Genomic DNA, 57,671 nt, shown 5'->3' on the forward strand with positions numbered 1-57,671 from the left:
CAAGGTGAAGTGAGCAGCCTTTACAGCAGTCACTCTTTTCATTCTGAAACACTTTTCGCGCTCGTTAGTTAATACCCCTCAACTCCAGTTACACTAGCTCTTTTCTCCTTGCGCAAAAGAATCGTCCTCACTACGTTCGCCGTCGGTAACCTTTTGCACCTTGCTTCAATATTTAAAAAATTAATTTATAATTCATTTTCAATTAGCTTTTCATATCTATCTATTTTCAGGAATTTTAATGAGTGATCTTATCCATTGGTTCGACTTACTCGGTGTCATGGTTTTTGCTATTTCTGGGACCCTTATTGCCCATAAAAAGCATTTAGATGGTTTTGGTGTTGTCGTGCTAGCTGCGGTAACAGGTATTGGTGGCGGAACGCTGAGGGATATTATTTTAGATGAGCCTGTTTTTTGGCTGCATGATCCAAGCTATTTTATTGCTATTTTTAGTGCTGTGTTGATCAGTATTGTTGTTTTGAATCAGCAAAAGCAAATACCTAGTAAATTCTTACAGGTGGCAGATGCGTTCGGTTTGGCACTTTTTGCTGTGATGGGCACACAAAAAGCCATTTCTATCGGTATGCCAGCTACAACATCGGTGATTATGGGAGTGCTAACAGGGTGTTTTGGTGGGGTGATCCGTGATGTACTCGCAGGTGAAATCCCCTTGCTTTTAAAAGGTCAGCTCTATGCGATTACCTGTATTTTAGGTGGGATCGTCTATACTCAATTAATGTCTTTTTCTATAGCGATAGAAGTAAGCATGTTGTTTGGCATGTTAACTACCTTAGTTGTTCGATTAATGGCGATGCGTTACAACTGGGTGATACACGTTTTTAAATATTAACTGATAGGGACAAGGATATGTCTTTAGCAAAAATTCTTACCCGTGCGCAAGTGGGTGTCAAAGCACCTAAAGTGACGGTTGAAGTGCATCTAAGCAATGGGCTTCCTGCTTTTATCATTGTCGGCCTTCCTGAAACTTCAGTAAAAGAGTCTAAGGAACGAGTTCGTTCTGCACTAGTTAATTCAGGCTTTCTGTTCCCAGACCAACGTATAACAGTAAATTTAGCGCCTGCAGATTTGCCAAAAGAAGGCGGACGATATGACCTCGCAATTGCCGTTGGGATCTTGGTTGCTTCTGGTCAAATACAAAATACAGAGATAAGTAATTTTGAATTTTTTGGGGAGCTTGCATTAAGTGGTGAGCTTTCTGCTATTACTGCGATTTTGCCTTCGGTTATGGCGGCGACTGAAGAAAATCATGTTGCTTATATCCCGAGAGGTAACGATCAGCTTGCTAGTTTAGTATCTCAGTCAAATAGAAAAGCCGTCACCAGCTTGCAAGAAATTTGGCTGGATCTGCATGGGCAGCAATCACTCTCTTTAAATATTATTTACGACCATGTTTCTGAACAGGCTCTTGAGCAATTAGATATGAGTGATGTGAAAGGTCAGAAAATAGCAAAGAGGGTATTAGAAATTGCTGCGGCAGGTGGTCATAACCTGCTTTTCTTGGGGCCGCCTGGTACCGGTAAATCTATGTTGGCTCAACGTATTCCAACAATTATGCCTCAAATGACAACGCAGCAAGCACTTGAAACTGCTGCTGTCTACTCTCTAGTAGGGCAGTCGGTCACACATCAAAACTGGTTAAACCGTCCATTCAGATCTCCGCATCATACTTGCTCAGCAGTTGCATTAGTTGGTGGGTCGTCCAACCCTAAGCCTGGAGAAATATCATTGGCGCATAATGGTATTTTGTTTTTAGATGAGCTGCCTGAATTTGATAGAAAGGTGTTAGATTCGCTGAGAACGCCGATGGAGACGGGCCAAGTCACTATTTCTCGTGCTGCTAGGCAGGTCGACTTTCCTGCAAATTTTCAGTTGGTTGCGGCACTTAATCCCAGCCCAACTGGGCATCATAGCGATAAACGGGCAACACCTGACCAAGTGTTAAAATATCTATCAAAAGTATCAGGGCCATTTTTAGATAGAATAGACCTGCAAGTTGAATTACCAAGGTTAACGACTGAAGAGCTTCAGTCTACTCAGCCTGAAGAATCGAGCGCTGACATTCGTATGCGGGTAGAAAAAGCCGTTCAGTTTGCTTATCAACGACAAGAAAAAAACAACGCAGCGTTATCAACCAAAGAGCTGCAATTACATTGTGCATTATCAAAAGCAGATGCTATGTTTCTGGGGAAAGCGGCCGAGAAATTGGCTTTGTCACCACGTTCATATCATAAGGTTTTAAAGGTGGCGCGTACTATTGCAGATTTAAACTTGCAGGAGGATATAGATTTAGCCTCTCTAAAGGAGGCACTAAGTTATCGTGCTTTTGAGCGATTACTCGCTCAGCTAACCGCGTATTAAGTAGATAGCATGTAGCCTTTACCGCGAACCGTAACGATGCGTTTTTGTTCTTTTTCATCGCCTAGCTTCTTACGCAAGCGACCAATGAGTACGTCAACAGTTCGGTCACTCGGGCTCCAGTCTGGTTGGCCGATATCTTCTGAAATTTTTTCTCTAGAAGTCGCCTTGCCTGCATTGGCGATTAAACAAATAAGTACTTTGTGCTCAGCTTCAGTTAATCGTGATTCTTCCGCTGCGCCATTAATCAAAGTGCGATTATCAGGATGAAGTTTGAAATCTGAGTATTCAATAAACTCTTCAGACTCATCGTCATCATTTGCAATCGTTAAACGCTTACACAAAGCACGCATTCTCAATTCAAGCTCGAGTAGGTCAACTGGCTTACAAACATAGTCATCAGCACCTTGTGCCAAGCCTGCGATCCTATCAGCTTGAGAATCTCTGCTAGATAGCATGATGACACCAATATCTGTCAAGGTATTGAGCTCTTTCGCTAATGCTAAACCGTCAGTGGCAGGTAAAACAATATCGACGATAGCCAGCACAAATCGTTCTTGAGCTTGCGTTGCTTGCTGGACTTTGGCTAATGCAGTTGCACCGGTACTATCAATTTCGATGCTAAATTCTGTTTCAGCAAAATGGCTTATAATGCGTTTTGCTAAAAGTTCATCATCTTCTACTAATAATACTTTGATACTCATAGGTCAGCTATCTATTCAATAATTATGTATATATTAGCACTGTGAAAACATTGCTGAGAAGTGAATAATGACAATTTGTAACAATTGCATAAACATTTATGCAATTGGTTCTGTTAAGGGTGATTAAAATGGTCCACCTTAGAGTGCATACCCTAAGGTGAACATAATATATGCATACTTATTTATAAATATACTGCCACCATTGTGGTTGATCTTTTAAGTGCATATCAAAATAAGCGAGCATTGTATCCCACCAGTGGAAGCGACGGTCACGGGCAAATACTTGGTGATCAGTGCCTTTATACTCAATCAACTCTACGTCTTTACCAAGCAACTTAAGTGCCGTGTACATGTTGTGACTTTCACCTGGAGGCACATTGGTGTCAGCGTCACCATGGATAAGTAATAAAGGCGAGTTTACTTTGTCAGCATGAAAAACTGGGCTGTGATCAGAGTAAAGTTTAGGGTTATTCCACGGGAAACTGTTTTTCGAAGCTTCGCCTGAATATAGGTAGCCCCACCAACCTTGACCCCAATAAGAAGTAATGTTTGAGATACCTGCGTGAGAGATCGACGCACTAAATAAATCCGTTTTAGTCGCAAGTAGCATAGTCATAAAGCCGCCGTAAGATGCGCCTAAGTTACCTACTTTATCTTTATTCACATAAGGGTGTGCAGCTAAGAACTTTTTAGTGCCTTCGATAATATCGTTTGCAGTGTACTCACCCCATGCATTCACATGCTTAGCAGAGAATTCCTGACCAAAGCCAGTCGCACCAGTTGGTTGTAGCACATACACGACATAACCCTGTGCTGCCCATAGGTTAAATGGGTAACGACCGGTAAAACCGCGTGATACAGGAGAAGTACCGCCATAATAGTAAACTAGTGCAGGGTACTGCTTGCTTTCATCTAGGTTGTGAGGCGTGTATACACGACCTTTAATCTCAACGCCTTCTTTATTAGTGAAGTTAAATTCAGATAGGGTTGCAATTTCGCTATTGTCATAAGCAAGTGCTTTTGAATCCCACAGTGTTTTAGCGCGGTTTTTAGAAATATCTAAGCGTTTTAATTGCTGAGGGTGAGATGCTTGTGTGCCAGTCACGAGTAAGTCAGGGTTGCGCTCGTCAGAAATGCTGAATCTGCCAACGACATCAAAGCCTGTTTTGAGCTTAGTAAAACGTGCTTTGCTTTCATCGTATAAATACAGCTGTTGCGTATCACGCTCAGTCACTTTAATCACGACATCATCATTGCGCAATACTTGCATTGAACCAATAGCAGGGTCGAATGATTTGCTTAATGCTTTGGCATTTTTACCTTGACGGTCTAGCTTATAAAGCTGGCCATCGTAGTTGTTTGCAAGCATATTCTCAGGAATAGCACGGCCTAACCCATTTGCAAAGTCAGGGCCTGCAACCACATAGATGCCGTCATCAGCATACTTTGCTGAGCTAAATGTGCGGTATTGACCAAGTACAGTCTGCTGGTTGTCTTTTAAATTAACTTCTACAAGCTCTGTCAGCATGTGAGGCGGTTTAGCATAATCGCTAGGGTTACGCGTCACTAAGATTGTGCCTGCTTCATTATCAAAATCGGCCAATGAGTGACTCAACTTGCCTTCAGTGATTGGGTTAATAAAACCGGAGTTAATGTCTAACATGAAGATTTGGCTGTTATTACGTGCATAAGACCAGCGGTCTTCTAACCCTCTGAAGTGTTTAACTAATGTGTGCTTACTTTTATCTGACTTAGACCAAGCAAATACAAGCGTGTTGTTGTCGAAGTACTGGAAGCCATATGCGCCATCTAGTTGTTCAGCGACCACTTTCTCTTCTAAGTCTTTAAGGTTTAAAACTGTAACGGCTTTATTGCGAACAAATACAACCTGTTTGCTATCTGCACGCCATTTAATTTGATTTGCTGATAGTCCGTCAAAGCGGTAAAGCACTTTACCCTCTTCATCGGTTAAGGTTGTTTTATTAATGGCTTTATTACCATGGTTACTCTGGTAATGACGCTCAGTAACAACATAGTATTCGCCGTTTGGAGAAATCGATACAGAACTGATCGTTGGTGCATCAAAAAGTTGCTTAGCTGAAAGCGCGCGAGTTTCTTTTGTCGTCAGTGTAATAACGTCATGCTCTGCTTTGGGTAGATATTCTAGCGAGACTTTTTTCCAGTCATCAGCTTGTTCTACCACAATAACAACTTGGTGATCGCCCGTAACCGCATTGATGTCGTATTCTTTACTGCCAGATAAGGCTTCACCATTTAAAAATACATGTGCTTTTTCGATACCATTAAGCTTTAACTTACCTTGCACAAAGCGCTCTGCAGAGAAGTTGAACTTAATCGCTTGAAGACCTGCAATCGTTAGGTCATTCATGTCACCAAGTGGTTGCCAAGTCACTTTTTTACCTAATACCGACAGTGTTTTTGAATCACTTTGTAATTTAGGTAATAAGTTATTAATGATGGTAGCTTGGTAAGGCGTATTATTTGGCTTGATTGTTGCTGTATCAGCAAGGGGTCCAATAAACTTTACTTTATTTGCGTCTAACTCTGCTGCGACAAGTTGCGTAGAGAGTGCCGAAAATAGTAAAGTGGCGACCGTTGTTAATTTCATTGATGCACCTATTGTAGGGAAAATAATTGCCCCAATATAGCACATCAAATTAAATCTTCAGCAGAGTTGCGATTAAGTCGCGAGAGTCTGCGAAATTAAGGAGTTTAGGTTGTTTCTGTTATTCAGTTACATGTTTTTGGCCATTGCCATCTCATTTCTATGTTCGGTGATGGAGGCGGTGTTACTCAGTATTACACCAAGTCATGTAGCGATATTAAAAAAAGATAAACCGCTACTCGCACAGCGAGTGCAGGGTTTAAAAGACAATATTGATAAGCCATTATCAGCTATCTTGACCTTAAACACGGTTGCGCACACAGCGGGGGCCGCGGGTGTTGGTGCACAAGCGGCTGCTGTATTTGGTGATGCTGCTGTGGGGATTGCGTCTGCTGTGATGACGTTATTAGTATTAGTGCTTTCAGAAATTATTCCTAAAACGCTAGGCGCAACTTATTGGCGTGCACTAACACCAATTGTGTCATTGGCTTTAACTTGGATGGTTAGAATCCTAAAACCGTTCGTGTGGTTATCAGATCAGCTCACTAAATTAATTGGCTCAAAACAAGACGAAGCGCACTTTATTCGTCAAGAAATTGAGGCTATGGCTGAAATGGGTAGCGAGGCAGGAGCACTTCAGCAAGAAGAAAGTGAAACTATTCGCAGTTTGTTGCAGTTTAGGCATGCCAAGCTTGAAAACGTCATGACGCCAAGAACTGTGCTTTTTAAAGTGCACAAAGATATGACGGTAAACGAGTATTTATCTGAGCATGGCTCGGTATCTTTCTCTCGTATTTTGGTCTATTCAGAGAATACCGATGACATTATTGGCTTCGTGCATAAGAACGACATTATGTTGGCCTTCCATCGCTTAGGGGAAGACTACAAAATCGGTAAGCTAGTAAAGCCAATTTATACCGTACCAGAAACATTAGGTGCACCAGAGTTGTTCCAAGCATTGCTTGAAAAGCGTATTCATATTTCACTGATCATTGATGAATACGGCGATGTGCAAGGTATTGTTACCCTAGAAGATATGATTGAATCTTTAATGGGCATGGATATTGTTGATGAGCGTGAGCAATCGACCAATATGCAACAAGCCGCAAAACAAAAATGGCGTGATCGTGTCGACGGCCACTCTCATTTAATAGAAGCTGATACAGAAGAAGATCAGCCTAAGAATTAAAGTTTGTCATTCTAAGCCAAGAGTGGATCCAGCGAATAAGCTCATTCTTGGCTTTGGGGCGACTGATCAAAAAGCCTTGCATCAATAAGTCATGTTTGTATCGCTCTAGATACTGTAATTCCTCTATTCTTTCTACCCCTTCAGCCACGACTTTAAAGCCTTCTTTGATTGCTAAATCGACCAAGCTCTTGGTGATAACTTGTGAAAAGTAATCTGTATCTATGTGGGTGATCAAAGAGCGGTCTATTTTAATCTCTGTAAATGGCAGAGACTTTAGCTGGTTAATATTCGTAAAGCCGGTGCCAAAGTCATCGAGAGAAATTTCAAACCCTTTCATTCTTAAGCGATTTAGCGTTTCAAGTTGATTGGCGCTTGCAAGGGGCTTTTGTTCGGTGATTTCTAAAATGATATCGCTTGGCTGAAGGTGATTTAACTCAAGTAATAAAGACAGCTTTGCCGGGCAATTCATATCTTCTAATTGGATCGGCGATAAGTTGAATGCCAATTTACATTGATGAGGCAGCTCTTCTTTCAACGCTTCATATTCAGCCGTGGCTTTTTCAAACAACTGAAATGTCACTAAGTTTATTAAATCTAAATCTTCTGCAACATCAATAAATCTTGCCGGCAAAACAGTAAAACCGTGCTGCTCAGATACAATGCGAGCCAGCACTTCAAGGCTTTCAATCTGTTGAGTTGCACGATTTACCTTAGGTTGATAGAAAGGGGTGATCTCACTATTACTCAGTGCATGTAATAGCTCAGCTTCACTGATGAGTTGTCCATCTGCTGTCTGAGGCCGAGAGAGGGTGCTGAGCTTTTTAAGCAGCCTTTCTACTTCAACGAGTTGTATCGGCTTGGCAATATTACCCAAGAGCAATGCTTGATTCTGTCTAGCAAGGTTTGACGCGAGGTCAATAATGCGACGATCCATTTCAGAGATAATAATCACGCCGCCTTGATAGCCTTTCTGGCCGACTTGCCTGATCAGTTCCATGCCATCTATTTCAGGCATGTTTAAATCTGTAAAAATGGCATCAAAGGCTTTAGGTTGTTGTTCTATTAGTGACAATGCGGCTTGTGCTGACTCGCAACAAGTAACGTGCTCAACGCCGAGCTCGGCCAAAATTGCCTGCATGACCATGAGAATGGCCTGTGAATCATCAACAACCAAAATACGCTGTGCTTTAAAGCTCATAAATCACTCCCTGAAATTGGTTAGGATATTTAAGTTTAGAACAGCGAAATAAAAATGACCAAATCGAGATCAAAAAATGATGGTTTGTCACTGTTAGAGTTTGTTGGGATAATAGAAAAAAACTTTAGTTTTAACGTCATGACTCGGATCGAACTTAACGTGGCTGGACAGCCAATTTCTCTGATTTTTAATCAACAACAAATCATTCAAGTTTTTCATCAACAACAAGCCTTAGTACTTGAATCGGAATCTGAGCATCTACAAAATTGTCAGATAAACGGACGGGCAGTGAACTTTAATACCTCACAGCTTGCACAAGGGCTGCTAGGTGTCTCTGTAAATGCGCAACCGCTACAGTGGCTCGAAGTGCCTCACCAACAAGCTGAAAGTAAGCGAGGCTGGTTGGGGTTAGCGATGCTTAGCTTTAAAATTTTCAAGAGTGCCAAGGTCGTAAAGGCTGCGCTTGCGGGAGCGTCAGTAGCAGGCTATGCATGGTTATTCTCATTGGAGTTTGCCCTGATGATCATTGCCTGTTTGGTGGTACATGAATATGGTCATGTTCGTGCGATGAAGTACTTTGGTATCAAGACGAAGGGGATCTATTTAATTCCTTTCGTAGGTGGCTTAGCTGTCAGTGATGAAAAAATTACAACCCGTTGGCAAGATGTGGTGATCTCTTTAATGGGGCCTGCATTTGGCTTAATTACCTCAGTGTTGGGGGTGGTGCTGTATTACGTAACAGATATGGAGATTTTTGCCGGTGTCGCCGTGCTTAGTGCACTACTTAACTTATTTAATTTATTACCAATTCTACCTCTGGATGGCGGTCACGTACTAAAAAGTATCAGTTTCTCTATGCGTTCTTGGATGGGTCTCCTAGCCTGTTTTGGTGGTGTGTTACTGGGGCTTTATATCAGTTGGACATTTGGTTTGATGCTACTGGTGTTTTTTATCTTTATAGGCAGTTTGGAGATAGTGTTTGAGTGGCGTGAGCGTCATATTTCTCATCTGTTACCCCTTGATAGATATGGTCAGATTGTCTCAGCGCTGATGTATGTGGTTGTAGCTGTAGGGCACATTGCAGTGATGATGCACTTTGCAGATTCAGACAATGTGATTTTAAGCTTACCAATGAAGATCTTATCTAATTAAGTATGTATGTCGCCGTTGATGATTTTTACGGCGACATATTTTCAATCACTGTGCAATATTTAAGTGAAGGTGAGTATTGCCGCAATGATAATGCCACTCACTGCTAACTGGATCAGACAAAAACCCATGATATCTTTGGCCTTTAAGCCTGCTATTGCTAGCACAGGCAATGCCCAAAATGGTTGAATGAGGTTAGTCCAAGCGTCACCCCAAGCAACAGCCATCGCTACTCGGTTTATCTCAGCGCCTAGCTCTATCGCTGCAGGTAAAACAATCGGGGCTTGCACAGCCCATTGACCACCACCTGAAGGGACAAAAATATTCACTAAGCCGGCACTAATAAAACTCCAAAACGGCAGTGTGTCAGCGCTACTCATTGAGACAAAGATATCGGAAATTTGTTGAGCGAGGCCAGAGTCTTTCATGATTGCCATGATCCCAGCATAAAACGGAAATTGAATAATAATACCGGCACCGCCGCTCACTGCTTCTTGCAAGCTTTTAAGAAGGTTAGCAGGCGTTTGATGAAGCAAAATAGCCAAAAATAAGAATAAGCCGATCACACTATTTAGATTGAGCCCACCACCGAGCGCAAGAAAGTAATAACCCATATAACCACAGCCCAAGGTGCCAATGAGTATGCCGAGTAACTTACTGTGTTCTAGTTTTTCAGCTGGGGTATTGATGCAAATAACCGCAGTCTTTTTTTCTTCAAGCTTTTCTTTCTCAACAATGATTTGTTGGTCTTTAGGCGGAAGTAGTAACGCATTAAGAAGAGGAAGCACAACCAGTAATACGGCCATTAAAATTAAATTAAAATGCGAAAACAGGGTATCTTGCGTTGTAATAACCCCAATACTGTCGCTAGAAAAATGGCCTTCTGTTGCAATGGTTAAGGGCACTGAACCCGATAACCCACCATGCCAAACAATAAAACCAGAATAGGCACTGGCGACTAATACGCGGTAATCGACTTGTACATGGCGAGCGAGCGCTTTGGCAAATAATGCCCCAACAACCAACCCAAACCCCCAGTTTATCCAACTGGCAAGCATAGATACTAAGGTCACCATGACAATTGCCGTAGAGCCTGAGCTGGCTTTTTGCGCGAGTTTATCAAGCAGAGACTTACAAACAGGCGTACTAGCTAGCATAAAGCCCGCTACGAGTACCATTAACATCTGCATCGCAAAGGTCAGCAATGCCCAAAAGCCTTGGCCCCAAGATGTGACGGCTTGCTCAAATGAAAAAGGAGTTAAGGTAATGCTGAGTGATAATACAACCAGTGTTAATAAAAGTACGATAACGTAGGGGTCAGGTAAGTAACGTTCGACCAATTTAGTAACGGGCTGAGAGAGTTTAAAAAGCATGATGAAATCCTGTTATTATTCTTTTAGCTATCAAGACATTAACCTTGTGCTTTGTTATCTATTAAGCATAACTAAATATCGAATGGACTGCTTTACTATTTATATCTAAAATTCAGTATGTTAAATGACGCCCAATAAAGTGAGTAAAAAAACCAATAAATGGCTTATTAAACCACTTTCATAACTTTGAAATAGAAAGTGATTTGTTTAACTATTTGATTTGTATGGTTTAATATTTTTGGCACGATTACTGTTTAGTTAATAATAGAAATCTTAAATAAGAGAGGTTACCATGGCAGAACAAGGTTCAGGCGGTAATGTAATCGCCGCAATTTGTAATATATTTTTTCCAGGTTTAGGCCAGCTGGTACAAGGTCGTATTATTCCAGCACTTATTTTTGCAATCATTGTGTTTGGTGGTTATGCGCTTTGGTTCTTAGTACTTCCAGCGATTATTGCAGCGGTTGCACACTTATGGGCAATCATAGATGCAGCGAAATACACCAGCTATCGTTCACGGTACGAGCGTTAGCAACCATATACTTAGAGTAAAGACGCTGAGCAGTGTTGAGAGCACAACACTGCTGGCAGCAACATCTTGTTTTACGGTTAATTGCCTTGCGACCAAATAAGCATTCACGCCCAATGGCGATGCAGCCATCAGAGTGACAACGGCAACATGCGCTGCTGGTAGGCTAAACACCCAAGTCGCAAAAGAAAAGACAGCGGCGGGTAGCAGGCCGAGTTTAATAACGCTGATTATTAATGCGCCTTTCCAAGCTTCTTTCACCGAATATTGATTTAAACTTGCACCTAACACAAATAACGCCCCTGCGATTGCTGGCTCGCTTAGTAAATCTAGCCCATTGATGAGTGTTGTAGGAAGTGGAACTGACATGGCATTTGCCACAATACCTAAGCTTATACTCAGTACGACAGGATTGAGCAGTAAAGGCTTTAATAACTCACCCAAGCTCCCTTTCACATTACTACTTAAAGCAAAGGTCAATGCAAATAAGAGTGCACTATGAAAAGTGATCACCATAAACACCAATGCGCCATAATGCTCACCAAGTGCCATGATTATGATGGGCAAGCCAACTAATACCGTATTTGAATAACACCCAGAAAGCGAAAGAACCGCAGATTCAGCCAGTGATAGCTTACCAAGCGCTTTAAAAGCAATGCATACTGCAAAATACACAAGCACCACAGGTAGATAAAAGCTGAGTAGTAGGTTGAGTGACAATGCCTGTTGTAAATCGGCTTTGTACATACTAAGAAAAAGAAAAACGGGAATGGCCAAATTGAAAATAAAGGTGCGCAGCCCTTCAAAATGGGTAGAGGATAAAAATTGTATTTTGGCACAAATAAACCCAGCGGTGACCACGAAGATCAGCGGGAACAGAATATCAATTGGGTTCATATCTACTCGAAGTGGTGTCGGAGCGTGAATTATCCAGTTTACGCTATGAAAGCTCAAGTCGCTGGGCAGTTTATGCCATGCAAAGTATAATATTCTTTGTTTATAAGTTTATTAATTTTGAGAGACAGTCTTATGGAGTATCAATTTATTCGTGACCCAATCAGTGGTTTCAGGGTCAAGATCAGTGATGAACAAGCTTTAATTGGTCGCTGGTTTAACGAAGAGCTGGCTCACAATGAAGTTAAAGACTTACTCGCGCAATGTCGTAATATTAAGTCATTAAATACGCCTTTGGTCAGACTGGGCAAAGAAGTACGCTTTAAGTTGTGTGAGCAAGAGGCATTGTTTGAAGCGCATAGCTTATTTCATAACAACGATGACTTAGCGCAATATCAAGATGATGCACTTGAGCTCGACGAGCATGGCCTAATGGCAGCCTGTGGTTTTGAAGATTTTGTTGAGTTATTAGAAGCTTGGTATGACTTTATTGGAAGAGGCCACTAGGGCTTCTTCCAAGGTCAATCTTACATAGTAGCCTGCTCTGGTGGCGCCCCATAGATTTGTTCGGCTCTGTTAAACAGTACCCAAGACGTCAATATATACTTATCGTTAGAAACTGGAATACAGCCTCGGTGTGTGTGAGTGAAATAAGCCGGTGCGACAACCATAGCGCCTTTTTTAGGGGCTATTTTTTTATTCTGGTAGTGAAATTCAGTTTCTCCACCTTCTTCAACATCATTCAAATAAAACATAAATAACAGCACGCGATGAAGAGCTTCATTATGACCGACTTGTGGGTAAACCTCGCTGTGCCAGTATGGATAACCGCCTTTTCCTGCTTGGTATTTTTGCGCTTGAATATTGCCTAAACGAAACAGCTGCTGCGTAAGCACATGAATTTGTGGTTTACCAACCTCTTCGAAATTATCGACAGTTAAGTCAACAGGTTGCCCTGTTTTTGGGTGGTACACCTTTAAACCAAATGCACCGATCATCATAAAGAAGTGTTCTTCAATATACTTGAACACATGCTGTGCGGTGACTTGTTGAATGTGTTGTAAAGTCTGTGCGTACTCAGGGTGTGCATTTAAATACAGATCGTGACTAATTTTCTTGCTTAGATCGACACCACCAGACGTGACCCCTTGCTTTAGGTGAGGGCTTTGGTCAAACTGCTGCACAAATGAATCGCAAAAGTCAGTTGAGAGTGCGTTGTCGTAAACGCGAATAAAATCTGTCATCTGAGTACCTACAGGATATTAGAATTATTATGTTGTCAGAAAAACTCATGCCGCGTTTTAGTGAAACCGACGTGCTCGGACACATCAACAATACCGCACTACCGGTTTGGTTTGAAGCTGCGCGTGTGCCTATTTTTAAGATTTTTACCCCAGACCTAGATCCAAAACAATGGAAATTGATTGTTGCCAAGGTCGAAGTTACTTTTAAAGGGGAGCTGTTTTATGGTCAGGAAGTCGAAGTGAAAACTGCCATTGAGCGCTTAGGATCAAGCTCATTTGTGATTTTACAGCAAGCCTGGCAGCACGGAGAGTGCTGCGCTGAGGGTAAAACCGTGATGGTACGTTATGATTTTGCTAATAAAAGCTCACAACCATTAAGTGAAGAAGAAAAACAGCAGCTTACTGTTTTTCTTCTGTAGGAATTGAAACCGAAGATTTAAATTGGTGGCCAATGGCCACCGAAATACATGGTTTGACTTCGTATTTATAAGTACGCTCTTGCTCGGACAGTTGCGTGATCTCTAAAATCTCATAATCATTTAGCTCTACCATGCGGCTCCCCACAGTGACCTGACAGCGAGAATAGCTATCGGCTTCTAGCTCGTAGATAAAATAAGCGAGAATGGTTTTGATTTTATTATCGTATGCTTCGGCACGTTCAGAGAGTGAAATGGTTGCCGGGTCACCTTCTCCAATATTCAAAGATAAAATTGGACTTTGATCTTGTTGCGCTTGATCGACTTGTTCAGCATCCACTTCTTTTGGCTTCGCTGGTTCAGACGGTTCTTTGTCAACTTCCTCGGTTATATTGGTGCTTACTGTGGTATTACTAAAACTTTCGATTACATTCGTGAACATGGTACTCATGCCACCAAACATACCCGACGTAAATGTAAACATAAGTACAAAAACAAAGAGCATGACACACAGTGTCATACGCACAAAGCTGGTAATAATTGGAAATCGGTATTCTGGTGGGTGCCACATTGTGTGTAAACCAAAAGGGCGCATGAATAACAAAAGCAAGACATAGAAGGGCTGTAACAGTGGCACTAACAGTAAAATAGTTAGTGTGCTGATGAAGAACCAAGACGGTAAAGACAGCATTAAACTGAGGTTGTGGGTATATGGGAAGTGATCGGCACTGACTCCCGTAATATCATTAATAGCACCAGCCGCATAAGCTAACGCATAGTTGGCGATAAATGCGTAGAAAATCAATATGACGGCTTTGCCTGGTAAACTGTCCCAGAACTTCATTAACTTTGGCCAAAGCTCATTGAGTAGCGCAGAAATAATAATGGTGACCAATAAAAAACTTGAAGGTGAGAACATATCCTCCATCATTTGTGCATTTTCAGATACACCTGGTGGTGGGGTTGTTTCGCCGTTAATTTGATAGATGAAAAAAACAATAGCTGTTAGGTATAGGCGTTGAGAAAACGTCAAAGAGCGCCAAAAAGTGAGCCATTTAGTTTTTAAGCCATAGTAAAAACCTGATAGGTGCTTGGGAGAGGGGAGCTTTTCCATGAGTTGGTCCGTTTTCTTATTATTTATCATTGTGAGCACATCTTTATTCTTAACTAATATAGCGCTTTAGCTTGGCTAGACAAATGAAGTTTTATACCGGGTGAGATACAAGGCTTCACTTCAAAGTGATAGGCTTTTTCTTTACCTTCTATTGGCCAGATTTCCAGAATATCGTAATCATTGAGTTCTACAACACGTCTTCCTGGTGTGACCTGACATCGAGAGTAGCTATCGGCTTCTAGTTCATAAATAAAGTAAGCAAGAATTTGCTTTATACGGTTGTCGTAGTTGTTGACACGTTCATAGTATTCATGGTCAGTATTTTTTTGTGTATTTACTTCAGTAATATTGTTTTTTGATTTGGTTGCAGTTGTGGATATCGTCAAAGCATCTTCGTTTGATGTTTCATCAGCATCTTTAGATGTGCCATAGGCAAGATTTATAGAAGAGAAGTTACCAATAACGGTACTGAAAATGGTTTTCATACTACCAGAAACTCCAGATAAAACAGTAATCAAAAAAAATGCTAATGCAATAATGGTACAGAGGGACATACGAATAAAGCTGGTAATAATTGGGAAGCGATAATCAGGTTTATGCCAACGGTATTGAAGGCCAAAAGGTTTTAGTAGCAAGAGAAAAACCATATATACTGGCTGTAATAAGGGGGTTAGTATAAGCACGATAAAAGTACTGATCATAAACCAAGTTGGAATTGACAACATAAGACTTAGATTATGTGTATATGGGAAGTGATCAGCGCTGACCCCAGTGATTTGGTTGATAGTACCAGCGGCATAAGCTAGCGCATAGTTTGCTAAGAAAGCATAAAAAATAAAAATGATCGCTTTACCAATGGTATGTTCCCAAAATTTTATTAATTTAGGCCATAGTTCAATTACCAGAGCCGTCAGCACGCACAGTATGTATAACACTCCAAAAATACCAATTGAATCTGAATCATCAGACTTTTTCATTGAGCCATACATATTTTCTACGCTAGCGTCATGAAGCATTGCTGCTGCACTTAAGGAAGCAATAAACGCAATTAAGTAAAGTCTTTGTGCGAGAGTTAAAGAGCACCAAAAATGTGTGATTCTTTCGGCAAAACGCCTAAAAAAACGTGATAATTTTTTGACATGAGTAGTAGCTTGCATGAATACATCCGTTATTCGTTTTATTATTTTTATTCTGGCTTTTCAATCTTTCAAAGATAAGAAAAAGGCTTGCCCCTATTATGAAGGCAAGCCTTAAAAAATTAAATAAAATTTAACACTATGCTAAATAGTGCTACGCCTCTTAAAGCAAGGGTTTTAAATATCTACCTGTGTGAGATGCGTCACATTCAGCTACCACTTCAGGCGTACCCGAGATAAGAATTTGACCACCGCCAGCGCCACCTTCAGGGCCTAAGTCGACAATCCAATCTGCGGTTTTTATCACATCTAAATTGTGTTCAATCACTACAATAGTGTTGCCATGGTCGCGTAAGCGATGCAGTACTGCCAGTAATTGCTGAATATCATGGAAGTGCAAACCTGTGGTCGGCTCGTCCAAAATATATAGAGTTTTACCGGTGTCGCGTTTAGATAATTCTCTAGCGAGTTTCACACGCTGCGCTTCACCACCAGAAAGTGTAGTAGCTGCTTGCCCTAAACGAATATAAGTCAAGCCAACATCCATTAAAGTTTGCAGCTTGCGGCTGATCGCTGGAATTTTATCGAAGAACTCACGAGCATCTTCAACCGTCATCTCTAATACTTCATGGATGTTTTTGCCTTTATAAAGTACTTCTAAGGTTTCACGGTTATAACGTTTACCAGAACACACATCACAAGGTACGTATACGTCAGGTAAGAAGTGCATTTCAACTTTGATAACACCGTCACCCTGACATGCTTCACAGCGACCACCTTTTACGTTAAAGCTAAAACGACCAACTTTATAGCCACGTGAACGCGCTTCTTGTGTGCCCGCAAACAGTTCACGAATAGCTGTGAAGATACCGGTATAGGTTGCAGGGTTTGAACGCGGTGTACGGCCAATCGGGCTTTGGTCAATATCGATCACTTTATCAAAATGTTCAAGGCCTTGAATGTCTTTGTGAGGGGCAGGCTCAGCCGTGGTCGCTCCATTCAGTGCTGTGTGAGCCAGCTTAAATAGCGTGTCATTAATAAGGGTTGATTTACCAGAGCCAGATACTCCGGTGATACAGGTCATTAAGCCAAATGGAATACGCAGGTCGACATTTTTTAAGTTATTACCTGTGGCGCCAAAGAGTTCTAGCCATTTATCTTCCGGCTGGTGGCGTTGCTCAGGCACAACAATGGCTTTTGCACCACTTAAATACTGACCAGTTAAAGACTCAGGTGAATTAAGAATGTCGTCACGTGAGCCTTGTGCAACAACATGACCGCCGTGTACACCCGCACCTGGACCGATATCGATAATATGATCTGCCGCACGAATGGCATCTTCATCGTGCTCAACCACAATTACAGTATTACCTAAGTCACGTAGATGAGTTAACGTGCTAAGTAAGCGGTCGTTATCGCGTTGATGAAGACCAATTGACGGTTCATCAAGCACATACATAACGCCGACGAGGCCGGCACCAATTTGACTGGCAAGACGAATACGCTGCGCTTCACCGCCTGAAAGGGTATCGGCACTACGCTCTAGTGATAAATAGTTCAAGCCAACATTGATTAAGAAAGATAAACGGTCGCGGATCTCTTTTAAGATTTTTTCAGCGATTTGTGCACGTTGCCCTGTAAGTGCTAACTCATCGAAGAAGGTCATTGCGTCGCCGATGCTCATTAATGTCACATCAGGAAGTGTTGTTTTACCAATAAACACGTGGCGGGCTTCTTCACGCAAACGCGAGCCATTACAGCTAGGGCAGGCTTGATTGGTTTGATACTTGGCAAGCTCTTCACGAACAGAGCTTGATTCAGTTTCACGGTAGCGGCGACTCATATTATTTAGTACGCCTTCAAATTCGTGATTACGGGTGATCACATCACCACGATCATTGCGATAGTTAAAAGCAATCTTAGTTTTACCTGAGCCCTCCAGAACAACTTTTTGCGCGTCTTTAGATAACTTCTCAAAAGGTACTTCTAAGTCAAAATCATAATGCTCAGCCACAGATTGCAGCATTTGGAAGTAATAGAAACTGCGTTTGTCCCAGCCTTTAATTGCACCACCGCTTAAACTAAGTTCAGGATTTTGTACCACGCGACTTGGATCAAAGTATTGTCGTACACCTAAGCCATCACAGCTTTGGCAAGCGCCTGCTGGATTGTTGAATGAGAATAAACGCGGCTCTAGCTCAGTCATGGCATAGCCACAAGTTGGGCAGGCAAAGTTAGCAGAGAAAGTAAGCTCTGCTTGTTCTGTGTCGTCCATATTCGCAACAACAGCCACACCACCCGATAATTCTAATGCGGTTTCGAATGATTCAGCCAAACGTTGTTGTAAGCCATCTTTCACTTTAAAGCGGTCAACAACCACTTCAATGGTGTGTTTTTTATGTAATTCGAGGGTTGGTGGATCGCTTAAATCACACACTTCACCATCAACACGGGCTCGAATGTAGCCTTGAGCACTCAATTGCTCGAATAGTTTGACGTGTTCACCCTTACGGTTTTTTACCACAGGCGCTAACAGCATTAGCTTGCTACCTTCAGGTTGCTCTAAAACAGTATCTACCATCTGGCTGATAGTCTGTGCTGCAAGCGGTAAATCATGAGTCGGACAGCGAGGCTCACCCACACGTGCGAATAGTAAGCGTAGGTAATCGTAAATCTCGGTAATAGTACCCACAGTAGAACGAGGGTTGTGAGACGTTGATTTTTGCTCAATGGAAATTGCAGGTGAAAGACCTTCAATATGGTCTACATCGGGTTTTTCCATCAAAGATAAAAATTGGCGCGCATAAGCAGAAAGCGACTCGACATAACGGCGTTGGCCTTCTGCATATAAAGTATCAAACGCAAGAGAGGATTTGCCTGAGCCAGATAAACCTGTGATAACAATCAACTTATCACGTGGAATAGTCAGTGAAATATTCTTCAGGTTATGGGTGCGGGCGCCTCTTACTTCTATATTATCCATGATGCTCCAGTAACTGCTTGAGGGTGTAATCAAACTTCGCCACAGTATCGCACATTTTTGTGAAAATTATCGCTTCTTTATAAAAGCATCTACACTGAATAGGTGGTAAAAATGTGGCTAATAAATTTTGAAAAGATTATACGTACTCCTTCTCTTTTTGGTTTTCAGTCTTAATGTACAGGCGCTCACGGGCACGCGCATTAACCCTGATTGTAATTTAGTGGTGCGTTTTGAAAATTTTGCCCGTTATAACAGCCAAGCCGACGCTTTGAGCTGGCACGGCCTAGACGTTGATTTTGCCAAAGCGCTTTTAGAAGAAGCAAATTGTAGTTATAGATTTGTAAGTTTACCTTGGGGCCGTTCAATCAAAATGCTTGAAACGGGTGAGATAGCTATGATGCTCAGTATGTCACCAACCAAGCAGCGTGAACGGTTTGCTTATTTCATTGGCCCGCAGCGCAACGAAACCATTGTGCTTGTAACTCATAAGTCGCGGCCTTACACGCTTAATAGTTATCAAGATTTACTCACATTACCAGCACCTATTGCAATTCATCGAGATGCGGTCTATGGGGCTGAAGTGGACGCACTGTTAAAGAATACGCCAAATGTCGAAGAGCGTTTTACAGTGATCACAAATAATAAGTTGCGAGTTAGCATGCTCAAGCATGGTCGTATTTCTGGTTTCTTTGCTGAAAAATATAACATGCTCTATCAATCTGAAAATAATCCAGATTATATGCAAGTTGAAATAAACCCCTTCGTTATTAATCGAGAGCCGGTTTACATTGCACTGAGCAAGCAGAGTGTCTCTCCAAAAATAAAAGCGCGTTTGGAGCGGGCTTTAGAAGCGCTAAAGCAAACTGGCAAGATCAGTGAGATCCTAAAAAAATACAAATTAGATTAAGTTTTTTGCAACGGCTATTTTTTTGTTAAACTGTCGCGCGCATTTGCGAGCCAGTAATAACGAGAACTATGTCTAACCAATCATTAAACGCCTTAGAAAAACGCGCTGCTTTTTCGCTAGCCAGTGTATTCGCATTCAGAATGCTCGGTTTATTTATGCTGATGCCTGTGCTGGCCATTTATGGTCAGTCACTTGAGCATGTCTCGCCAATGTGGATCGGTTTAGCAATCGGCGCATATGGTTTAACCCAAGCTTTATTACAGATCCCGATGGGCTGGTTATCCGATAAAGTGGGTAGAAAGCCAGTCATAATTGGTGGCTTAGTCGTGTTTGCTATCGGCTCAGTGATTGCCGCAGTCGCAGATTCAATTTACTGGGTAACGGTTGGCCGAGCTTTACAAGGTATGGGCGCCATTGCCAGTGCTTTATTGGCTTTAGCTGCAGATTTAAGTCGAGATGAGCAACGCCCTAAAGTGATGGCCGTGATAGGTATGTGTATCGGCTTAAGTTTTGCTGTTGCTATGCTACTTGGGCCTATGGTGGCGGCCTCATTTGGTATTTCAGGAGTATTCTGGTTAACAGCAGGGTTAGCAATTTTAGGCATTGTGATTGTGTCTTTTGTGGTCCCTAATGCATTAAATCGCGCCCCAAAAGGCGATACAGTCGCGTCTGTTGCTGATATAAAACGACTGGCAAAGCATCCGCAGTTACTTCGCTTAGATCTTGGTGTGATGTTACTTCACCTCACGCTCACAACCTTATTTGTGGTTTTGCCTGGTCAGTTAATCATTGGCGGTTTAGCGGCTGAAAGTCACTGGCAGCTTTATATTCCCGTTTTATTGGCTGCATTTATTTTAATGGCGCCTTTAATGATCATTGCCATCAAAAAACAAAAAGAAAAACAGGTCTTTTTACTTTCTATTTTCGTGCTAATTTTTAGTGCGTTAGGTCTTATTTTATTGCCAACGTCAATCATGAGTATTGCCTTGTGCATGTTGTTTTACTTTATTGCTTTTAACTTCCTTGAAGCGACGATGCCGGCCTTGGTCTCGCGCATAGCACCTGCAAATCAGAAAGGTTCTGCAATGGGCGTTTTCTCATCGGGGCAATTCTTTGGGGCGTTTTTAGGTGGTATTTTAGGGGGTTATCTAGCGCAAATTGGTGAAGCGAATACAGTGTTTGCGGCTGCAGCAGGAGTTGGGGTAATATGGCTATTTATTGCATGGCAAATGCAGATCCCTCCTAAGAGTAAAGTGATCAGTTTAATGGCTGATTTATCCGACCAACATAGAGCTGAGCAATTAGCTGAGCAATTGGTGGCGCTACCGGGAGTGATCGAAGCAACGATGGTGAACGACGAAAATCGTAGTTACCTAAAAGTAAATGATAAAGAATTTGATATAAACCAAGCAAAGCAAATACTTGGCTTGAATTAGTGTGAGGAGAGTGCGTCATGGCACGCGGTGTAAACAAAGTAATTTTGGTTGGTAACTTAGGCCAAGACCCAGAAGTTCGTTACATGCCAAATGGTAACGGTGTAGCAAACATCAGCATTGCTACAACAGATAGCTGGAAAGATAAAAACACAGGGCAAATGCAAGAGCGTACTGAATGGCACCGTGTTGTGTTGTTCGGTAAATTAGCTGAAGTTGCAGGTGAATACTTACGTAAGGGCTCACAAGTTTATATCGAAGGTCGTTTGCAGACACGTAAATGGACAGACCAAAGCGGACAAGAGAAGTATACAACAGAAATCGTTGTAGACATGGGCGGTCAGATGCAAATGTTGGGTGGCCGTGGTGAACAGCAAGGCGGTGGCCAGTATCAAGGTCAGCAGTCTGGTGGTTTTAATAATCAACAGTCTCAATATAACCAAGCGCCACAGCAACAGCAGACACCACAACAGCAAGGTGGTTTCGCACCGCAACAGCAGCAGTCTCAGCAAGGTAGTTTTGCACCGCAGCAGCAATCGGGACAACAGCAGGGCGGTTTTGCACCTCAGCAGCAGTCGGGTCAACAGCAAGGCGGGTTTGCACCTAAACCACAATCAGCACCACAAGGCGGTGCATCAAATCCGATGGAACCACCAATCGACTTTGATGACGATATTCCGTTCTAACGATTAACTCGTTTATAAAACGAAATAGATTTAATAAAACCCTGCTTTTGCAGGGTTTTATTTTTTCTCTTATTTAAAATTATTTGCCAATAAACTAATACAAGGCTTTCCGTGCGCTAAACTTGAGTTTTTAAGACTTGTGAACAACACTTAGTCAATGTTGATTGAGGTGTTGTATGGTGATGAAGCCGCTATTTAAACGCGTAACAGACACATTATCTAAGTGGTATTTAGCGATTGCCTCGATATTACTTGTATGCTTTCTTAATGCACTGCTCATTCATTTATTCCACCTACAGATCCATCAAAGAGGCATGCAGTTTGTTCAGCAAGTAAGTTTATTGTCTGAAGTAGAGCGAACAGATGACAAACTCGATATATTGGCGCGACAATTTAACTTGCAGTTCGTCTCATTCGGCACAAAACCAAGTTCAAATATAAAAAACCTAGACACTTTTGAGTTTGAGGGCTCAACAATTTACGTACAACACCCAAAAGTATTGCAGAAGTATGCAAGCACCTTATTGATGTTTAATTTGTTATTTATAGGTCTAATTGTATTTGGCTATCGCTGGTGGCTGATATATAGAGTGAGACCTAAACCATTTCTTCGCCAACCACAGAAGTCTTTGCCTATCGAAAGAGAAAATGTGCTGCCTTCAATCCAGCAACCAAGAAGTACAGACGAGAATTTGTTTAGTATTTTTGCGTTGATCAAATGGAGCTATCACCTAGAAGAAGGTATCCACGCACAGCAGCATTTCGCGATTCAATTCCACAAGCACTTTTCTAAATATGCCAAATGCTCAGTTAAATACTTAAACTCAGGTGCTTTAGCGGTCACTATCGAGCAAGTTGCTTGGGGGGATGTCTCAGCTGTCAGTAAAAAAATGCACGAAGTGGTGTATCAAATCCTATTCGCCATTCGCGGTGACCTTTCACGTAAAGTGGTTAAATTAGGTGCTTGTTATTATCAGTCAAAATGTGATCAAACTCAGGTTTATCAGCTTGCACGCTCTGCATTAAGTGTTGCGACTAATAATGTGTGGCAGCATATTCACCTTACGCCACTCAATAAAACGCACGAAATATCTATGCAAAACTCAGAATCAGACTTCATTAAGTATATTGAGAATGGTCAGTTTATTCTCTTTTTCCAACCCTTATTCTGTTTTGCGACTCAAGAAATTACTCAGAGTGAAGCATTATTAAGAGTGAGGCATGAGAAGCTTGGTTTAATTGCGGCCAAGCAATTTGTTCCTCAGTTGCATAGCAAAGAAAGCTTATGGACATTAGACACTTTTATTGTCGAGCATACTTTTAAGGTGCTGGGTAAAGACAAAAGCCATTTGTTGGCGAGTGTGAACATTCATACTATTAATTGGTGCGATCCTAAATTTGCTAATTGGCTTTTGGAAAAGTTAGCACAAAGTAAGTTGGCAAAACGGGTATTATTTGAAATGACTTTAGATGATTTTTGTCAGCAACGTGTATTACTGGAAGATATAGTGTTCAGACTAGAAACAGTTGGTACGGGGTTAGTACTTGATCAAGTATCAGAGTCCTTTAATGTGAAGGACTTAAAGCAAGTGCAATGTATAAAAGCCTTAAAGCTATCTTTTGATCTTGTTCATAACATAGATGAGTCACATGCCCAGCAAAAGGTTATACGTCATATCGTTAGGCAGGGTAAACAGCTTGGCTTACCGGTTTATGCTGTGGGGGTTGAAACGCAAACCGAACTACGCTGCTTGCAGCGTTTAGGCGTAAAAGGTGCTCAGGGATATTATTTTTCGGAGCCACTTCAGCAGTTAGAGCTAGCGGGTTATTAAGCCGCGATATTTCAAACCGTCAAGACCTTGTAAACCGCCAGTATGAATGGCCATGATACTACTGCCCTGAGGGAAGTAATCTTGGCTTATGAGTTGCCATACAGTAAACAGCATTTTACCTGTATATATAGGCTCTAAAGGCAGTTGATATGTTTGTCTCATAAGCTGACAAAATGTCCAAACATCCTCTGTGAATTTACCATATCCACCGTAGTGATGATCTGTTAATAACTGCCATGGTGCGCCACTGTGATTATCTGTCAGTAGTTGCGCGATTTCTTGATTAAGATAGTCAGCTTGCTTTAAGACAGCGATGCCCATAACTTGGGTGTTGTGCGTGCACCCTTTGGCAAGCCCCGCGACAGTGCCTCCACTACCTGTTGCACAAATCACATAATCTGATTGAGGTAAACTTTTCGCTAATTCTGCCACACCGTTCAGTGCCGCTTTATTAGTACCACCCTCGGGTATAATGAAGCTGTTAGGAAATTCAGTTTGTAGGCTTTTCAGATAAGCAGGATCATAGCGCAATCGATACGTTTTACGGTTTACCGCATATAAGTTCATACCACAGGCACGGGTCATCTTAATGGTTGGGTTATTTTCATCAATGTCTGGCCCTCGAATAATTGCGTGACCAGTTAAGTTGAAAGTTTTACATGCCATTGCACTGGCATATAAATGGTTCGAGAAAGCACCGCCAAAGGTGACGAAAGAGTCATGGCCTTTGCTTTTCATATTGATCAAGTTGTATTTGAGCTTGCGCCATTTATTACCTGAAATGACAGGATGCAGTAAGTCATCTCGTTTAATTGCGAGCTTGATCTTTTTTTGTTCAAGTAACGGATGTTGAATTTCTTGAACGGGAGATTCAGGCAATACAAACTGATTATTATCCATACTGATGATGATTGAGTGTAAAACCTCAGTCTAACAGCTGAGATCTTGAGATGAAAATATTTCTAGAAAGGTAGCAAGCGGGTGGATAATAGTTGTAAACTCACATATTAGTGTGTTCAAAGCTTGTGTTTTACTGTTTAAGTACATAGCATAAAGCATTAATTATAAAAAATAACAAAGACCAAATAATCGCCGCTTTTGGGAATGGAAAATATGCGAATCGCTCCTTTATCTCTCTTGATATCTGCTACATTACTGGCAGCCAATGTATTTGCACAAGATACCGCGACCGTCACAGCAATCGAAGCTGAATTGTCAGTCAAGCAAAACGAATTAGAAAACTATACTCAGATTTTAGATAAGCATCTCAGTGAAGAAACACGTTTAGTGTCACAGCTAGACTTGCTAAGAAACCGTTCTACCGAGCTAGATAAAGAAAAAAACCAAGCGCTCGATGCAATGAACGAGTTATATCGCAGGCTTATCGATGATCCTTCTTTAAACATTTCAGCCGCTCAAACGCGATATCAAGAAGCGGTTGCTTTACATAAACAGAATAAAGAAGATATCACTATGCAATTGGCGGCGATTGCATCACACCGACAAGATATCAAACAGATTCGCATTACCAAACACACCTTAGTTAATACCCTTGAGAGCTTAAAAGACCAATTAAGCACCGCCCGAGTCGAGCGCTTAAGAAACGAATTTAGCCGTGAAGGCACGCTAGAAATCGAACATACCATTAACTGTAAGCGTACAGAAACGCTAGCGGCATGTGAGCAACGTGGTCAGCAGATGGGTCTGCAGAAGTCGACGCAACGTTTTATTGACCAACTATTTGCAAACTTGACTGAGCAGCGTTTGGTTGAGCCAAAACGCAACCTAGCTGGTGCACAAGTGAAAGTAGTGAGCAGTCATGTCACTGCAAGCTCTTTCAGTGGTCAAGGCAATTACAGCGTAAACTTGAGTGTGACGATGCGAGGCGATGTGAATGCTAGTCGCTTATGTGGCTTATTGAGCGTCGATAACCGCTTCTGTTCAGAATATGGCACGCCATTATCTGGTGGTATCGGGTATCATAATAGTTACCCAACAACGTTTTCTGACACCCAGCTTAATTACGCAGAAGATAACGCTGTGACGCAACCGCGCACGGTTATGCCTGTGGTAGAGCGAGCGCCAACACCTGTTGCATCAGCACCAGTTCAGAAACAAACAGATAAACTGGTTGAGCTAACATTGCGCTCTAACGTATACGACGATGAAGTATTCATTAATGGTGTGAGCTATGGCTCCACAAAACTGAATTTACAAATCCCAGTTGGCATGCATGAAATTGAAGTACGTAAGTTGGGGTATGAACCTTATAAAACACGTGTGAATATTCGCCGTGCACAAACGATCCATGCGCAGCTTGTAAAAAAGCCTAGAGCGGCAAAGGTAGCTCAACCTTTGTCGTCGAACCCAAAAGTCGAGACTAAAAAGGTAGAGCAACCTGCAGTAAGCCTAGTTTCAGAGTCGCCAGTTACATCTCAAGCAGTGAGTTTGGTTAATCAGTCAGTGAACAACCAAATCAGTATTATTCCTGCAGGCTCATTTAAGATGGGTGATCTAACGGGTAATGGTTTGGCGAATGAAAGACCCGTTGTTGAGAAGGTATTGAGCAATTCATACGCGATGCAAAGCAAAGAAGTGACGGTTTCTGAATTTCGACGCTTTGTGCAAAGCACTGGGTTTACAACCGATGCTGAAAAAGCAAAAGGGTGCGCTTACTATCGAAACGGCGAACCAGTATGGGAGCTAGATTATAACTGGCAAAACCCAGGTTATGAGCAAAGTGAGAACTTTCCGGTTGTTTGTGTGTCTTATGAAGACGCAAAAGCCTACGCAAACTGGTTATCTGGGGAAGAAGGCAAACAATATCGTCTACCTAATGAGGTTGAGTGGGAGTACGCAGCGCGTGCAGGCACAACCTCAGAATACCCTTGGGGTAATGAGATTGGCAAAAACCTAGCAAACTGTGGTTGGTGTGGCAGTGAATGGTCAAATAGGAGTGCAGCCCCTGTTGGTGAATTTGCACCTAATAACTATGGCCTATACGACACGGTAGGTAACGTCTGGGAGTGGACACAAAAACGTGCCTCTCAGAATGATGTTACTGTACGCGGTGGTGCTTGGAACTTTGCACCAAGTCTTGCGCGTGTATCGACACGTTTGGCGTTAGCACCCGATTTCAGAGCAAATTATATCGGCTTTCGTTTAGTACGAGAGCGCTAAAAATTATTAGTGGCAGTCTAGTTGGCTGCCACTGTGTTTAAAAGAATTCTTTAAGGTTATTCAACCTCATGTTTAAAAAATTACGCGGATTATTCTCTAACGACCTATCAATCGATTTAGGTACGGCAAACACCCTTATTTATGTTAAAGAAGAAGGCATTGTACTAAACGAACCTTCAGTAGTGGCCATTCGTCAAGAACGAGCTGGTGGACCTAAAAGTGTGGCGTCAGTGGGTACTGCGGCAAAGCAAATGCTCGGCCGTACACCTGGTAACATCAAAGCAATTCGCCCAATGAAAGATGGGGTGATTGCAGACTTCTATGTGACTGAAAAAATGCTACAGCACTTCATCAAGCAAGTGCACAATAATAATTTTATGCGCCCAAGCCCTCGTGTACTTATTTGTGTACCTTGTGGTGCAACTCAAGTTGAAAAGCGTGCAATTCGTGAATCTGCAATGGGCGCTGGTGCCCGTGAGGTTTACCTAATCGAAGAGCCGATGGCTGCTGCAATTGGTGCTGGCTTACCAGTATCTGAAGCAACGGGTTCTATGGTTGTTGATATTGGTGGTGGTACAACCGAAGTTGCGATTATCTCTTTAAATGGTGTGGTTTATTCATCATCGGTACGTATCGGTGGTGATAAGTTCGACGAAGCGATTATCAACTATGTTCGTCGTAACTTTGGTAGCTTAATCGGTGAAGCAACAGCAGAGACTATCAAGCATGAAATTGGTTCGGCATTTAAGAGCGAAGAGCCAATTGAAATTGAAGTTCGCGGCCGTAACCTAGCGGAAGGTGTACCACGTTCATTTACTCTAAACTCACACGAAATTTTAGAGGCACTTCAAGAGCCGTTAATGGGTATCGTGAGTGCGGTAATGGTTGCACTAGAGCAATCTCCACCAGAACTTGCTTCTGATATATCTGCGCACGGTATGGTGCTGACTGGTGGTGGCGCGCTACTAAAAGACTTAGATAGACTTCTTATGGAAGAAACAGGTATTCCAGTTGTGGTTGCTGACGACCCGCTAACTTGTGTTGCTCGTGGTGGTGGTAAAGCGCTTGAAATGATTGATATGCATGGTGGTGATGTATTTAGTTACGACTAATGAACTTATTATTTGGCCGTACGATATCACTACAATTTAGGCTGACCGTCGCGGTCATTTTAAGTATTTTACTAATACTTGGTGATCGCTATACGAGCGGCGGTACTGTGCTGCGTACCAGCTTGCATACACTGGTAAGTCCCCTGCTGTACTTTGCTAATGTGCCTTATGAGGTGTTGAGCCTAGGTGCGCGCAGCTTACAAACTCGAGATCAACTGCTTGACGAAAACCAAGCGCTCAGAGAAAAGCAGTTACTTCAGAGTGAGCAGCTGCAACAACTACAATTTCTACAAAAAGAAAATCAAGAGCTCAGAGCTTTATTAAATGCCTCTTCGCGTGAGAAAAGCTCTCGTCTTATTGGTCAAGTACTCTCTGTGCATTCAAATCGATATAGTCATCAAGTGGTGATAAACCGAGGCACTATAGATGGTTTGCAAGTAGGGCAAGCGGTTATTGATGAGCTTGGTATTGTAGGTCAAGTGACGCATACCGGTACCACAACTTCTCGCGTCTTACTCGTTACAGACACCACACACGCAACGCCAGTCCGTATTTTAAGAAATGATGTGCGTACGGTCGTTGAGGGTATGGGTAAATTAAATCAGTTAACCCTGTCACATGTACCTCATAGTTTGGATGTTAGAATAGGGGATGTATTGGTGACTTCAGGGCTAGGTGGTACTTTTCCTGAGGGCTACCCAGTTGCTGTTGTCACCTCCATTGATCGTGATGAAAGTGTGCCTTTTGCGAAAGTGTATGCGGAGCCAATTGCACAATTAGACCGAGTCCGCTTATTGGTGGTATTGGGCAAACAAAGCTTGGAAAATCGTAATGATTAAGCGTCATTATTTATTGATTTGTTTTTCACTTTTTTTAGCATTAGTCATGGCACTGATGCCGTTACCCTTGTCTACAGATATCTTTCGACCTGACTGGGTACTGCTAGTGCTCATGTATTGGTCGTTGGCTTTACCCCACCGAGTTAACATTGGTTGGGCGTGGGTAACAGGGCTTATTATTGATTTAGCAACCGGCTCGCCGCTGGGGGTTAACTCATTGTGTTACTCGATATGTATTTATATTACAGTGAGTAACTTTCAAAAAATTCGTAACTTTTCGATTTGGCAGCAAGCAGTATTAGTCGGTTTGTTCTTAGCCTTATATCATTTGCTACAATTTTGGTTGAATCACTTCTTACTCGATATTTATTTTAATCCTGAGTATTTATGGCCCGCCCTGACTGGGATGTTTTGTTGGCCGTGGATCTTTTTACTACTGCGTAAATATCGAAGACAATTTAGGATCAGATAATGACCACGCTTTACCTCGCTTCAGCTTCAGCAAGACGTAAGCAACTGCTTGCGCAATTAGGTTATGAGTTTGTCCAGTTTTCAGTCGACGCAGATGAATCGCAACTCGCTGGAGAAACGCCATTACAGTTAGTCGAACGTTTGGCACGTATTAAGGCTCAAACAGGTGTGGCTATGGGATATGACGATAAACCAGTGCTAGGCAGTGATACTGTGGTTGTTGTAGATAATTTAGCGCTGGGTAAACCTGTTGATGAAGTTGATTTTACCGCTATGATGCAGCGTTTATCGGGCCGAACTCATCAAGTATTAACCGCCATTGCCGTTGCTGATAAGCACAAGGTAGTGAGTCAAGTTGTGGCAACAGATGTGACGTTTAAAGCGTTAACAGATGAAGAAATTACCGCTTATTGGCAGACAGGCGAGCCGCAAGACAAAGCTGGCGGTTATGGGATCCAAGGTCTTGGAGGTCGTTTTGTTACCCAGATGTCGGGTAGCTATTTTGCCGTAGTCGGCTTACCTTTATATGAGACAGATGAATTAATAAAAGCATTTATAGCGGGGGCGCATGAGTAGTGAATTATTAATTAATGTGACACCTAGTGAGAGTCGTGTTGCTTTAATCGAAAATGGCGTGCTGCAAGAAATACAAGTTGAGCGAGTGGGCAACCTAGGTATTGTAGGTAATATTTACTTGGGTAAAGTAAGCCGAGTGTTACCGGGTATGCAGGCTGCCTTTGTAGATATAGGTTTAGAAAAAGCCGCATTTCTTCACGCTTCTGATATCGTCAACAGTGCATCTGTTGAGGAAGGCGTGGACGATCAGCCAGTCAAAAAAGTACAAGATATTCGTGAATTGGTTAAGCAAGGCCAATACATCATGGTGCAAGTGGTAAAAGATCCATTGGGTACCAAAGGGGCACGTTTAACCACAGACATTACCATTCCTTCGCGTTATTTGGTGTTTATGCCAGATGCCACGCATGTTGGCGTAAGTCAGCGTATTGAAACTGAAGAGGAACGCAGTCGTCTTAAAAAGATTGTGGCGCAATACAATGATGAAAATGGTGGCTTTATCGTTCGTACTGCTGCAGAGGGCGCGACTGAGGCTGAACTGCAACATGATGCTGAGTTTTTGAAAAAGCTATGGCAGAAAATCATTGGTCGTCGTCGAAAAACCAGTAAAGCCGCGATTTTGCACGAAGATCTGACTTTGGCATTTAGAACATTGCGAGATTATGTCGGTGAAGACATGGAGCGTATCCGTGTTGATTCGAAGTTGACCTATCAAGAGCTTAAAACCTTCACCGAAGAGTTCGTACCGCTGTTGTCTAATGCCTTAGAGTACTATCCGGGTGAGCGGCCGATTTTCGATTTATTTGATGTTGAGAGTGAAATTCAAAAAGCGCTTCATCGAAAAGTGGATTTAAAATCAGGCGGTTATCTAATCATAGATCAAACCGAAGCGATGACAACGGTTGACGTAAACACAGGAGCGTTTGTTGGTCATCGTAATTTAGAAGAAACCATTTTTAATACCAATGTTGAGGCTACATCTGCAATTGCGCGTCAACTAAGACTGCGTAACCTAGGTGGTATTATTATTATCGACTTCATCGATATGGTATCAGATGAGCACAAGCGTCGAGTATTACATTCTCTAGAAACAGCACTTGCTAAAGACAGAGCCAAAGCCAATATTAATGGCTTATCAGCTTTGGGCTTAGTAGAGATGACGCGCAAGCGAACGCGCGAGAGTTTAGAGCATATCTTATGTGATGTATGCCCATCATGTTCAGGCCGCGGTTCATTGAAAACCGTTGAGACAGTCTGCTATGAGATCCTACGTGAAATTGTGCGAGTCAACCGCGCTTATGATGCTGATAAGTTCATGGTTTATGCGTCGGCAGCGGTGAGTGAAGCGTTAATTAATGACGAGTATCACAACCTTGCAGAACTTGAACTGTTTATTGGTAAACAAGTTAGTATTCAAACAGAGAACTTGTATAGCCAAGAGCAGTTTGACGTTGTCATGATGTAAGGCGATTAAACACCCATGCAAGTCAAAGCGGTTTGTTTTTTTTGTTTGCGAAAAGTGTGGCAACTGATTGCTGTCACACTGGTTTTGCTTGCCGTTTTGGTCTCTGTTTTTCGCTATAGCCTGCCTTATGCTAATAACTATAAACACGACCTAGAAGTGCTCATCAATGAGCAGTTTAACGTCGACTTACGTATCGGCTCAATCACTGCGAGCTGGGAGGGCGTAGGCCCTGCCTTAGTGCTTGAAGACGTCACCTTTGACGATAACAACAACTCGCCAATCCGACTGCGTATCGATAACACCAGTCTACAAATTAACGTCATTGAGTCTTTGCGCTTTCTGCAGCTGAGATCTGACTATTTTGTTTTAGAAGGCTTTGCTGCAGATGTCGATTTAAATGCACTGGATATCTCAACTCAACAAAGCGACACCGAGTTTGAACAACAGGCTTTAATAGAAAGTTTATTTCTGGGGGAATCAGGACACTTTGCAATCAAAAATAGTAGTCTTAACCTCACGATGCGCAATGGCAAAGAGCATACCCTGCTTCTTGAGGATGTTATTTGGCAAAACAATGTTTTGGCACACCGAGGTACAGGTGTGGTTGGGATCCCTGGACTCACCGAAGGGCAATTAAGTGCTGATTTACTCTTAACGGGAAAGACATTGGCTGAATTAGCCGGAGAGGTTTACTTTCAAGCTTCCCAAGTAGATCTGCAAGATTGGCTATCGCCTTATCTAGACGAAAATAAACAAAACTTATACACCGATATCAACGGTCAAATGTGGATGTCATTGGCACATGGTAAGGTCAAAAACATTCAGTTGAATATGCAGCCGAGCCATATTCATTGGCAACAAGATAATCAAGCACAGCAACTTAGCTTAATGCAGGCAAAAGGCTTGATGTTGCCAAGCAGGTCAGGGTGGTCGTTACAAAGTTCAGAGATTAACTTCACCCGTAATAATCTTGCTTACACTGATATTGCGATAGTTGCTGAATTGGCAGAGCGCCAATCAGTATGGTTTAAGGGGCTGGATTTACCACTTATTTCAGAGTTTATTCAATTAACCAATTTACCAAATACAGACTTAATTGCTGAGTTAGCCCCAGAAGGGGCACTACAAGGTAAGTTAGAATTTGAAACCAATACCGAACCAAAAGTGTGGCTCTATTCTGACAAACTAAACTGGCAGTATGCCCGAGGTATTCCTGCTACTGAGCCACTGCGATTAGAAGTAAAAGCGATAGGTGAGCAGGCAGTTATAGAGCTATATTCGCAACAAGGGCAATTACATACTGCGGATATGTTTGCCAAACCGATTGCTTATGAGCAATTAGCAGGGCGTTTTGATATAGATAAGTTTAATGGTCATTGGCGTGTCACCAGTGACTCTATCTGGCTAGATAATCAAGACTTAACCCTCGCAGCAGAAATGCAGTTGCGGTTACTTGAACAACCTGAACTTGATTTATACGTTGAAGTAAAAGGTGGTAACGGGCAAATCGCGAAGCACTATTTTCCACAGACGTTAATGGCTGAATCACTCATCAATTACTTAAATGATGCCATTAAAGCGGGTCAGCATCTAGGTTCTCAAGTGTTGCTTTCAGGCAAGTTAACAGACTTTCCGTATATAGATAAAACAGGTCGATTCGAAGTTTTATCAGAACTCAGCCAGACAGAGTTTGCCTTTGCGCCCGAATGGCCCGCAGTCAAAGAAGCGGCTGCGACACTGCACTTTGCCAACGAGCGTATGGATATTTACGTTGATGAGGGCAAGCTGATCAATCAGTCAATTGACGGTGGTGTGCTAGTGAGTCTGGCAAATTTAGAACAGGCAAATAACCTCACTGTTGATATCAAACAAACAACGCAAGCACAAAGCTTAGGTGCATTTTTTGCAAAAACGCCTTTAAAAGATCCCTTAACAAACGTCTTTGATGTGGTACAAGCACAAGGCGCGGTGACGGGAGATGTGTTACTAGATATTGACTTAAAAAGTCTCGCCGTAAACGCCACAGGTCGAGTGTTATTGGATGATAACTCAGTCTATTTAGCTCAACCGGGCATGCAGTTAAATCAGGTGAGCGGGACATTAACATTTGATGATGAGGTTATAGATTTAAAAGCGGCGAGTGCATCTTGGCTAGAGATGCCTCTGACCTTGTCTGTACATGGTGAATCACTGGCGCAAGCTTACAAGGTTGAAATAGATACGTTACTAAAAGCGAGTACGGACAAGTTATTACCTTATGGGCATGGGATCATGGACGGTTACCTAGTAGGAACAACCGACTTAAACACACAAGTTACATTAGACTTTGCACCACAAGGATTCACATATGACGCCAAATTTACATCGGACTTAATCGGCTTAGAAAGTTCTTTGCCATTGCCTTACAGCAAAAAAGCTGAAACCAGTTGGCCCTTATCTGGTCAAGTACGTGGCGACGACATTTCAAACCTTATCACGGCGAGTATTCAAGAAAAGCTATTCTTTAATGCCATTTTAGAAAATGAAACTGGTCGTTTTAGCAATACCCATATCATTGCAGCACGACAAGACCGAGGTTTAGCGCAACAAGATTTTCAGGTGTCTATTGAGTTACCTGAAATAGCATTGGTGCCGTGGGTAGATTTTATTGATCGATTAATCCAGATCAGCGCTCAGCCTTCAGATAGTCCTAGTATGTTGCCTAAGCTCCATGAAATAGCTGCGCAGATAGATACGTTAACCATTTCAGGCTTACCGTTTAACGATTTTGAAATGCGTTTGGAGCCAGTTGCAACAGGCACAAAAATCCGTCTCAATGCCAAAGAGTTACGTGCGACGGTCGCGGTACCAGAAGGTGGCTCAAGTCGACCTATCCAGATAGATAGTGATTATTTACGTTTAAATATACCTGAAACAGAACCAGATACAGTCTCCTCAAAACCTGACAGTGCTGAATCGTTACAATGGCTCACCCGTATGCCTGCCATTGAGATGTTGTGTGCTGATTGTAAAGTGAAAACCTATCAACTAGATAAAGTGTCATTGTCTATGTTTGGTGATGGGGAAAAGTTTAATATTTCAGAGTTAGTGGTTGATAAGCAAGATCATGTATTTCGAGGTCAAGGTAGCTGGCAAGACGGCATGACGGAGATCAGCGGCATCATGAATAGTCGTGATATTGGTGAGTTGCTTTCAGAGTTCGACTTAACCTCGTCAATTAAAGATTCAAAAGCCAATATGCACTATCAATTGAGTTGGCAAGGCGCGCCTTATAAAGTCCATGTGCCTAGCCTAGCGGGAGACATTCAATGGGAGTTGGGCGAAGGTCATTTATCAGAGATCAGTGATAAAGGCGCCCGAGTCTTCTCACTGCTTAGTCTCGACTCTTTGGTACGCAAGCTAAAACTTGATTTTCGTGATGTCTTCTCAAAAGGCTTCTTCTACAACAGTATGGAAGGCAGCATGCAAATCGCAGAAGGGATCGCGTACACCAAAGACACGAAAATGGATGGGGTTCCCGCCGATTTGACCATTCAAGGCTTTGCCAATTTAGACACCCAAGAAATTAACTATGATTTAGCGGTTGCGCCTCAGGTGACCTCGAGTTTGCCTGTGATTGTGGGCTGGATGGTGAATCCGGTAACGGGTATTGCCGCTTTGGCACTCGACCAAGTATTGCACTCGGCAAGGGTTATCTCTGAAATTAAGTTTAAAGTCACAGGCACCATGCAAGAGCCTGTGGTGACGGAGATTGACAGAAAGAGTCGTGAAATCGAGATCCCTAAACCTGCACAAAGTGAACCCCCAGCACCGAGTGAACAACCAGCCTCTCAGCCAGTTGTTGAAGGTGAGGCCTTAAGCCAGCCTTCTTTGAGTGCTAGTCCGGTTAAAGCTGGGACGTTAGTGACAGGTCAAATCCCAGTAAAAACACAACAAAACGTACAAAGCAAAAACACAGATAAAGCGAACGAAGGAGGAAATTAATGCATCCTCAGGCTTTTATTGTGCAGATGTGCTCAACCATGAGCGCAGAGCAAAACTTCAACTATCTGCAACAGCAACTTACCCAAGCAAATTTAAAACAACCGGCTTTAGTCTGTTTGCCCGAAACTTGGATATGCTTTAACAAAGATGGTGCAACCACGCTTGAACAGAGTAAAAGCAACCACCTTTGGGTTGAGAAGTTAGCGCAACTATGTCGCCAATTTGGTATTTGGCTTGCTGCAGGCACCATTGCATTACCCTCTGAAAATACTGGTAAATACTATGCTGCCAGCCTACTCTTTAATGAACAGGGTGAGGTTGTAGCGCAATATAACAAGATCCATTTATTTGATGCGCAAGTACAAGATGGTAGTGGTGGCTATCGAGAGTCCAAGTTTACCCAAGCGGGCAGTGATGTGGTGGTTGTCGATTCGCCCTTTGGCAGAATTGGTTTAAGTGTATGTTATGATGTGCGTTTTGCAGGCCTTTATCAGAAGATGATGGCACTGGGTGCAGATATTATTTTAGTCCCTAGCGCATTTACTACAGTCACCGGAAAAGCACATTGGTTGCCTTTACTGCAAGCCCGAGCCATAGAAACACAATGCTATGTATTGGCGGCAGCACAAGTAGGACAGCATGACAATGGCAGAGCGACTTACGGCCACAGTGTTGCTATCTCACCTTGGGGTGAGGTGTTAGCGAATGCCAAAACTGAGCTGACAAACATAGAGTGTCAGCTAGATTTATCAGAACTCCAACAAGTTCGTGCCAGTTTACCTGTGCACCAACATAACCGATTTAAGAGCACGTTTTATGAATAATGTTGAGCAGAACTTATTAACGGATAGTCAGCTTACCAGAGAGCAACTCGAGCAAACTCTAAGCTATATTCACCAACATCAAGTTGATTACGCAGATTTATACTTTCAATCAAGTTATAACGAGACTTGGGTGCTAGAAGACGGCCTAGTAAAAGAAGGCAGTTATAACATCGAGCGTGGTGTCGGTGTACGTGCGGTTTCAGGTGAAAAAACCGGTTTCTCATATTCAGATGCCATCAACATCGAAGCATTAAATAAAGCGGCAATGGCTGCGCGTAGTATTGCGCAAACGGGCGAAAGCAAAGCAGTACAAGTATTTAGTGACGTTACAGCTAAGCAGCAATTTGCGCCACTGCAACCAATCACCAGTATGAGTGATAACGACAAAGTTGCGCTTTTAAAAGAGATTGAAAACTACATTCGTGAGCTTGCACCTGGTGCACAGCAGGTTGTTAGCTCGATGTCTGCGGTCTATGAAGAAGTGTTAGTGGCAGCCAGTGATGGCACTTTTGCGACTGACATTCGTCCGCTGATCCGCCTTAATTGCTCAGTATTACTTGAGAAGAATGGCCGCCGTGAACGTGGCGGTGCAGGTGGCGGTGCACGCCTAGATTATGGCTACTTTAAAGAGCTAGTCGACGGCAAGCCACGTTGGATGGAATACGCCAAAGAAGCGGTTCGTATGGCAAAAGTAAACCTGGAGGCGATTGACGCGCCAGCAGGCGCTATGCCTGTTGTGTTGGGTGCTGGTTGGCCAGGCGTGTTGTTACACGAAGCGGTAGGTCACGGTTTAGAAGGCGACTTTAACCGTAAAGGCGCATCGGCATTTAGCGGTAAAGTGGGCGAGAAAGTAGCTTCTAGTTTATGTACAGTAGTCGATGATGGCACTATTGCTGACCGTCGTGGCTCCTTAAACATAGATGATGAAGGCACGCCAGCGGGTTATAACGTGCTTATTGAGAATGGTATTCTGAAAGGCTACATGCAAGATAAGATGAATGCGCGGCTGATGGGTGTGGCTCCAACCGGTAATGGTCGTCGCGAGTCTTACGCGCACTTACCCATGCCGCGCATGACCAATACCTATATGTTACCGGGTGAGCACAGCCAAGAAGAGATCATCAGTACCGTGAAAAAAGGCGTGTTTGCGTCAAACTTCGGTGGTGGTCAGGTTGATATTACTTCGGGTAAGTTTGTATTCTCAGCCTCTGAAGCGTATTTAATTGAAGATGGCAAAATCACGCAACCGATTAAAGGTGCAACCTTAATCGGCAATGGACCAGATGTAATGCATAAGATCTCTATGGTCGGTAACGATTTAGAGCTAGATCGCGGTGTCGGCGTATGTGGTAAAGATGGCCAAAGTGTGCCGGTTGGTGTGGGCCAGCCAAGCTTGAAGATCGACGAAATCACAGTGGGTGGAACAGCTTAAGCAATAGTTTATACCAATCCGCAATAACACTTAATCATTTTGAGGGATTAAACCTGATGATAGCTGCGTTAAAGATCTCTCAATTAGAACAACTAAATAACGAAATATTTGCCTTGCTACCAACAAGGTTTTCTTACCTCAAAATAGACCGCTTAGTTAAGCGGATTGGTATTAGCTTCGAATTAAAGACATGAAAAAACCGATATCATTGATATCGGTTTTTTCATAAAAGTAGTGTCTTATTGAAGACCTAGCTTTTTCTCGAGGTAATGAATGTTCGTGCCACCATTTTGGAAGTGCTCATCCGCAAGGATGTCTTTATGTAATGGTGTGTTGGTTTTAATACCATCAATTACTAATTCATTTAAAGCATTACGCGCACGCGCGATTGCAACGTCACGGTTCTCACCATAAGTGATAAGCTTACCGATCATTGAGTCGTAATGTGGTGGTACGCTGTAGTCAGCATAAATGTGGCTGTCCCAACGAATACCTAAGCCGCCTGCAGGGTGGAAGCGTGTGATTTTACCCGGTGAAGGAATAAAGCTCACAGGATCTTCTGCGTTAATACGACACTCAATGGCGTGGCCTTTGATCACAACGTCATCTTGTGTGATTGATAGAGGTTGACCCGCAGCGATTTTCAGCTGCTCTTTGATTAGGTCAACACCAGTAACCATTTCAGTTACAGGGTGCTCTACCTGAATACGAGTATTCATTTCGATGAAGTAGAATTCGCCATTTTCGTATAGGAATTCGAACGTACCTGCACCGCGATAACCGATTTCGATACATGCACGTGTACAACGGTCACCGATGAACTTACGCATTTCAGCTGTAATACCAGGTGCTGGTGCTTCTTCAACGACTTTCTGGTGACGACGCTGCATTGAACAGTCACGCTCACCTAAGTGAATTGCATTACCTTGACCATCAGCTAACACTTGAACTTCGATATGACGTGGGTTTTCAAGGAATTTCTCCATGTAAACCATGCCATTACCAAAGAACTGTTTTGCTTCCTGTTGGGTTAATGCGATTGAATCAATTAACTCTTGTTCAGAGCGAACAACACGCATACCACGACCACCGCCGCCGCCAGCTGCTTTGATGATTACCGGGTAACCAATACGCTTAGCAATTTGAACGTTACGCTCGTTGTCTTCTGTCAGTGGACCGTCAGAACCTGGTACACAAGGTACACCCGCTTTACGCATCGCTTCGATGGCTGACACTTTGTCACCCATTAGGCGAATTGTGTCGCCTTTAGGGCCGATAAATACGAAGCCACTTTGCTCAACTTGATCTGCAAAATCAGCATTTTCAGATAAGAAACCGTAGCCGGGGTGAATTGCAACTGCGTCAGTTACTTCAGCCGCAGCAATAATACGAGGAATATCTAAGTAACTCTCAGCAGCAGCTGGTTTACCGATACAAATCGTTTCGTCTGCAAGTAGCACGTGCTTTAAGTCACGGTCAGCTGTTGAATGCACAGCAACCGTTTTAATACCTAGCTCTTTACAGGCACGCAATACGCGAAGTGCAATTTCACCTCGGTTCGCAATGACTACTTTGTCTAACATAGCATTTGCCTTCTATTGCGTGATTATTCGATGATAAATAGTGGTTGGTCGAACTCTACTGGCTCACCGTTTTCAACTAGGATAGCTTTAACTACACCCGCTTTGTCAGCTTCGATTTGGTTCATCATCTTCATCGCTTCAACGATGCATAGTGTGTCGCCAACGTTTACAGACTGACCAACTTCAACGTACTTAGGTGCTTCAGGAGAAGCCGCTGCGTAGAAAGTACCAACCATTGGAGAAAGTACTTTATGACCCGCAGGCTCTGCCGCTGCTGCTGGAGCCGCTTCAGCTGCTGGTGTAGGTGCCGCCGCAGGTGCAGCTACAGGAGCTGGTGCTGCAGCATAATGCTGTGGTTGTGCTGCAATAACTGGAGCGCTACTGTGACGGTTAATACGTACCGACTCTTCACCTTCAGTGATCTCTAGCTCTGCAATACCTGATTCTTCTACTAATTCGATAAGTTTTTTAATTTTGCGAATGTCCATGATGGCCCGCCTGTTAGTTAATTTGCGTTATTTTTGTTGTGCAGTAGATGATGTGCGGCATTTAATGCTGCCTCATAACCTAGTGCGCCTAATCCACATATCACCCCTTCGGCCACGTCAGAAAAATAAGACTTATGGCGAAAAGGTTCGCGTGCATGTACGTTAGATAAATGCACTTCGAAAAACGGTATGCTGACACTTAATAGCGCATCGCGCAGTGCGATACTGGTATGAGTAAAAGCGGCAGGGTTAATGACAATGGCATCGATAGCTTGCCATGCATCATGAATTGTATTTATTAGCTCTGCTTCACTATTACTTTGTACATGTGTCAGCGTGATATTCAGTTGCTCAGCTTGCTTTTCAAGGTTGTTCACAATGTCAGGCAAAGTCTGTGTGCCATATTTATCAGGCTCTCTACGGCCTAACATATTCAAGTTTGGGCCATTGAGTACTAAAATCTTAAATTTTGCAGACATAATTCGCGAAATTCCTTAAAAGCTATAACAAACTAAAAACTCACTCTATTTAGTTCGTTAAACTAAGCCGTTCGATTGAAAATAGCAACTTTTTCTCACGTTCGCAGACTATTATAGAGAGTTCGTGTTAAATAGCAGCAAAATACTGGTCTAATCAGCAAGGTGATGAGGTAGGTCAATAGCCTAGGCTGCTTGCTGAATTTATCAGCTCACAGCCTAAGGTTTGTATGATTATTGTACGGTTTGGCGGACTTTTTCTAGATGAGATGTAAATTCTTCGGCGCTTTGAAAGCCAGTGATCCGTAAATTACTCAGCTCATTGCCTTGCGCATCAAAAAATAAGATGGCAGGTAAACCAATCACATTAAAGGTTTGGTAAATCTCTTTACTCACCTCATTGGTCACGGTCAGATCGAGCTTCAACAAAGAGAAGTCTTTAAACGCTTGCTTCACTTTGTCGTCTGAGAAGGTGTATTTCTCAAACTCTTTACAGGCGACACACCAATCAGCGTATAAATCGACCATGGCAATTTTACCTTGTTGGTTAGCTTGGGCGACTTCTTCACGCAGTGCAGCTAAATCCGGCAGCAGTTTAAACTTACCATCAGATGCGGTAGCAACAGTTGTTACTTTGGCTGGTGGCATTAATACATGCTTTGCCGTTAATACACCACCTATCATGAATAACACGGCAGCAGCCCAAAGTGTTGTTTTAAGCTTACTGGCTTGCTCTTGGCTTTGCCAATGGTGCAAAAATAGTGCGGTAATAATCAGCCAAACGCTGCCAAGTAAAAGAATGGTATTCCATTCAAGAATACGCTCTAACAAGACTAAAGGCACAACCAGCATCACGAAGCCAAACAGCATCTTCACTTGCTCCATCCAAGCGCCAGCTTTAGGCAGCAATTTACCGCCAGAAGTACCCAATAGTAAAAGTGGTAGGCCCATGCCAAGGCTTAGCACATAGAGAGTTAAACCACCCACGAGATAGTCGCCACTTTGCGCAACATATAGTAGGGCAGCAGAGAGCGGAGCCGTGGTACACGGTGAAGCAATTAGGCCAGAAAGCACACCCATAAAGAAAACGCCCGTATAGTTACCCCCTTTTTGTTGGTTGCTGACGTTAGTTAAACGCGTCATAAACTTTTCTGGTAGTTTAATTTCGTACCAACCAAACATGGCAAAAGCTAGTAATACAAACAGTAAACTGAAGCTAATCAGTACCGCAGGACTTTGTAAGTAACCTTGAATTTGCCCTCCAACCGCAGCCACAACCAGACCAAGCGCAGCGTAAGTGACGGCCATGCCTTGTACATACACAAATGACAGTGCGAATGCTTTTTTCGTCGATAACTTTGATTGGCCGGCAATCAAACTAGATAGGATAGGGAACATAGGGAACACGCACGGTGTAAATGCTAGCAGCACGCCAACCCCAAAAAACACAGCTAGGTTGGTTAAAAAGTCTTGTTCAGCGAGTTTATTGACGAAGTCGTTACTATTATTACCTGCTGGTGCAGCCGTTTCAGTGGTTTTACTTGGCTTATCTGATGCCTTGTTCAGCATAGAAAGCGGAAGAGTGATCACTTCTGGTGGGTAACAGAGTCCAGCTTCGGCACAGCCTTGATAGCGAATTTTAACGACGGCATCTTCACCAATGTCACTCAGTCTAGAAACAACAACCAGCTCATCAAAGTACACTTCAGTCTTACCAAAGAACTCATCTTCTATTTCAATACCAGGGTCGAGTTCCGGCACTTTGATTTTGGCATTCTTTGCAATGATTTCGAGCTTATGCTTATAAATGTAGTAACCAGGTGCTATTTCCCAGCCAGTGAATAAAATAGTGCCTTGCTGATCGAAATCGAACTGAAAAGCTTCGTTTACCGGTAAGAAGGTTTGTTGTTTTGGGGCTAAAAGGCTATTTAACACCGTGTTGTTCGCTGCTTGTGCGGGAAGCATAAACAGCAAGCAAAGCAAAAATGCCACTATGCGCATTAACTCAGTACCTCATTTATCCAATTAAAATAGTCAGGGTTGCCAGTCGATACATCAAGAACTTGGATCTCAGGCACATCATAGCTGTGGTGGCATTTAATACATGCCATTAATTCTTCCAAGCGTTGTACGTTGGTCTTAATGAAAAGTTTACTTTCTGTTTGCTGTGCAACTTTTCCTTGCCATACATACACAGACTCCACTTCGGGCAAAATGTTTACACAGGCAGCCAATTTTTTTTCAACGAGTATCGCAGCAAGTTTGCGCGCGTCATTTTCAGTCTCACATGTGGTGAGTACAATTTTATTATCGCTTGTCATTAGGTGCTTTTCTCTAAAACCTGTTCATCGAAACCACGTGTCATACCAATCCTCTTAATTAAGTGAGCTATTTTGAGGCAAGGAAAACTGCTCGATAGCAAGGTGAAAATTTTGCTATTTAGTTGCTCTAAATAAGAAATTTTTAACGAAGCTAGCGTCAGTTTTAGTCCCTCAAAATGATTAAGTATTATTGAGGATTGGTATCATACTAGCGCAATGAATGTGCTAGCCCAAACGCTCGTTTACGCAAACTTACAATAAAGTTGCCATATCAAGGTGTATTTTGCGCCAGATTACTTGAAAATAGACCGAACTAGCCATATTTCTCTTTCATTGACTTTAGGAGACACTATGTTCCGTATTTTATTTTTGCTTTTTATTGTGGTTCCCATTATTGAGATTGCGCTACTTATTCAAGTGAGTGATGTGATCGGTGGGTTTGCGACCATCGCATTAGTCATTATAACCGCCATCATCGGTGCTAAATGTGTTAAACAACAAGGTTTAGGTGCGTATACCAATGTGCAGCAACAAATGGCACAGGGCCAGTTGCCGGGCGAGCACATTTTTACCGGTCTGTGTGTGATAATCGCAGGTGTACTATTGATGACTCCGGGTATTATGACTGACGTACTTGGTTTTCTTTTATTAACCCCAGCTGTGCGCCGCTCATTATCTAAGGCGTTATTGGCACAAGCATCAGTAAAAGTACAAACTGGCTTTGGTGGTGGTTTTGGCGCAGGCTTTGGTCAAAGCGGTCAACAAAGTACGCAGCAAAACAACCCTTTTGAGCAGCAAGCAAATCGTCCGTTTGAAGACGCGCAACCTCGTCAACCAGAGCGTAATGTTGACGGTTCGAACACCTTTGAAGGTGAATATAAACGGAAAGATTAAAAATTTTTTAATTTTTTCTCTTGGGTTTTGAAAAATACATCCCCATAAAGAGTTGCAACAAATATTTAAAGTTTTAGCCCAAGGCTATTGGGCTTAATTGGTAGAAAATTAACATTCTGTCATTGTTCAAATTGTTAGGAGAACAACACACATGAACATTCGTCCTTTACATGATCGCGTTATTGTTAAGCGTCTAGAAGAAGAAACAAAGTCTGCTGGCGGTATCGTACTAACTGGTTCTGCTGCAGAAAAATCAACTCGTGGTGAAATCGTTGCTGTTGGTAACGGTCGCGTGTTGGACAATGGTGAGGTGAGAGCACTTCAAGTAAAAGCAGGCGACACAGTGCTGTTTGGCTCATACATTGAGAAAACAGAGAAGATCGAAGGTCAAGAGTACCTGATCATGCGCGAAGACAATATCTTAGGTATTGTTGAATAAGTCGAACTTACGGTTTTTACATACAGAATTGAGAGGAATATAAGACATGGCAGCTAAAGAAGTATTATTCGCAGGTGACGCACGCACAAAAATGTTAGCGGGCGTAAACGTACTGGCAAACGCAGTAAAAGTAACTTTAGGTCCAAAAGGCCGTAACGTTGTTTTAGACAAGTCATTTGGTGCACCAACTATTACTAAAGATGGTGTATCTGTAGCGAAAGAAATCGAACTAGAAGACAAGTTCGAAAACATGGGCGCGCAGATGGTTAAAGAAGTAGCGTCTAAAGCAAATGACGCTGCAGGTGACGGTACTACAACTGCAACTGTACTAGCACAAGCTATTGTGAATGAAGGCCTTAAAGCGGTTGCTGCGGGTATGAACCCAATGGACCTTAAGCGTGGTATCGACAAAGCAGTTGTTGCTGCAGTGGAAGAACTAAAAGCGCTTTCAGTTCCTTGTGCAGACGCAACTGCAATCGCACAGGTAGGTACTATTTCAGCTAACTCAGACAAAGAAATCGGTGACATCATTGCAGAAGCAATGGAAAAAGTAGGCCGTGAGTCTGGTGTTATTACAGTTGAAGAAGGTCAGTCTCTAGAGAACGAACTAGACGTAGTAGAAGGTATGCAGTTTGACCGCGGTTACCTATCTCCTTACTTCATCAACAACGCTGAAAAAGGCCAAGTTGAGCTAGATAACCCGCACATTCTTTTAGTAGACAAAAAAGTATCTAACATCCGTGAGCTACTTCCTACGCTAGAAGCGGTTGCTAAAACAAGCAAGCCACTACTTATCATTGCTGAAGACCTTGAAGGTGAAGCACTAGCAACGCTAGTAGTTAACAACATGCGTGGCATCGTGAAAGTTGCTGCGGTTAAAGCCCCAGGTTTCGGCGACCGTCGTAAAGCAATGCTACAAGACATCGCAATTCTAACTGGCGGTACAGTTATCTCTGAAGAGATTGGTCTAGAGCTTGAAAAAGCGACGATTGAAGACCTAGGTACAGCTAAGCGCGTTGTTATCACTAAAGATGACACAACAATCATCGACGGTGTTGGCGAGCAAGCGGCAATTGATGGTCGTGTTGAGCAGATCAAGGCACAAATCGCAGAAGCAACCTCTGATTACGACAAAGAAAAGCTACAAGAGCGTATGGCTAAACTAGCTGGCGGCGTAGCAGTAATCAAAGTAGGTGCTGCAACTGAAGTTGAAATGAAAGAGAAGAAAGACCGCGTTGAAGATGCACTACACGCAACTCGCGCAGCGGTTGAAGAAGGTGTTGTACCAGGTGGTGGTGTTGCACTAGTTCGCGTAGCAAGCAAGATTGCTGAGCTGACAGGTGACAACGAAGACCAAAACCATGGTGTTAAAGTAGCACTTCGTGCAATGGAGGCACCACTTCGTCAAATCGTTTCAAACGCAGGTGACGAAGCATCAGTTGTTGTAAACAACGTAAAAGGTGGCGAAGGTAACTATGGTTACAACGCGGCAAACGGTACTTACAACGATATGATCGAAATGGGTATCCTAGATCCAACTAAAGTAACGCGTTCAGCACTTCAGTTCGCTGCATCAGTTGCGGGTCTTATGATCACAACAGAAGCAATGGTTTCTGAAATCCCGCAAGAAGCACCAGCTGCACCAGACATGGGTGGTATGGGCGGAATGGGTGGCATGGGCGGCATGATGTAATCATCCACCAAGCACTAAACGCTTATAAAAAACCTCGCATTCGCGAGGTTTTTTGCGTTAAGGGCTATGCTTAGTGACTCGTCGTAATGCGTTGAGTTATTGAAATTAAGTATTTACTCTAAGGCGATTTTAAATTCTAACAGCTGCTGGGAACCGGGCTCAGCACGTAAAGGATATTTTCATGAATAAAAGTGTATTGGTGTTTAGCATATTAGCCAGTTTAAGTGTGGCAGGGTGTTCGTTGAATCATTCAAACACTAATGAGTCGACTAGATTGTCATCTCAAGAAATACAAAGCCAAACGCAAACCCGTGATTTGGGTGTGCCTGCTAAGCAAGGTGAGCTTCGAGTTGCGGTTTTTAATGCGTATTTAAATCGTAAAAATGCCGGCGATATTCTGGCTGATGTGCAAAGCGGTAACGATACACAAATTAAAAAAGTGGCAGAGATCATTCAACGCGTTCGTCCTGAGGTGTTATTACTGGCGGAGTTCGATTATGTAGCTGATGGCAGTGCGGTGAAAGCGCTGCTTAAAAATTACTTAAACGTCAGTCAAAATGGTGTGAAAGGCATTGATTATCCTTATTTTTACTTTGCAGAATCTAACACGGGTATTGTCACTGAATTTGATTTAAACAATGACGGCAAAGCGGGTGTCGGCGGTGGTGATGCTTATGGCTTTGGGGTCTTTCCTGGGCAATATGCCATGGTGTTGTTATCGCAGCATCCAATCATCACAGATGAAGTACGCACTTTCCAAAAGTTCTTATGGAAAGACATGCCCAATGCAACGCTGCCAGTAAACCCAGAGACGGGTGAAGCCTGGTATAGTAACGAAGAGTTTGAAATCTTTAGGCTGTCGTCGAAAAGCCATTGGGATGTGCCAGTTAAAGTGGGGAATGAAATCATTCATGTGCTTGCCAGTCACCCAACACCACCCGTGTTTGACGGTAAAGAAGACAGGAATGGCTTACGTAACCATGATGAAATTCGCTTTTGGTGGGATTATGTGAATCCAAATGCATCAGACTATATTTATGACGATAAAGGCCAAAAAGGTGGGTTAGGCAAGAATAAGCGCTTTGTGATCATGGGCGATTTAAATGCTTCTCCTGATGAAGGCAATGGTACGGGCAACCCAATGGCTAAATTATTTGCCAGTGAATATATTAATAGCAAGCTCACGCCTGTAAGTGTGGGTGGCGTTGAGAATGCACCTAATAATCAGTTTGCCGCGACTCATACTGCAGATTGGAAGATGCGTGCTGATTATGTGATCCCATCAACATTTGGTATTCAGGTTGAGCAAACAGCGGTATTTTGGCCGAGTAAAACCGACGAGAACTATCATCTAGTCGGGCCGGGTCTGCAAAGCTCAGATCATCGTCTGGTTTGGTCTGATATCACATTAAATAAGCAGGCAACTGACGATACTAAGTAAAGCGATAAAATAATTTATTTCACTTCTTTATTTATTTTGAAACTTTATTGCAAACCGAAGCTCAAAGGCTTCGGTTTTTTTATGCTTGAAAACGTAAAATATGGCATCTAAGTTGGTAATAAATTTTTAGAATACAGCCTGTTATTCTTATAAAACTTGAAAAGTCGACTAGAATTAACGGCATGTAATTATAGTGTGTTACATCCTGCCCTTTGACATAACAACTACATCATGGTGATAAGACAATGAAAACAAGACAAATGCTTTTGATGGTCGCAACTCTGACGATCATACTTACTGGCTGTTCTGAACCGCAAAGTGATATGGCTAATCAAGGAAAACTAAGGCCTGTCAGAACATTGCAACTTGTTAAGCAAACAGAAGGACCATTACAGGAATTTCCGGCTGTTGTGGATGCGGCGAGCACCGCAGACTTGTCGTTTAAAGTGTCAGGCTCTATTACCGATTTATATGTAAAGCAAGGTCAACCGGTACAAGCGGGTGATCTGATTGCGCACATAGATGATACAGATTACAAATTAGCTGTAGACGAAGCACAAGCAAATTTTGATAAGGCCAAAGCTGATTTTGCTCGAGCAGAACAATTGATTGTGTCGGGTACCATTAGTCAATCTGATTACGATAAATTAAAGTCGCAATTTACGAGTGCTAAAACTAAGTTAGCAAATGCGAAAAATAATCTTGCATATACCACTTTAAAAGCCTCATTTACTGGTGTTGTATCACGAACTCATGTAGAACAATTTGAAGAGATACAAGCCAAACAAGCCATTGCGACATTACAAGATATCGAGCACATTAACTTAAAAGTGAATGTGCCTGAAAGCATCATGATCCGCGTCAGTAAAGAAGCGCCAAAACAGGTGTTTGCTGAATTTGCTGCGATAAAAGAAGAGCGTTTTCCGCTGGAATTTGTCGAAATTAGTACACAAGCTGATGAAGCGACAAAAACTTATGAAGTGACTTTTAGTATGTTACCCCCTGAAGGCTACAATATTTTACCTGGTATGACGGCAAAAGTGATGGCTGGGACACCAAGTCGAACAGCTGCAAACCTGTATTTACCGTTAGCGACGGTATTAAAAGATAGCCAAGGTAATTATGTTTGGACGGTCGAATCTCAAGGAGCAAACAAGGGTAAAATAATGAAAACACCAGTCGTAATTGGCGAAATTTCATCACTAGGCTTTCCTGTTATTTCAGGCGTAGAGCAGGGGGCTTTTGTTGTTACCGCGGGTATGAGCAAGGTAACTGACGGACAAATAGTGAAGTTTTCAGGAGGTAAGTAATGAATATTACTCGCCTCGCTTTAGAAAATAATCGCACCACATGGGTGTTGATCCTCGTGCTCTTACTGTCGGGGATACTCGCCTTTGACAAAATGCCGAAAGACTATGACCCAGGTTTTATTATCCGTACCGCACAAGTGGTGACTCACTTTCCGGGGGCAAGCCCACAACGTGTTGAAGAGCTAGTGACAGATAAAATTGAGAAAGTAGTACAGCAAATTCCTGAACTCGATTTTGTCAGTAGTACCTCAAAAACGGGAGTATCGATTGTCAGCGTCAACATTAAAGAAAGCTATAAAGAGATGCGGCCGATATGGGATAACTTACGCCGTAAAATTCAGTCGATTGAAAAAGATTTACCGAGCGATGCAAGAGCGCCTATCGTCAATGATGAGTTTGGTGATGTGTTTGGCGTAGTCATTGGCTTAACTGCCGAGGGTTACACCTATCGCGAAATGGAAGAAGTAGCTGAGCAAGTGCGAGATCAATTGCTTCGCTTGCCAGAAGCCGCCAAAGTCGACATCTTTGGTATACAAGAGCAGCGAGTTTTCATTGAGTTTGAAAATGCCAAAATGGCGGCACTGGGTATCACCCCAAATCAATTAAAAGATCAACTCGCGGCTCGTAACATCGTTAACCCAGGCGGCTCAATTTACATTGAAGATGAAACTTTGGCGTTGGAGCCAAGTGGTAATTTTGAGTCAGTCGAAGATATTGCTAACACCATCATCAATGTGTCGGGTAGCCAGCAAGTGATCTTGCTCAGTGATATTGCCCGTGTCTACCGGGATTACGTCGACCCTGCTAAGAGCAAGGTGAGAGTTGCCCAGCAAAGCGGCATGACCATAGCCATCTCTATGCGCCAAGGTGGTAATAACCTACTGCTCGGTGAGCAAGTCATTAATGCGCTGCACCATCTTGAATCGGTTTATCCGATTGGGGTTGAGTTCAAGCTGCTGTCATTCTTACCCAAAGAAGTTGAAAAGAAAGTCTCGGATTTTGTGTCTAACCTTGTACAAGCTGTTTTAGTTGTGACAGTGGTCATGTTGTTTAGTCTTGGTCTAAGAACGGGTTTGATTGTCGCGAGTCTTATTCCGATGAGTATGGTGTTAGGCATTTTGGTGATGTCTTTTTTCAATATCAGCATAGACCAAATCTCTTTGGCAGCATTGATCATCGCATTAGGCATGCTGGTAGACAACGGTATCGTGATGTCTGAAAACATCATGGTTCAGATGGAACGAGGGAAAGCGGCCATAGACGCAGCAGTTGATTCGGCACAAGAGCTGAAAATTCCATTGTTGGTGTCGTCTCTCACAACGGGCGCGGCGTTTTTACCTATCTTTTTAGCAGAATCGACGACGGGGGAATATACCGCCTCGCTATTTAAAGTGGTGACTATTACCTTGCTATGTTCTTGGTTATTGGCGATGACTATGATCCCAATGCTGTGCGTGTATTTTACTAAGGTGAAGAAAGAGTCTACTAATTACGATACAGGCTTTTATTTGTTCTATAAAAACATTTTGTCTGGACTGATTAAGTATCGTTGGTTCACGGTACTTGGCTGTATGGGTATGTTGTTTATAGCTATTCAAGGTATGCAGTACGTGCCTAAATTGTTTTTTCCTCCGTCAGACCGTGATTATTTCAAAGTTGAATTAGAGCTTCCTATTGGTACGCGCATTACTGCAACAGAGTCGGTTGTGCGTGATGTAGAATCGTTTATTGCCAACAACTTAAAAGTAAACGACCAAACAGAGCAAGGCGTTACTGATTGGGTGAGCTATATCGGTAACGGTGGACCTAGGTTTTTGTTAACGCATAGCCCTGAGCCAACCAGCTCGAACTATGCCTTAATGATCATCACCACGACGTCTTATAAGTATATTGATAAAGTGATGAAGCAAATTGAAGACTATGCGTTGGCACGTCACCCTGATCTGCTCTTAAAGCTGCGAAAAATCGAAAATGGGGCACCGATAGCAAACCCGGTTGAAGTTAGATTACTTGGTGATGATATCAATGTACTTATGGGTATTGTTGATGAATTAAAAGCGAAAATGCGCGAAACCACGGGCCTAAAGTCAATCAGTGATGATTGGGGTTTACCAATTAAAAAGCTGCAAATCAAAATCGATCAAGCAAGAGCTCGCAGAGCGGGCTTGTCTAGTCGAGATATTGCAAATTCATTGCAAACAGGCTTAAGTGGTATGGAGCTTACCAAATACCGAGAGGGCGACGAGCTTATTCCGATTACCTTGCGTTCAATCGCTGGTGATAGGCAAGATATTGGTAAACTTGAAGCTATGGTGGTGTATTCTCAAGCAACAGGTCGTTCCGTGCCATTGAAGCAAGTTGCTGACATCGAAGTGGTTTGGGAAAGCGCCCAGATTTTACGTCGAGATCGCCTAAAAGCCGTTAAAGTTGGGGCGCAAATTGAAGGAATTACCGCCAATGAAGGGTTTGCCCAGTTGCTCCCTTGGCTTGAGGAACAAAAAGCAAATTGGCCTTATGGCTATGACTATGAGCTCGGAGGTGAAGCAGAGTCATCGGGCAAAGCCAACCAGTCAATTGCCGATAAGATGCCGATAGCTGTCTTTATTATCGTGATTTTGTTAATAGGCCAGTTTAACTCGATCCGTAAGTCGGTCATTGTGCTTACAACTATCCCACTTGGTTTTGTCGGTGTAGTGGCTGCGTTATTACTCGGCCAGTCATTTTTTGGTTTTATGACACTACTAGGAGTAATTTCGCTGGCGGGTATTGTGATCAACAATGCGATTGTATTGCTTGAGCGCATTAAGATGGAGCTAGACGAAGATAGCAGTAATCCTATACAAGCCATTATTTATGCTGCACAACAGCGGATGCGACCAATTTTACTGACAACCGCGACAACTGTATTGGGCTTAATTCCACTGTACTTAGGCGGCGGTGAAATGTGGGAGCCTATGGCACTGACTATTATGGGCGGACTATTGTTTTCGACCCTTTTGACATTAGGAGTCGTACCTGTGTTGTACTCACTACTTTTTTGTACAAAAAAGTAGCACTTTAGAGTGTGATGTGTAAAAGTGTGTAATTGTGACCCTGAAAGGGTTCCAATTACGTACTTTTTTGTTCAATATATACACAAAACGCAATTAGGAAGTCATCATGAAAAAGTTATGTTTCACCTTACTCGCTTTGAGTATGCCATTTCTAAGTATCGCTGGAGAGGCAAAAATTACTTGGAAAGATTTTAACGATTACCACGATGTGCACCCTGCAAATGAAGCAAAACGGTCATATCACAAACGTGTCACTAAACATTTTGAAAAGCACATCAGCAAATTGGCTGAGCAGTTACCCGAAGGTTACAAATTGAATGTGACTTTTGATGACATCGATCTTGCTGGCGACTCGAGAATGGGCATGCAAGAAATACGTGTGATAAAGCGAATCTATTTTCCTAAATTGACCATTAGTTATGCCTTACAAGATAAATCAGGTGTAACAGTAAGCAGCGCCGAGAAGCTGGTACTAAAAGACATGAGCTTTATGGATCGTATTAATAAAGAGCTAGATAAGTCTTTCATCTATGAAAAACAGCTGTTGAGTGATTGGTTTGCAGATCAAGTGTTAATTAAAACCAACGCATAGTTATCCAGACAAACTTGCTCTAATTAACCTGAGCTTTGGTTAAGAGGTTTATTATCCAGAGTTCAGGTTAATTAATAAAGCCTGCGGTTGCAGGCTTTATTAATTGTATTTTTTATCGGTTGTTCAATTACTCAGGCTGGTGTTTAACTCCGTTTTTGATCCAATCAGCCGCAGGTTTTCCTTTTAGGTGATGATCAAAGTACTCCATCATACGAATTGAGAAATCTACTTGGTTCGGGAATTTCTTCAAGTGATGTGGCTCGCCCTCGTATTGTAAGAAAATGGCATCTTTATTGTGTCTACGAAGTGCTAAGTAGTATTGAATGCCTTCTTGCCATGGTACCGCGCCATCGTCATCACCAAACATGATCAGCACAGGTGTATTTACTTTGTCGGCAAAGAATACAGGCGAGTTTTCAATGTATAAATCGAGTGCTTGTGTCAGCGGTTTACCAATACGGCTCTGGCCAGTTTCATACTGGAACTGACGAGCAAGACCCGACTTTAAACGAATACCACTATAAGCTGATGTCATGTTAGACACTGGCGCGCCCGATACAACCGCTTTAAACATATCTGTTTGCGTGATCATAAAGGCACTTTGGTAGCCTGCCCAAGAGTGACCTTGTAAACCAATCTTATCAGGGTGTGCAACCCCCATATCAATCAGCTTTTGCGCGGCGTTGATCATGGTTTGAGTTGATGATGGGCCCGGCTTACCAATTTCAAAACGAATATCAGGTAAGAACAATGCGTAACCGTTCGAGGTAAACATTGGGAAGTTCGGTCTGTGGTTTAATTCCATTTTCGGGAAGTTATACATACGTTGGCTCATATAGCGGTAGAAATAAATCACCGTAGGTACTTTATCACCTTCTCTATAGCCAGCAGGTTTGATTAGCACACCTTGTAAGTCTTCGCCGTTATAACCTTTATATTGCACTAATTCAGGTTTGCCACCCCATGCAAAGTTCTTCACTTGTGGGTTTAAGTCTGTCACTTTTTTAGTCTTTGCGAATGTGCTGGTGGTTTGCCAAAAATCAGGGAACTGATGATAGCTTTCTGTGGTGAAAATCAGTTTGTCGGCATGTTTAGCTTTAGCGACTAGTGCATAGCGGGCTTCGCCTTTTAGTACTGTTTTTACTTTACCTGTTGCTAGGTCCAGCGTTGCCAAGCCCGACTGTTTATTTTCAGTGTTGTGGGTATGCAGCATTAAGGTGTCATTTGTAGCAAAACCAAGCTGATTTTGATCAAGATACTTTACGCGGTATTGGGTGTTTGTTTCGCGGCCCTTTGTTAATCGAGTCGCGTGTTGTGTATTGACGTCGAATGCCCAAATATCAAACTTCGAGTAGACATACACAATTGAACCATCAAGTTGCCAACCTGCAAAACCATAGCCAGGTTGCTCGCTCGGGTAGTCGTGCTTGTCGTCGGCGAAAATCGCCTCTTTTATAGCTTTGGTTAAAGGTGACAGAGATTGCGATGATAAGTCTTTTAACCAAACCTGCTGGTCTTTAAAGAACGCAGCATGGCTACCAGTCGGAGACAGGCTTGGTCTAAACGGTGAACCTTCGATGATCTTGGTTTGATCGCCAGTTTTCACATTAATGGCAGCATAATCGTTGAAGAAGCCTTCATACATAATGCGTTCTAAATGTGGCTTATCGTTACTTGCGAGTAAGAAGTTCGATTCGGTGTTTAAGCGAATATTTGGCGCTTGCTCGTTAGCAAGCTGCACAACTTGCTCACCATTTAGATGATAAACTGCTTGATAGTGGCGGTTTTTATTCGCTTGTTGCCATGTTTTGGCTTCACGGGTTTTAATTTCAGCATCGTTATTGTGCCAAACCTGTAGGCCTTTTTGCGCACGAATAGTGTCGAAGTCAGTGAGAGATGCTTCGTCTTTATACTTCAACTCTTTTTCTTTAGCTTCAAGCAGGGGGCGGTTTTGGAAGTATAAGCGCTCACCTTGCTCAGACCAGGTTAGTTTAGCTGTTTTACCTGTGAACCACCCTGCTGGGTTATCAATCTCTTTTAAGGTATTGGTATCACTGTGCCATAGACTAATTTGATGGTCGCGACGACGTGTATCATCATTGACATAATTGGCCATGTTAAAAGCAACAATAGGCTTTTTAGGGTGCCAAATTGCTTGGCTTAAGGTGACCCCTGGCTCGTTGAATAAACTGCTTTGCGTTTGCGTGTTTAAATCAAAAAAGCCAATGTGGTTTTTTGCACCATGCTTAGCATGAACATTAAATAGTACGCCATATTCTTTAGGGCTCAGCGCAAACTTACCAACATGTTCAATGGTGGTTTTGCTCATATCACGCAGGTTTACGATTACCAGTGAATAAAACTTGTCTTTTTTATCTGCCTTAATTTCGCTTTCAGGCTTGTCAGCTTTATGGTCTGTTTTATCGTCTTCTGGTTTTTCTTTGGTGCGATAAGCAAGCCAGTTACCGTCATCACTGATCTGGTAATCAACTACTTCAGCAAAGGTGGTTTGCTTATGTGTGTTGGTATTAATCAAAATAAGATGATTTTTTAGTTTCTTCTTATCTTTTTTCTTGGTGGTTTCTTTTTCTAATAGAGTAGGCACTTGGGTGAACGCCACCCAGTTTGCAGCCTTGTTGATCTGTGGCTTAGTGCCTTGCGGAACTCGGGCAATGATTTTGTTTGTTGTTAAGTCATAGACTAAGCCTTCGCTGTTGCCGCGATAAGGCTTTGCAGAAAAAGTCAGAAATTGGCCGTTTTCAGAAAGTTGCTGGCCTTGTGCATAGCGAAAATCAAATACATCTTTAAACTCAAGGTTTGATTTCGCCGCAACAGGCAAGCTGCACAGCACACTGGCTGCAATAAGAGAGTGGAACGCCTTCATGGTGCAAACCTAATTTTACTTATAAAGGTTTTTTTTATCACGCAGCAGGTAAAGACAAAAGAGCGATGCGGTCAATAACAGTAAGATACCAATCCTCAATAAGACTTAATCATTTTGAGAGATTAAAACTGACGTTAGCTTTGTTGAAAATTTCTTATTTAGAACAACTAAATAGCAAAATTTTCGCCTTGCCTACATGGAAGTCGGTACCTCAACGATAGCAGAACGCGTGAGCGGTGCTACCGACAAATTTTACTTGCCTCAAAACAGAACACTTAATTAAGAGGATTGGTATGAGAGGTGAAACAGTGATTTTTGGGCACAAAAAAAGCGACATCTGTCGCTTTTTAGAATTTAATTGGCGATTAAGCTAACCAGATTTTTTGCAACTCTTGCCACTGTGCTTCAAATTGACTGCTTGGGCGAGTTTTAAAATCACTGCGAACAAACTGGTTCATTTTGCCTTCGATGTAAGCTAGGAAGAAATTGGCCAATGCAGCTTCGTCGGTAGTAAAGGCTTTGCCTTCTCGAAGTTTACGTTCACGTAGAACTTGTTTGAACTGGGTTTCTAACTTTTCAAATAGGCCTTGAATGCGTTCACGCAAACGCTCTTGTTCACCTTGAAGTGCATCACCAGTAAGAATGCGAGTGATCCCAGGGTTTTTCTCTGCGAATGCAAGAATGAGCAGCAAGATGTTATAAATACGACCCTGCGTTTCTTTTTCGTTATCTAAAATGATATTGATACGAGAAAGTAGGGTGTCTTCAATGAATTCAATTAAACCTTCAAACATGCGTGCTTTGCTTGGAAAGTGACGGTACAACGCCGCTTCAGATACGCCCACCTCAGCTGCTAATTTAGCTGTTGTGATACGTTGACCAGGGCTGGTTTCAAGCATTTGTGCGAGAGATTGTAGTATTTGCTCTTTGCGATTACTGCGCTTAGTCGCTGGCATGAATGGTCCTTTAATTTATCGTTATTATGTTCTATTTATACTTTGAATTATGCGGCGCATAATTCAGTGCAAACCCCAACAAGCTCACACTTTGTTGGGGATATGTTAATGGTTTATTCAGCTTGGTGCTAGTGTTTTCAAGTGACTTTCATTCATGTTTTGTACTGAAAAAAATACACCTTTGTAAGCCTTTGTTTTAAGGGTTTTTATAGCTTTTCGGCTAGTGCCTTTAGTAGAGACGTTGCTAGCTCAGCTTTACTATTGACTCCTAAATTGCGCTGTTCATCATGCCAGAACAATGTTAACGCATTGTGATCTGAGTTAAAGCCAAGCCCTTCTTGAGAAACGTCATTGGCGCAGATCATATTCAGGTTTTTCTTTTCTAATTTGCCTTTGGCATATTTTTCAACATCTTGTGTTTCAGCTGCGAAACCTACCGTATAAGGGCAATTGTTTTGAAGGGCGGCAACTTCGGCAATGATGTCTGGATTTTTCACCATAGTGAGGGTGATTTCGTCGCCTTGTTTTTTGATTTTTTGCTCTGCCACATTGGCTGCGCGATAATCCGCAACTGCAGCACAACCGATAAAAATATCTGAGTTTTGTGCGTGTTCAAGGGCAGCATCTCGCATCTCTAATGCACTACTGACTTGGATGACTTCAGCCTTTGTTGGTGGCGTTAAAGTCACAGGGCCTGATATAAGGGTCACTTTTGCACCTAACTTAAGGGCTGCTTCTGCAATGGCATAGCCCATTTTGCCTGAGCTGTGGTTGCTGATATAACGCACTGGATCGAGGGCTTCTCGCGTCGGGCCTGCAGTAATGGCAATGCTTTTACCTGCTAGAATTGGTTCAATGTCATCGCACCTACAAAGTTCAACGAGTTCCATTGGCTCTAGCATTCTACCTGCGCCCACATCGCCACATGCTTGTTCGCCTTTACCCGGACCCCAAATATCAACGCCACGCTCTGCAAGCCTTTTCAAATTGGCTTGCGTTGCAGGGTGAGCGTACATTTGTTGATTCATTGCTGGTGCAACGGCTACTTTAGCAGGCGTTGCCAGCAGCAAAGTGGTGAGTAAATCATCGGCAATACCCGCTGCCATTTTCGCGATGATGTTTGAACTTGCTGGGGCAACGAGAATTAAGTCAGCCCATTTGGCAAATTCAATATGGCCCATGGCCGCTTCAGCACTCGGGTCGAGTAAAGAATCAGAAACAGGTTCTCCAGATACCGCTTGCATAGTCAGTGGAGTAATAAAATGCTTGGCAGAATCGGTCATAACCACTTTGACATTGCAGTTGCGCTCTTTTAATCGTCGAACTAATTCTGCACATTTATAAGCAGCAATACCGCCACTGATCCCCAAAACAATATTTTTTGCCTGTTTCATAGCTTGTTAAATCCAGTAAAAACTTGCTTAAACTCTACCATAGAGAAGTGACTGAGGGGTAACCTGCTTTTGTCTTTTATGATCCTTTGACTACACTTTAGTGCCTAGGAACAAAGGAATTAAGGACAAACTATGCAATTGAGTGCATTACCAAAACACACCCTACCGAGAGAAAAGTTACTGAAAAAAGGCCCGCATGCATTGAGTGATGCAGAGCTTTTGGCAATATTTTTAAGAACTGGAATCGCCGGCATGAATGCCATTGAGCTGGCAGAGTCATTATTATCGCAAAGTCGGTCATTACAAAACTTATTTAATGCCAGCTTAAAAGAGTTCTCTGCTTTTAAAGGCTTGGGAGAGGCCAAATATGTACAATTACAAGCTGTGCTTGAATTGAGTAAACGCTATATGCGTGAAGCATGCTTACGCGATACGGTATTCACTTCGCCGGATGCGGTGAATGACTACTTGTGCTTAC

General features: G+C 42.6%; 46 protein-coding genes (1 of these 46 running past the window's edge). 28 read left to right on the forward strand and 18 right to left on the reverse strand.

Translation table 11 applies throughout. The annotated features are described in order from the left end of the window. Positions 1–238: 238 nt before the first annotated feature. Both ACGHEH_RS17350 and ACGHEH_RS17355 read left to right on the forward strand, forming a co-directional pair. A complete protein-coding gene (locus ACGHEH_RS17350) occupies positions 239–847 on the forward strand; it encodes a trimeric intracellular cation channel family protein (RefSeq protein ID WP_390447851.1) in 609 nt (202 codons plus the stop codon). A gap of 17 nt (positions 848–864) precedes the next feature. Continuing rightward, positions 865–2,376 (forward strand): YifB family Mg chelatase-like AAA ATPase, encoded by a 1,512-nt coding sequence (locus tag ACGHEH_RS17355; RefSeq protein ID WP_390447854.1) that lies wholly within the window; start codon positions 865–867, stop codon positions 2,374–2,376. Here the strand turns inward: ACGHEH_RS17355 and ACGHEH_RS17360 are convergent. Both ACGHEH_RS17360 and ACGHEH_RS17365 read right to left on the reverse strand, forming a co-directional pair. After that, a complete protein-coding gene (locus tag ACGHEH_RS17360; RefSeq protein ID WP_138481679.1) occupies positions 2,373–3,077 on the reverse strand; it encodes a response regulator transcription factor in 705 nt (234 codons plus the stop codon). The two genes, ACGHEH_RS17355 and ACGHEH_RS17360, sit on opposite strands and share 4 nt — an antisense overlap. 178 nt (positions 3,078–3,255) lie before the next feature. Beyond that, positions 3,256–5,706: an alpha/beta hydrolase family protein gene (locus ACGHEH_RS17365; RefSeq protein WP_390447858.1), complete on the reverse strand. Its 2,451-nt coding sequence runs from the start codon at positions 5,704–5,706 to the stop codon at positions 3,256–3,258. A 109-nt stretch (positions 5,707–5,815) separates the two neighbouring features. Between ACGHEH_RS17365 and ACGHEH_RS17370 the strand changes: the two genes are divergently transcribed. Beyond that, the gene (locus tag ACGHEH_RS17370) at positions 5,816–6,892 is read left to right on the forward strand and encodes a CNNM domain-containing protein (protein ID WP_390447860.1); all 1,077 of its coding nucleotides are present in this window, start codon (positions 5,816–5,818) and stop codon (positions 6,890–6,892) included. Here ACGHEH_RS17370 and ACGHEH_RS17375 read toward each other — a convergent pair. Further along, positions 6,882–8,090 carry an EAL domain-containing protein gene (locus ACGHEH_RS17375; RefSeq protein WP_390447863.1) on the reverse strand — a complete coding sequence of 403 codons (1,209 nt, stop codon included), beginning with the start codon at positions 8,088–8,090 and terminating at the stop codon, positions 6,882–6,884. The genes ACGHEH_RS17370 and ACGHEH_RS17375 overlap by 11 nt on opposite strands. 138 nt (positions 8,091–8,228) lie before the next feature. Between ACGHEH_RS17375 and ACGHEH_RS17380 the strand changes: the two genes are divergently transcribed. Then, on the forward strand, positions 8,229–9,242 hold the full coding sequence (locus ACGHEH_RS17380; protein ID WP_390448192.1) for a site-2 protease family protein: 1,014 nt from the start codon (positions 8,229–8,231) through the stop codon (positions 9,240–9,242). 59 nt (positions 9,243–9,301) lie between these two features. Here the strand turns inward: ACGHEH_RS17380 and ACGHEH_RS17385 are convergent, their stop codons facing one another. Then, the gene (locus ACGHEH_RS17385; protein WP_390447865.1) at positions 9,302–10,612 is read right to left on the reverse strand and encodes a short-chain fatty acid transporter; all 1,311 of its coding nucleotides are present in this window, start codon (positions 10,610–10,612) and stop codon (positions 9,302–9,304) included. 292 nt (positions 10,613–10,904) lie between these two features. On the opposite strand from ACGHEH_RS17385, the gene ACGHEH_RS17390 reads away from it, so the two are divergent. Further along, positions 10,905–11,144, forward strand: coding sequence for a hypothetical protein (locus ACGHEH_RS17390; RefSeq protein WP_130255620.1), 240 nt, complete (start codon positions 10,905–10,907; stop codon positions 11,142–11,144). On the opposite strand, the gene ACGHEH_RS17395 is transcribed toward ACGHEH_RS17390, so the two are convergent. Further along, positions 11,127–12,038: an AEC family transporter gene (locus tag ACGHEH_RS17395; protein WP_390447868.1), complete on the reverse strand. Its 912-nt coding sequence runs from the start codon at positions 12,036–12,038 to the stop codon at positions 11,127–11,129. The genes ACGHEH_RS17390 and ACGHEH_RS17395 overlap by 18 nt on opposite strands. Before the next feature lie 132 nt (positions 12,039–12,170). Here ACGHEH_RS17395 and ACGHEH_RS17400 point away from each other — a divergent pair, with 132 nt between their 5' ends. Beyond that, a complete protein-coding gene (locus ACGHEH_RS17400; protein ID WP_390447871.1) occupies positions 12,171–12,542 on the forward strand; it encodes a YacL family protein in 372 nt (123 codons plus the stop codon). Positions 12,543–12,562: 20 nt separating this feature from the next. Here ACGHEH_RS17400 and ACGHEH_RS17405 read toward each other — a convergent pair whose 3' ends face one another. Further along, positions 12,563–13,279 carry a 2OG-Fe(II) oxygenase gene (locus tag ACGHEH_RS17405; protein WP_390447874.1) on the reverse strand — a complete coding sequence of 239 codons (717 nt, stop codon included), beginning with the start codon at positions 13,277–13,279 and terminating at the stop codon, positions 12,563–12,565. Positions 13,280–13,308: 29 nt separating this feature from the next. Between ACGHEH_RS17405 and ACGHEH_RS17410 the strand changes: the two genes are divergently transcribed. After that, on the forward strand, positions 13,309–13,698 hold the full coding sequence (locus ACGHEH_RS17410) for an acyl-CoA thioesterase (protein WP_390447877.1): 390 nt from the start codon (positions 13,309–13,311) through the stop codon (positions 13,696–13,698). Here ACGHEH_RS17410 and ACGHEH_RS17415 read toward each other — a convergent pair. The 3 genes from ACGHEH_RS17415 to uvrA form a co-directional block, all read right to left on the reverse strand. Continuing rightward, positions 13,679–14,809: a hypothetical protein gene (locus ACGHEH_RS17415; RefSeq protein ID WP_390447879.1), complete on the reverse strand. Its 1,131-nt coding sequence runs from the start codon at positions 14,807–14,809 to the stop codon at positions 13,679–13,681. The genes ACGHEH_RS17410 and ACGHEH_RS17415 overlap by 20 nt on opposite strands. A gap of 53 nt (positions 14,810–14,862) precedes the next feature. Beyond that, a complete protein-coding gene (locus ACGHEH_RS17420; RefSeq protein WP_390447882.1) occupies positions 14,863–15,966 on the reverse strand; it encodes a hypothetical protein in 1,104 nt (367 codons plus the stop codon). Positions 15,967–16,108: 142 nt separating this feature from the next. Then, complete coding sequence (gene uvrA / locus ACGHEH_RS17425; RefSeq protein ID WP_390447884.1) at positions 16,109–18,928, reverse strand: excinuclease ABC subunit UvrA; 2,820 nt, start codon at positions 18,926–18,928, stop codon at positions 16,109–16,111. 127 nt (positions 18,929–19,055) lie between these two features. Here uvrA and ACGHEH_RS17430 point away from each other — a divergent pair, with 127 nt between their 5' ends. The 4 genes from ACGHEH_RS17430 (at position 19,056) to ACGHEH_RS17445 (ending at position 23,786) form a co-directional block, all read left to right on the forward strand. Next, positions 19,056–19,835 carry a substrate-binding periplasmic protein gene (locus ACGHEH_RS17430; RefSeq protein ID WP_390447887.1) on the forward strand — a complete coding sequence of 260 codons (780 nt, stop codon included), beginning with the start codon at positions 19,056–19,058 and terminating at the stop codon, positions 19,833–19,835. Positions 19,836–19,903: 68 nt separating this feature from the next. Next, positions 19,904–21,271 (forward strand): MFS transporter, encoded by a 1,368-nt coding sequence (locus ACGHEH_RS17435; protein ID WP_390447889.1) that lies wholly within the window; start codon positions 19,904–19,906, stop codon positions 21,269–21,271. Between the two features lie 17 nt (positions 21,272–21,288). Next, complete coding sequence (gene ssb / locus ACGHEH_RS17440; protein ID WP_390447892.1) at positions 21,289–21,954, forward strand: single-stranded DNA-binding protein; 666 nt, start codon at positions 21,289–21,291, stop codon at positions 21,952–21,954. Between the two features lie 176 nt (positions 21,955–22,130). After that, the gene (locus ACGHEH_RS17445) at positions 22,131–23,786 is read left to right on the forward strand and encodes an EAL domain-containing protein (protein WP_390447895.1); all 1,656 of its coding nucleotides are present in this window, start codon (positions 22,131–22,133) and stop codon (positions 23,784–23,786) included. Here ACGHEH_RS17445 and ACGHEH_RS17450 read toward each other — a convergent pair. Further along, the gene (locus ACGHEH_RS17450) at positions 23,772–24,686 is read right to left on the reverse strand and encodes a 1-aminocyclopropane-1-carboxylate deaminase/D-cysteine desulfhydrase (protein ID WP_390447898.1); all 915 of its coding nucleotides are present in this window, start codon (positions 24,684–24,686) and stop codon (positions 23,772–23,774) included. The two genes, ACGHEH_RS17445 and ACGHEH_RS17450, sit on opposite strands and share 15 nt — an antisense overlap. 213 nt (positions 24,687–24,899) lie before the next feature. On the opposite strand from ACGHEH_RS17450, the gene ACGHEH_RS17455 reads away from it, so the two are divergent. From ACGHEH_RS17455 to tldD, 9 genes are all read left to right on the forward strand, one after another. After that, positions 24,900–26,966 (forward strand): SUMF1/EgtB/PvdO family nonheme iron enzyme, encoded by a 2,067-nt coding sequence (locus ACGHEH_RS17455; RefSeq protein WP_390447902.1) that lies wholly within the window; start codon positions 24,900–24,902, stop codon positions 26,964–26,966. A gap of 68 nt (positions 26,967–27,034) precedes the next feature. Next, a complete protein-coding gene (locus tag ACGHEH_RS17460; protein ID WP_058028534.1) occupies positions 27,035–28,078 on the forward strand; it encodes a rod shape-determining protein in 1,044 nt (347 codons plus the stop codon). Further along, the gene (mreC, locus tag ACGHEH_RS17465) at positions 28,078–28,917 is read left to right on the forward strand and encodes a rod shape-determining protein MreC (protein ID WP_138481648.1); all 840 of its coding nucleotides are present in this window, start codon (positions 28,078–28,080) and stop codon (positions 28,915–28,917) included. Before ACGHEH_RS17460 ends, mreC begins: the two co-directional genes overlap by 1 nt. Further along, a complete protein-coding gene (gene mreD / locus ACGHEH_RS17470) occupies positions 28,910–29,389 on the forward strand; it encodes a rod shape-determining protein MreD (protein ID WP_138481646.1) in 480 nt (159 codons plus the stop codon). The genes mreC and mreD overlap by 8 nt, the downstream gene beginning before the upstream one ends. After that, a complete protein-coding gene (locus ACGHEH_RS17475; protein ID WP_390448195.1) occupies positions 29,386–29,964 on the forward strand; it encodes a Maf family protein in 579 nt (192 codons plus the stop codon). Before mreD ends, ACGHEH_RS17475 begins: the two co-directional genes overlap by 4 nt. Next, complete coding sequence (gene rng / locus ACGHEH_RS17480; RefSeq protein WP_390447906.1) at positions 29,957–31,429, forward strand: ribonuclease G; 1,473 nt, start codon at positions 29,957–29,959, stop codon at positions 31,427–31,429. Before ACGHEH_RS17475 ends, rng begins: the two co-directional genes overlap by 8 nt. A 54-nt stretch (positions 31,430–31,483) precedes the next feature. Further along, entirely contained in the window at positions 31,484–35,413 is a 3,930-nt protein-coding gene (locus ACGHEH_RS17485) for a YhdP family protein (RefSeq protein ID WP_390447909.1), read from the forward strand. Next, a complete protein-coding gene (locus ACGHEH_RS17490) occupies positions 35,413–36,237 on the forward strand; it encodes a carbon-nitrogen hydrolase family protein (protein WP_390447912.1) in 825 nt (274 codons plus the stop codon). Before ACGHEH_RS17485 ends, ACGHEH_RS17490 begins: the two co-directional genes overlap by 1 nt. Then, positions 36,230–37,669: a metalloprotease TldD gene (tldD, locus tag ACGHEH_RS17495; protein ID WP_390447915.1), complete on the forward strand. Its 1,440-nt coding sequence runs from the start codon at positions 36,230–36,232 to the stop codon at positions 37,667–37,669. Before ACGHEH_RS17490 ends, tldD begins: the two co-directional genes overlap by 8 nt. Before the next feature lie 239 nt (positions 37,670–37,908). On the opposite strand, the gene accC is transcribed toward tldD, so the two are convergent. From accC to cutA, 5 genes are all read right to left on the reverse strand, one after another. Continuing rightward, positions 37,909–39,252, reverse strand: coding sequence for an acetyl-CoA carboxylase biotin carboxylase subunit (gene accC, locus ACGHEH_RS17500; RefSeq protein WP_390447917.1), 1,344 nt, complete (start codon positions 39,250–39,252; stop codon positions 37,909–37,911). Positions 39,253–39,275: 23 nt separating this feature from the next. Beyond that, positions 39,276–39,740, reverse strand: a complete 465-nt coding sequence (gene accB / locus ACGHEH_RS17505; RefSeq protein ID WP_390447919.1) for an acetyl-CoA carboxylase biotin carboxyl carrier protein — start codon at positions 39,738–39,740, stop codon at positions 39,276–39,278. 17 nt (positions 39,741–39,757) lie between these two features. Next, entirely contained in the window at positions 39,758–40,219 is a 462-nt protein-coding gene (gene aroQ, locus ACGHEH_RS17510) for a type II 3-dehydroquinate dehydratase (protein WP_349284788.1), read from the reverse strand. 231 nt (positions 40,220–40,450) lie between these two features. Then, positions 40,451–42,217, reverse strand: a complete 1,767-nt coding sequence (locus ACGHEH_RS17515) for a protein-disulfide reductase DsbD (RefSeq protein ID WP_390447923.1) — start codon at positions 42,215–42,217, stop codon at positions 40,451–40,453. Continuing rightward, complete coding sequence (gene cutA / locus ACGHEH_RS17520; protein ID WP_390447925.1) at positions 42,217–42,537, reverse strand: divalent-cation tolerance protein CutA; 321 nt, start codon at positions 42,535–42,537, stop codon at positions 42,217–42,219. Before cutA ends, ACGHEH_RS17515 begins: the two co-directional genes overlap by 1 nt. A 351-nt stretch (positions 42,538–42,888) precedes the next feature. Here cutA and ACGHEH_RS17525 point away from each other — a divergent pair, with 351 nt between their 5' ends. From ACGHEH_RS17525 to ACGHEH_RS17555, 7 genes are all read left to right on the forward strand, one after another. Beyond that, positions 42,889–43,431, forward strand: a complete 543-nt coding sequence (locus ACGHEH_RS17525) for an FxsA family protein (RefSeq protein ID WP_138629624.1) — start codon at positions 42,889–42,891, stop codon at positions 43,429–43,431. A gap of 151 nt (positions 43,432–43,582) precedes the next feature. Continuing rightward, entirely contained in the window at positions 43,583–43,870 is a 288-nt protein-coding gene (locus ACGHEH_RS17530) for a co-chaperone GroES (RefSeq protein ID WP_058028548.1), read from the forward strand. 46 nt (positions 43,871–43,916) lie between these two features. Further along, positions 43,917–45,563 carry a chaperonin GroEL gene (groL, locus tag ACGHEH_RS17535; protein ID WP_390447928.1) on the forward strand — a complete coding sequence of 549 codons (1,647 nt, stop codon included), beginning with the start codon at positions 43,917–43,919 and terminating at the stop codon, positions 45,561–45,563. Positions 45,564–45,744: 181 nt separating this feature from the next. Then, positions 45,745–47,004 carry an endonuclease/exonuclease/phosphatase family protein gene (locus ACGHEH_RS17540; RefSeq protein ID WP_390447930.1) on the forward strand — a complete coding sequence of 420 codons (1,260 nt, stop codon included), beginning with the start codon at positions 45,745–45,747 and terminating at the stop codon, positions 47,002–47,004. A gap of 245 nt (positions 47,005–47,249) precedes the next feature. Then, positions 47,250–48,314 (forward strand): efflux RND transporter periplasmic adaptor subunit, encoded by a 1,065-nt coding sequence (locus ACGHEH_RS17545; protein ID WP_390447932.1) that lies wholly within the window; start codon positions 47,250–47,252, stop codon positions 48,312–48,314. Continuing rightward, on the forward strand, positions 48,314–51,367 hold the full coding sequence (locus ACGHEH_RS17550) for an efflux RND transporter permease subunit (protein WP_390447935.1): 3,054 nt from the start codon (positions 48,314–48,316) through the stop codon (positions 51,365–51,367). The genes ACGHEH_RS17545 and ACGHEH_RS17550 overlap by 1 nt, the downstream gene beginning before the upstream one ends. A gap of 106 nt (positions 51,368–51,473) precedes the next feature. After that, the gene (locus tag ACGHEH_RS17555) at positions 51,474–51,959 is read left to right on the forward strand and encodes a DUF3016 domain-containing protein (RefSeq protein ID WP_390447937.1); all 486 of its coding nucleotides are present in this window, start codon (positions 51,474–51,476) and stop codon (positions 51,957–51,959) included. Positions 51,960–52,086: 127 nt separating this feature from the next. Here ACGHEH_RS17555 and ACGHEH_RS17560 read toward each other — a convergent pair whose 3' ends face one another. The 3 genes from ACGHEH_RS17560 to coaBC form a co-directional block, all read right to left on the reverse strand. Then, entirely contained in the window at positions 52,087–54,843 is a 2,757-nt protein-coding gene (locus ACGHEH_RS17560; protein WP_390447940.1) for a S9 family peptidase, read from the reverse strand. A gap of 365 nt (positions 54,844–55,208) precedes the next feature. Further along, on the reverse strand, positions 55,209–55,799 hold the full coding sequence (slmA, locus tag ACGHEH_RS17565) for a nucleoid occlusion factor SlmA (protein ID WP_130254124.1): 591 nt from the start codon (positions 55,797–55,799) through the stop codon (positions 55,209–55,211). Between the two features lie 206 nt (positions 55,800–56,005). After that, on the reverse strand, positions 56,006–57,193 hold the full coding sequence (gene coaBC, locus ACGHEH_RS17570; protein WP_390447943.1) for a bifunctional phosphopantothenoylcysteine decarboxylase/phosphopantothenate--cysteine ligase CoaBC: 1,188 nt from the start codon (positions 57,191–57,193) through the stop codon (positions 56,006–56,008). Positions 57,194–57,325: 132 nt separating this feature from the next. Between coaBC and radC the strand changes: the two genes are divergently transcribed. Continuing rightward, on the forward strand, positions 57,326–57,671 hold the 5' portion of the coding sequence (gene radC / locus ACGHEH_RS17575; RefSeq protein WP_390447946.1) for a DNA repair protein RadC. 329 nt of this gene lie beyond the right edge of the window; 346 of the gene's 675 nt are visible here — the first part of the coding sequence; its start codon is at positions 57,326–57,328; its stop codon lies off the right edge, out of view.

Origin of the sequence: Pseudoalteromonas sp. MTN2-4 (genome assembly GCF_042848605.1) — a bacterium.
GTDB lineage: Bacteria > Pseudomonadota > Gammaproteobacteria > Enterobacterales > Alteromonadaceae > Pseudoalteromonas.

Coding starts and splice junctions, on each gene's coding strand:
- ACGHEH_RS17350 (WP_390447851.1), top strand. CDS start 239: ATGAGTGATCTTATCCATTGGTTCGACTTACTCGGTGTCATGGTTTTT.
- ACGHEH_RS17355 (WP_390447854.1), top strand. CDS start 865: ATGTCTTTAGCAAAAATTCTTACCCGTGCGCAAGTGGGTGTCAAAGCA.
- ACGHEH_RS17360 (WP_138481679.1), bottom strand. CDS start 3,077: ATGAGTATCAAAGTATTATTAGTAGAAGATGATGAACTTTTAGCAAAA.
- ACGHEH_RS17365 (WP_390447858.1), bottom strand. CDS start 5,706: ATGAAATTAACAACGGTCGCCACTTTACTATTTTCGGCACTCTCTACG.
- ACGHEH_RS17375 (WP_390447863.1), bottom strand. CDS start 8,090: ATGAGCTTTAAAGCACAGCGTATTTTGGTTGTTGATGATTCACAGGCC.
- ACGHEH_RS17380 (WP_390448192.1), top strand. CDS start 8,229: ATGACTCGGATCGAACTTAACGTGGCTGGACAGCCAATTTCTCTGATT.
- ACGHEH_RS17385 (WP_390447865.1), bottom strand. CDS start 10,612: ATGCTTTTTAAACTCTCTCAGCCCGTTACTAAATTGGTCGAACGTTAC.
- ACGHEH_RS17390 (WP_130255620.1), top strand. CDS start 10,905: ATGGCAGAACAAGGTTCAGGCGGTAATGTAATCGCCGCAATTTGTAAT.
- ACGHEH_RS17395 (WP_390447868.1), bottom strand. CDS start 12,038: ATGAACCCAATTGATATTCTGTTCCCGCTGATCTTCGTGGTCACCGCT.
- ACGHEH_RS17400 (WP_390447871.1), top strand. CDS start 12,171: ATGGAGTATCAATTTATTCGTGACCCAATCAGTGGTTTCAGGGTCAAG.
- ACGHEH_RS17405 (WP_390447874.1), bottom strand. CDS start 13,279: ATGACAGATTTTATTCGCGTTTACGACAACGCACTCTCAACTGACTTT.
- ACGHEH_RS17410 (WP_390447877.1), top strand. CDS start 13,309: ATGTTGTCAGAAAAACTCATGCCGCGTTTTAGTGAAACCGACGTGCTC.
- ACGHEH_RS17415 (WP_390447879.1), bottom strand. CDS start 14,809: ATGGAAAAGCTCCCCTCTCCCAAGCACCTATCAGGTTTTTACTATGGC.
- ACGHEH_RS17420 (WP_390447882.1), bottom strand. CDS start 15,966: ATGCAAGCTACTACTCATGTCAAAAAATTATCACGTTTTTTTAGGCGT.
- uvrA (WP_390447884.1), bottom strand. CDS start 18,928: ATGGATAATATAGAAGTAAGAGGCGCCCGCACCCATAACCTGAAGAAT.
- ACGHEH_RS17435 (WP_390447889.1), top strand. CDS start 19,904: ATGTCTAACCAATCATTAAACGCCTTAGAAAAACGCGCTGCTTTTTCG.
- ssb (WP_390447892.1), top strand. CDS start 21,289: ATGGCACGCGGTGTAAACAAAGTAATTTTGGTTGGTAACTTAGGCCAA.
- ACGHEH_RS17445 (WP_390447895.1), top strand. CDS start 22,131: ATGGTGATGAAGCCGCTATTTAAACGCGTAACAGACACATTATCTAAG.
- ACGHEH_RS17450 (WP_390447898.1), bottom strand. CDS start 24,686: ATGGATAATAATCAGTTTGTATTGCCTGAATCTCCCGTTCAAGAAATT.
- ACGHEH_RS17455 (WP_390447902.1), top strand. CDS start 24,900: ATGCGAATCGCTCCTTTATCTCTCTTGATATCTGCTACATTACTGGCA.
- ACGHEH_RS17460 (WP_058028534.1), top strand. CDS start 27,035: ATGTTTAAAAAATTACGCGGATTATTCTCTAACGACCTATCAATCGAT.
- mreC (WP_138481648.1), top strand. CDS start 28,078: ATGAACTTATTATTTGGCCGTACGATATCACTACAATTTAGGCTGACC.
- mreD (WP_138481646.1), top strand. CDS start 28,910: ATGATTAAGCGTCATTATTTATTGATTTGTTTTTCACTTTTTTTAGCA.
- rng (WP_390447906.1), top strand. CDS start 29,957: ATGAGTAGTGAATTATTAATTAATGTGACACCTAGTGAGAGTCGTGTT.
- ACGHEH_RS17490 (WP_390447912.1), top strand. CDS start 35,413: ATGCATCCTCAGGCTTTTATTGTGCAGATGTGCTCAACCATGAGCGCA.
- tldD (WP_390447915.1), top strand. CDS start 36,230: ATGAATAATGTTGAGCAGAACTTATTAACGGATAGTCAGCTTACCAGA.
- accC (WP_390447917.1), bottom strand. CDS start 39,252: ATGTTAGACAAAGTAGTCATTGCGAACCGAGGTGAAATTGCACTTCGC.
- accB (WP_390447919.1), bottom strand. CDS start 39,740: ATGGACATTCGCAAAATTAAAAAACTTATCGAATTAGTAGAAGAATCA.
- aroQ (WP_349284788.1), bottom strand. CDS start 40,219: ATGTCTGCAAAATTTAAGATTTTAGTACTCAATGGCCCAAACTTGAAT.
- ACGHEH_RS17515 (WP_390447923.1), bottom strand. CDS start 42,217: ATGCGCATAGTGGCATTTTTGCTTTGCTTGCTGTTTATGCTTCCCGCA.
- cutA (WP_390447925.1), bottom strand. CDS start 42,537: ATGACAAGCGATAATAAAATTGTACTCACCACATGTGAGACTGAAAAT.
- ACGHEH_RS17525 (WP_138629624.1), top strand. CDS start 42,889: ATGTTCCGTATTTTATTTTTGCTTTTTATTGTGGTTCCCATTATTGAG.
- ACGHEH_RS17530 (WP_058028548.1), top strand. CDS start 43,583: ATGAACATTCGTCCTTTACATGATCGCGTTATTGTTAAGCGTCTAGAA.
- groL (WP_390447928.1), top strand. CDS start 43,917: ATGGCAGCTAAAGAAGTATTATTCGCAGGTGACGCACGCACAAAAATG.
- ACGHEH_RS17540 (WP_390447930.1), top strand. CDS start 45,745: ATGAATAAAAGTGTATTGGTGTTTAGCATATTAGCCAGTTTAAGTGTG.
- ACGHEH_RS17545 (WP_390447932.1), top strand. CDS start 47,250: ATGAAAACAAGACAAATGCTTTTGATGGTCGCAACTCTGACGATCATA.
- ACGHEH_RS17550 (WP_390447935.1), top strand. CDS start 48,314: ATGAATATTACTCGCCTCGCTTTAGAAAATAATCGCACCACATGGGTG.
- ACGHEH_RS17555 (WP_390447937.1), top strand. CDS start 51,474: ATGAAAAAGTTATGTTTCACCTTACTCGCTTTGAGTATGCCATTTCTA.
- ACGHEH_RS17560 (WP_390447940.1), bottom strand. CDS start 54,843: ATGAAGGCGTTCCACTCTCTTATTGCAGCCAGTGTGCTGTGCAGCTTG.
- slmA (WP_130254124.1), bottom strand. CDS start 55,799: ATGCCAGCGACTAAGCGCAGTAATCGCAAAGAGCAAATACTACAATCT.
- coaBC (WP_390447943.1), bottom strand. CDS start 57,193: ATGAAACAGGCAAAAAATATTGTTTTGGGGATCAGTGGCGGTATTGCT.